This window comes from uncultured Methanobrevibacter sp. (genome assembly GCF_902764455.1).
Taxonomy (GTDB): Archaea; Methanobacteriota; Methanobacteria; order Methanobacteriales; family Methanobacteriaceae; genus Methanocatella.
Map to the genome: position 1 here is coordinate 1 of NZ_CACWVY010000028.1, position 57,307 is coordinate 57,307.

Here is a 57,307-nt window from a genome sequence, read left to right on the forward strand (position 1 = left end):
TAAGCAACTTCAAACTCTTAGCAACAACATTATACCTCATAAACTAAACCACCAATAAAACAAATAAACTACAAAATAATTCCACATACCAACAATAATTAATATACCCCATAATAAAAAATATTATTTGCCCAAGAGCATTTGATAAGAAATAACCAACAAAAAAATTAAACAAAAAAAGGTAAAAACTTTAAGAAAAACACTATAATATTGAACTATCTCGACTTCTACAAAGTTATGTAGTTCAATTAATTTTTCTTCAATTCAAAAGCATATTATATTTTGATGGGAATAATTAAATACTATAAAAATCTTATAGTTATATGTTATCTTATTTTGTTTAGCCCTGGTGGTGTAGTTTGGATAACACATGGGACTGCGGATCCCATTCCCCGGGTTCAAATCCCGGCCAGGGCATTATTATTTTCCGTGATTATTATGTTAAATGCTAATACTTATGTAACTAGCCAGAAAGGTATTGGTGGAACTATCAGATACCAATATGAAGATTTTTATGTTGAGGAAATTCCTGAAGTCATCCCTGAAGGCGAAGGACCTAATGTTTATGTCTGGATTGAAAAATTGGGAAGGACTACATTGGATGTTGTTTTGGATATTGCCCGTGATCTTCATATTTCAAGAAAAAGAATGGGCTTTGCAGGAATGAAAGATAAAAAAGCCATTACTCGCCAGTGGATTTGTATTGCAAATATGGATTCTGAAGAGCAGCTTAAACAGGTTGAAAACCTGGAGATTTATAAAACTGATTTTTTAAAGGTTGTCCGTGGACGCAAAAAACTTAGGATGGGTCAGTTAAAAGGAAACAAGTTTAAGATACTGATTCGTGATTTGGATGATATAGAAGAAAGTGCAGAAATTGCAAATGAGGTTTTAAGCCAACTTGAAAGCACAGGCGTTCCAAATTACTTCGGATGGCAGAGGTTCGGAAAACCAAGAACAATAACTCATCTGGTCGGTGAGGCATTGGTTGAAAACGATTTAAAAAAAGCAGTCAGCATTTACATTGGAAATCCTCAGGGTGATGAGGGTGAAGATAATCAAATGGCCAGAAAAGCATTTGATGAAGGAAATCTTGAAGAATCCCTTAATCTGATGGGAAAAGGAATGCGTTATGAAAAGATGATGATTAAGGAATTGATTAGGGATTCCAAAAAAGGTGAGCTTACTGACAAATCATATATGAATGCGCTTCATGCACTTCCAAAACCGCTTCAGAGGATGTTTGTTCATGCTTATCAGTCTTATCTCTTCAACGAAGCCGTAAGCAATAGGGTGGAAATGGGTATTGACAAATATATCGAAGGAGATATTGTCATTGATACAGAAGAGCACATTGTTCGAGATAAAAGTCCTGAAGAGTTTCAGGAATTAATCACAAATTTTAAAGCAAATCCGACCTGTCCGTTATTCGGTACAAAAGTTCCGTTTGCAGACGGTGAAGTTGGTGAGATGGAAAAGAACATATTGAAAAAATATAATCATACAAAAGAGGATTTTGAAGTTCCAAAAATGCCACGTTTAGGAAGTCATGGACTTAGACGTCAAATGCGTTTCCAGGTATGGGATGCAAAGGCAGTTCCAACAGATGAAGGAGTTTTATGCGAATTTTCTATAGATAAAGGTTCTTACGCTACTGCAGTTTTAAGAGAAGTTATGAAAAAGGATGTAATTTAGGTGTTTTTATGATTGATTGTAGAAGTATTGCAAAAGGAAAAGGAAAAGGAGAATTGATTGTCTCATCAGAACCTATCAGTTTTTTAGGCGGGGTAAATCCGGAAAATGGTGAAATAATTGATCCTAATCATGAATTAAAAGGAGAAATCATTAAGGATAAAGTTCTATTTATTCCTGGAGGAAAAGGCTCTACCGTTGGTTCTTATGTTATTTTTCAAATGATGAAGAACAATACTGCTCCAAAGGCAATTATTTGCATTAACGCCGAGCCTATTATAGCTACAGGTGCAATAATGTCTGATATTCCTATGGTGGACTCCCCAGCAGATACCAAAGACTTGACAACAGGTACTTTAGTAGAAGTTGACGGGGATAACGGAACAATAGAGCTGTTATGAGGGGATATTATGCAGACCCTGATTGAAAACGTTAATGTTGTTAATCCGTTTGAGGAAGTCAAAACTTCAATGAGTGTATTGATTGAAGATAATCTGATTAAGGAAATTTCTCCTTCAGTAAATACAAAAGCTAATGTTAATGTTATTGATGGTCAGGATAATTACCTGCTTTCCGGTTTTATAGACTGCCATGCTCATATTTTTGCTAAAGGATTCCACAAGGAGGAAAACATGGCAAATCCATTGGGAATTCATTTTTATAATGCGGTTCCTCATGCACTTCAAACAATTAATGCCGGAGTTACATCAATTAGGGATTGCGGATCAGCTGATTTAAGCTTTAAATTGGCACAGCAAAGAAAACTCTTCATCGCTCCTAAAGTTTATTTATCAATTACTCCTCTGGTCATGACAGGAGGACATTTTGATTTGCTTTTACCGTCCGGTTTTGATATGGAGATAATCTATCCTGGTTTTCCAAAGGGAAGATGTGACGGTGTTGAAGAAGTCCTTAAAAAGACCCGTGAGGTAAAAAGAGCGGGCGCTGATTTTATTAAGGTTATGGCAAGCGGAGGAGTTTTAACAACCAATACTTCACCTGAATTTGCACAATTCAACAAAAAAGAATTAAAAACAATTGTTAATGAAGCTAAAACCAATGATATGAAAGTATCAGCTCATTGTCATAGCTTAAAAGGCATGAATAATTGTATTGATGCAGGATTTTCATCCATTGAACATGGTACATTTATAGATAAAAAGACAGCTCAGAGAATGGCTGAAAAAAATGTCAGTCTGGTTCCGACATTGCTTGTTCACCAGTTCTTATATAAAAACGGTTTTCCTGACTGGGACAGTTATGCTGAAGAAAAAACCGCTAAATTAAAGGAAATTGTTAAAGTTCACAAGGAAAATGTTGCCTGTGCCTATGAACAGGGGGTAAATATTTTAATGGGAACAGACAGCGGTGTTATTCCTCATGGCCATAATCTGGAGGAATTGACTCATCTGGTTGATATTGGAATGAGTGAAGATGAAGCTGTAGCAAGCGGAACTGTCAAAGCGGCACAATTTTTAAATCAGGATAATTTGGGTCTTGTTCGAAAAAATTACATTGCAGATTTAATTTTAGTCAATTCAAATCCTTTGGATGATGTTTCTGTTTTAAGTGATAATGATAATATTTTAAAGGTTTTCCAAGACGGAATTGAAGTAAAAAACTGATTTTGATATAATTATACCTTGAAATCATGTAAAAAGGCCTATATTTTCTTAAGATTTCATCGGACAATCTTCTAATGTTACTTATTTTAGATAACTTTTAATATGTTTAAAAATTAAATATTCTTTCATTAATGGAAAGGGTCGTGATTTTATGGTAAAACATAAACATATGGATTTGCCGATTGAAGGAATGCATTGCGCTTCCTGTGTTTTAAGTGTAAACAAAACATTTGGAAGGGTTGAGGGAGTAGAAGAAGTTGATGCGGACCTTGCGGCAAATAAATTACATATTACTGTAGACACTAAAAAAATTTCCTATGAGGAAATGGAAAGACTGGTCAGGAATTTAGGTTTTGAACTTCACTCTGATGAAATGACTTTAAGAATTCAGGGCATGCACTGCACTTCATGCACAATGAATGTCGAGAATTTTTTAATCAGACTGGACGGTATTTTTGATGTTAAAGCTGATTTAACTTCCCAAACTGCAAAAATCAGATATGACTCTTCAAAAGTTACACTTGATGAAATTGAAGAGGTAATCAATTCTTTAGGTTTTGAACTTTTAGGCGTGGAAGGTCAAACAGAAATTGATGAGGAAGCAATCTATCAGCAGGATTTAAAAGAAAAACGAAACAGGATTATTGTCGGTTTAATATTTTCAGCTATTTTAATGATTTTAATGTTTAGCGGATGGGATCCTTTAATGGGACTCACCCACAGCATTCATGAAGCAACAGGATTGAACATATCCTCAATGGGGCTGCTGTCCCTGATTGTAAGTATCGCACCATTTTTATATGTTTCTTTACCTATTTTAAAAGCCGGAATCAACGGTTTAAGACATAAAAATTTGAATATGGATGTAATGTATTCAATGGGTATTCTGGTTGCATATATTTCAAGTATTTTCGGAACATTCGGAATTGTTTTAGACCATACTTTCATGTTTTATGACTCAGCTGTAATGCTTCCGTCATTTTTAATGATTGGAAGATATCTTGAAGCCAGAGCTAAAAAACGAACATCCGATTCCATACGTGAATTAATCGGCCTTCAGCCAACAGTTGCAACAGCAATTGAAGTTGATGAAAATGGTGAAATTATTTCTCAAAAAGAGGTATCCATTGCAGATATTGTAGTCGATGATTTGCTTCTTGTAAAACCTGGTGAAAAAATTCCTGTTGACGGTGATGTTGTTGGGGGAGAATCCTATGTTGATGAATCAATGATTAACGGGGAACCGATTCCTAAAGTTAAAAAGGACGGCGAGGAAGTATTTGCCGGAACCATAAATCAGGATGGAGTCCTTCATATTAGGGCTAAAAAGATTGGAAAGGAAACTGTTTTATCAAATATCATTCGTCTTGTTGAAAAAGCACAGTCTTCAAGACCTCCTGTTCAAAAATTCGCAAATACAATCGTGTCATATTTCATTCCGGTCATTTTAACAATAGCTATTGTTGTATTCCTGATTTGGTATTTCGTACTTGGAGCTTCACTTTTATTCTCACTTACCTGTCTGATTTCAATTTTAGTGGTTGCCTGTCCTTGTGCATTGGGACTTGCCACACCGACTGCAGTTACTGTTGGTGTTGGAAGGGCAGCGGAATTTGGTATTTTAATCAAAAACGGAGATACCTTGGAAAATGCAGGTCAGATTGATGTTGCCGCTTTTGACAAAACAGGAACAATAACTGAAGGAAAACCTGAAGTGGATGACATTATTCCTTATGGAATTTCAGATGAGGAATTAATCAAGCTTGCAGCCAGTGTTGAACAGAATTCAACCCATCCTATTGCAAAAGCTATTGTAAATAAGGCTAAGGAATTGAATTTGGATTTAAATCAGACTACTGATTTTGAAAATGTAACTGGAAAAGGTTTAAAGGCCAAATTAAATGGCAGTGATGTTTATGCAGGTAATCTCGCACTGATGCAGGCAAATGGCATTGATGTTTCAGATGAGCTGGTTGACAGGTATCATGAACTTGAAAGGCTTTCAAAAACTATTATCTTTTTAGCACAGGATAAATCTGTAAAAGGTATTTTAAGTCTGTCTGATAAGATTAAGGCTAATTCCAAAAGAACAATCGATGAACTGCACAAGATGAACATTGAAACATATATGCTGACAGGAGACAATGAATCCACCGCACTTAATGTGGCAAATGAAGTAGGTATTGACAATGTCCGTGCTGGAATCTTACCTGAAAACAAACTGGATATAGTCAAGCAAATCCAATCAAATCACACTAGAAAAGTTTTATTCGTTGGTGACGGTATTAATGATGCTCCAGCATTAACTCAGGCAGATATTGGTGTAGCTATGGGTAATGGAACAGATATTGCAATGGAAAGCGGTGACATTGTTATTATGGAAGGCGATTTGGAAAATGTGGTTGCTGCAGTTCAATTTTCTAAAAAGGTAATGAGAAGAATTAAAGAAAATATATTCTGGGCATTCGCATACAATACAATTTTAATTCCAATAGCCGCAGGGGTTTTATATCCTGCATTCGGAATAACATTTGAACCTGCTTTGGCCGGTCTGGCAATGGCATTGAGTTCTGTAACAGTTATAACATTATCATTAATGCTTAAAAGATATGTTCCTGAAATAAAAAGAGAAAAAAGGAATTAATTGGTTAAATCAATTAATTCTAATTTTAATTTTCCTAATTTTGGTGCAAGGAAGTTATAAAATATTGCAGTTAGTGCACCTGAGGCAAATGCAACAATAAATCCGATGATTATATTGATGATTAGAGCGGTGATGTTTCCGCTGCCTCCCATTGAAATAACCAATGAAAGCAGGCTTAGAATACCTCCAATAATACCAAAAACAATACTGAATCTTTTCACGTTGACTGAATCAATTGCAGTATATCCGTTTTCTTTTGATAAATTTACGATAATTCCTCTTCCGCTGTTTGCAAGTATGTTGTAGATGTAACATCCAAGCAATATGAAGACAAATGATATGATAAAAGTACCGAATATAATCATTGCAATTACTATAGGCTGGCTTAGGACTAGCATGAACTGGTAAAGTCCGTATGCAAGAATTTGCTGGCCTGATAACATTAAAGTTTGGATAACTGCATTAATTAACAGTGGAAATATAAACACTGAAGCTAAATACAATAAAATCATTTGTATTGTCAATATCATTGAAACAATGATTGCAGTTGTAGCAGGTGATATTTTAATGATTTCCTTTTCATCTTTAAAAGCTATTTGAATTATATTAAGTTTTTTTCCTAATGTATTGTAAAGAAAACCTTGACAGAATGTGTTGTAGGTGGTGTACATTAATGTTCCAACAACAAGTGTTGAAATCAGATAAATTGAAACGCCTAGTGCATTCGGACTTGTAATTCCAATAGCTATGGTCATGATTATTGAAGATATTATTGAAAACAATACTGCAATTGCTGTTGCAATTATTGTATATGAAGATAATTCTATTGACCTTAATTCTTTTACGCTAACCATTTATTTCACCTAGAACCAGTCTTTTGATTTTTCAAGCAGTTCATTGATGATTATTTCAATGGATCCGACATATGTGTGAGGGTCCATGATTTTTTCAACATCATCTTCAGTCAGGTATTTTTGAACTTCTTCGTCTTCTAAAATTAATTCACCCAATAATAGTTTTTCTTTATTGGCTTTAATTGCGTTTTTCCTTACAATTCCGTATGCAGTTTGTTTTCCCATTCCTGCACGGGTAAGTTCTGCCATTAATCTTTCAGCCATGATTAAACCATTGGTCAGGTTTAAGTTTCTTTCGATGTTTTCATCGTAGAAAACTAAGTTGTTCATTAATTTTATTGTTAAATTGAGAATGTAATCGGTTAAAATGCAGCTTTCCGGAAACATTATCCTTTCACATGATGAATTTGTCAAGTCTCTTTCATGCCAAAGAGGGTTATTGTCCAAGGCTGCGTTAACGTAGGATTTAACGATTCTTGCAACACCACAGATTCTCTCAGCAGTAATTGGGTTCATTTTGTGAGGCATAGTACTGCTTCCAACCTGTTTTTCAGGATCAAAGAATTCACCGACTTCCATAAGTTCGGTTCTTTGTAAGCTTCTGATTTCTAATCCGATTTTATCTAATGTACTTGCGATATTAGCTAAAACACTAATGAATTCTACATGGTTGTCTCTTTGAACAACCTGATTTGTAATGGTTGCAGCAGGAAGGCCTAAAATTTCTGCAACTGTCTTATGGATTTCCCATCCTTGTTCGCCTAATGCGGCAGTTGTTCCCACAGCACCGTCCATCATTCCAATACATACATTTGCTTCTGCATTTTCTAATCTTACATATTGTCTGTGGAGTTCATCTGCCCATATACCGAATTTCATGCCGTATGTGGTTGGAAGCGCATGCTGACCATGGGTACGTCCGATACATACTTTCATTTTATTTTCTTCGGTTAGTTTAAGCATTATTTTAGTTAATCTTTCTAATTTTTCTTTCAATACTTCAATTGAATCTTTTATAAGTAAGGAATTTGAACTGTCTACAATGTCATTGGAGGTAGCTCCAAAGTGGACATATTCTCCTGCACCGTTTTCACATACTTCTGTAATTGATTTTGAAAGAGCAGCAATATCGTGATTAGTTTCTGCTTCAATTTCTTTCATTCTTTCTAATTTTACAAAATCAGTATTTGCTTTTGCTGCAATTTCATCAGCAACTTCCTGTGGAATTATTCCAAGTTTTCCTTCAGCTTGAGCCAATGCGGATTCTACATCTAACATTTTCTGCAGCTTATTTTCTTCTTCCCAAATATTTTTCATTTCGGGAGTTCCATACCTAAATTCGATTGGATGAATAGCCATATTTTATCAACTCATAAAATTTAAATTACTATATTATATATTTATTCAGTCTTTATAATTAAATTTTTTAATAAATATACAAAAGTTTATATATACAATTTTTAAAGAAATTATATCAACCCCTATGACTGGATGTCATGGGAGGCTGAGTATATGGAAACAAAAATACGGCTATTACGCCAGAAAAAGGGTATTACTCAACAGGAGTTGGCTGAATCTGTTGGAGTAACTCGCCAAACAATCAATGCTTTAGAAAATGCTCGTTATAATCCTTCCTTGATGTTGGCCTATAAAATTACAAAGATTTTGGGAAAAAATTCAATTGAAGACGTTTTTGTACTTGATATGGATGATTGAATAAAGATTTTGAACGATGCTCAAGATTTGTTAATGTTAATCTATATGCTTAAATTTTTTTTAATGTATGAAATAATTTACATTTGATATCATGTCCCAGTTTAATGACAGGCTTAAACGTATAAAAATAAAAAATCTGGCTATTTTTATTATAATTGCTTATCTGGTATTGTTTATTTTAGGAAAAACCATCGGATTCATTAATGAAAAATGCTTTTATGTGTTTATCTTGTTATATTTTATTTTTGAATTGAGGGATTTTTCTCTAGATTTTAAAGATGATTTTTTTAATGTCTTTTCGGATGTTTCGATTAAAACTATTTTATTGATTGTAACTGCCAATATTTTCTTTTCTTATGGAATGCTCTATCTGTCTTATTTGCTGATTAATCATTTTCCATTTTTAAACTTTTTAGTGAATTTTTCCGTTCCTTCAATGTCTATACTTTCTTCACTGCCGGTTATTGGAGTTTTTGTAATGACAGTTGTTTTATCTCCAATAGTAGAAGAGTTGATATTTAGGGGGGTTTTGTTAAATAAGCTGAAGCTGATTGTTCCAACATTATTTGCAGTTTTAATTTCTTCACTCCTCTTCGGTGCCCTTCATAGTTTCGGAAGTATATTTTCAGCTTTTATTTTTGCAGTCTGTATGGCAATATTATATCTTAAAACGGAAAATATCTGTGTTCCTATTTTGGCTCACTTTTTAAATAATTTATTTGCCGAAATAATCAGATTGGTCGATGTTAATGAGCTTTTGTTCACTGATGCTAATGTGGTGATGATTGTTTCTGCATTGGCAATAATATCAGCAGTTATATTATTCATTTCAATTTTCACTGAATTGAATAATATTAAATAATAAAAGATTATAGATATTTTAACATGGATTTAAGAAAAATAGGAATTGTTTTAATATTTATCGGACTATTTGTCACAATATTGTTTTTGGGCGATGAGAGGATTTTCGTTCCTGCTCTGACCTTAACTGTTCTGGGATTTTTCGTAACTGTTCTCGGATTTGTTGTTGAAATCAGAAAAAGGAAAATCATTAATGATCAGCTTGACGAGGATATCGGAACAATTATCCAACCTTTAATTACAAAGTATTCCAATTTGAATAAACAGTATCGCAGTGAATTTGAAGGAGAGGAATACGCTCAAAAAAGATTGCAATTGAATAAGGATTTGGAAAAAGAGCTTACAGAAAAAATTCCTTATTTGGAAAGCAGGGAAATCAAAAAGATTGTCATTCAGTTTTCCAAGGAACAGGATAAAATGTAGGCATATTTTTTTTAAAATTTTTTTTAATGTACAAAAAATGACAACAAGGTTTTAAATAGTACATTATATAAATAATTTGTTAAGTGATAAAATGTTTTCCCCAAGTTTAGAAGATGTAAAAGAAATTTCGAAAAATAAAGAGTATAGGCGTATACCAATATCCTATGAACTGTTTTCAGATATTGCAACTCCTATTGAAGTTTTAAGAGTTTTAAAAGGATTCAGTAAGCACTGTTACATGCTTGAAAGTATAGAAGATTCACAAAACTGGGGAAGATACACATTTTTAGGTTTTGATCCGCTTTTAGAGTTTACATGTCAGGACGGAACTGTAACAATCAGAGGCAGCGAAAATTTTGATGAGCTGACTGATGATGAAAAGGTAATTGAAACCGATAATCCAAGTGAAATCATCAGGGATTTAGTAGATAAAAACAAATCTCCTAAAATTGATTACCTGCCTCCATTTACCGGCGGTTTTGTAGGATATTTTGCTTATGACTATATAAAATATGCGGAACCTTCACTTAATCTTGATGCCCAAAATCAGGATCAGTTTAAAGATATAGATTTAATGCTCTTTGATAAGGTCATTGCATTTGACAATTTCAAACAGAAAATCATTCTGATTGTCAATATGAAAACTGATAATCTGGAAGAGAGTTATAAAAAAGCATGTGATGAGTTAAAAGACATGGCAAATCTGATTAAAAATGGTAAAAAAGCTGAAATGGAACCGTTAAAGTTAAAATCAGATTTCAAACCTGCATTTTCACGTGAAAAATATTGTGACATGGTCACAAAGGCGAAAAGTTATATTAAAGAAGGAGACATTTTCCAGGTTGTTCTGTCAAACAGAATCGAAGCTGATATTTCCGGAAGCCTGTTTGACACATACAGGGTATTGAGAACCACCAACCCCTCTCCATATATGTTCTATTTTTCAAGCAATGATATTGAAATAGCCGGAGCTTCACCTGAAACATTAGTCAAACTGACAGATAAGAAGCTATTTACTTTTCCTCTTGCAGGAACCAGGCCTCGCGGAAAAACCGAAGATGAGGATTTAAGGCTTGAAAAGGAATTGCTTAGTGATGAAAAGGAACTTGCAGAGCACAACATGCTGGTTGATTTAGGCCGTAATGATATTGGAAGAATATCTGAAATAGGTTCTGTTAATGTTGAAAAATATCTCTCAGTTGAAAGGTTTTCTCATGTAATGCATATAGGATCTACTGTAAGCGGAACATTAAGAAGTGATTTGGATTCTCTTGTGGCTATAGATTCAATTCTTCCTGCCGGAACATTGTCAGGTGCTCCAAAGTTAAGGGCATGTGAGATTATCAATGAACTTGAAAACAATAAGCGCGGAATTTATGGGGGAGCTATCGGTTATGTTGATTTGAGCGGAAACATTGACACCTGCATTTCAATCAGAATAGCATTTGCAAGAAATAATAAAGTTTTCATACGTTCCGGTGCGGGAATTGTTGCAGACAGTGTACCTGAAAAGGAATTTGAAGAATGTTTAAACAAGGCGGCGGCAGTAATCAATGCATTAAAAACAGCAGATGGAGGGATAGAATGATACTTTTAATAGATAATTATGACAGTTTTTCATATAACTTATACCAGCTGATTGGTGAAGTCAATTCTGATATTAAAGTCGTAAGAAACGATAAAATAACAGTAGAAGAGATATCAGATTTAAATCCTGAATGCATTATTTTATCTCCGGGACCTGGAAAGCCTGAAAATGCGGGAATTTGTATTGAAGTGGTATCACATTTCCATGATAAAATCCCAATTTTAGGCGTTTGTTTAGGCCATCAAGCTATTTGTGAGGCTTTTGGAGGTACTGTTTCCCATGCTTCCAGACTGATGCATGGAAAATCCTCAAAAATTTCACTTGATTACGATTATATTTTCAAAGGATTGCCAACTGAGATAAGTGTTGGAAGATATCACTCTTTGAGTCTAGTTAAGGATACTCTTCCTGATTGTCTTGAAATCATTTCAAAGGCAGGCGATGACGGTGAAATCATGGCTGTAAGGCATAAGAATTTCAATGTTTACGGTCTTCAGTTTCATCCGGAATCAATTTTAACTCCGGACGGATTGACAATTATTAGTAATTTTTTAGAAAAAGTAGAAAGGGGAATATTATGATTAAAGAAGCTATTTTAAAAGTATATAAACATCAGGATTTAACTTATGAAGAGGCATATCAGACAATGGACGAAATCATGAGCGGTGAAGCAAGCGAAGTTCAGATGAGTGCATACTTAACCGCAATGTCAATGAAAGGCGAAACAATAGATGAAATTACAGCATCTGCCGAAGCGATGAGAGCTCATTGTGTACGTTTGCTTAATGACCAGGAAGTTTTGGAAATTGTTGGAACAGGCGGTGACGGTTCAAATACATTCAATATTTCCACAACCTCTGCTATTGTTATTTCTGCAGCAGGAGTTCCTGTGGCAAAACATGGAAACAGGTCCGCTTCAAGCAAATGCGGTGCTGCAGATGTTTTGGAGGAGTTGGGGGTAAATATTTATATCGAACCCGAAAAAAGTTTAAATTGTCTTAAGGAGATAAATTTGTGTTTCCTCTTTGCTCAAAATTATCACCTGTCAATGAAATATGTTGCAGGGGTACGTAAGGAACTGTCAATCAGAACAATCTTCAATATATTGGGGCCATTGACAAGCCCTGCCGGTGCTTCCATGGAAGTGCTGGGGGTTTATGAGAAAGATTTGGTTGAACCTCTTACTGATGTTTTAAAGAATCTGGGCGTTAAGTCTGCTCTGACAGTCTATGGAGTCGACGGAATGGATGAAATTTCTGTAAGTGATAAGACATCAGTTTGTGAGCTTAAGGACGGCAAAACAATGTCTTATGAAATTTCACCGGAATATTTCGGAATGGAAAAGGCATCAAAAGAAGATCTTGTCGGCGGAGATGCAAAGGAAAATGCCAGAATTACCCGTGCAATACTGGCTGGTGAAAAGGGACCAAAAAGAAATGCGGTTTTATTAAATTCGGCTGCAGGTTTATATGTTGCAGGTAAAGTAGAATCATTGCGTGACGGTGTGGAACTGGCAGAAGAAATCATTGATTCAGGAAAGGCACAAAAACAACTTGAAAGATTTATTGAATGTACAAACAGATGATTAAAATGTTGGATGAAATAGTTGAAAAAACTAAAGAAAGACTGGAAGAGTCAAAACAGACAAAATCATTGGACGAACTTAAGCAAGAAGTTAAAAAATTAGAAATTACTCAGGATTTTCCTTTTAAGAAAGCTTTAAGCGGTGATGAAATTTCAATCATTGCTGAAGTAAAAAGAGCTTCACCGTCAAAGGGCATGATTGTGGAAGATTTTGACTATGTATTCATTGCCAGGGATTATGAGGATGCAGGAGCATCTGCAATTTCCGTTCTTACAGAACCTTATTTTTTCAAAGGTTCAAATGATTATCTAAAAGAAATATCACAAAATGTCAGCATCCCTATTTTAAGAAAGGATTTCATCATTGATGAATATATGATTTGGGAGGCTAAAGCCCTTGGTGCATCTGCAATTCTTCTGATTGTTTCTATTTTATCTATCGTTGAATTAAAGAAATTTTTGGATTTGGCACATGATTTGGGTCTTTCTGCAATTGTCGAAACTCATGACGGAAATGAAATCAGAACTGCACTTAATGTAGGGGCTGAAATCATAGGTGTCAATAACAGGGATTTGACAGATTTCACAGTAAACATAGAAAACAGTATCAACCTACGTAGATGTGTCAGTGGCGATGTTATATTTATTTCTGAAAGTGGCATTAAAACACCGGAAGATGTAAGGAAATTAAAAGAAAATAATGTTGATGCAGTTTTAATAGGCGAAACTTTAATGAAAAGTGATGATAAAAAGGCACTGATTTCGGAGTTGAAAAATGGTTAAGATTAAAATCTGCGGATTAAGACGTTTGGAAGATATTGAAATAGTAAACAAATACAAACCTGATTATATAGGTTTTGTCTTTGCAGATTCCAAAAGAAAAGTGTCTCATGAACTTGCAGCAGAAATGAAAAGTAATTTAAGGGAAGATATAATTTCTGTTGGAGTTTTTGTAGATGCTGATGAAAGTGAGATTTTAGAATTGTATGAAATGGGTGTTATTGAAATTGCACAGCTTCATGGCAGTGAAAGTGAAGATTATATTAATTATTTAAAAGAAAATACTAATGATAAACTAAAAATCATTAAAGCTATTGAAATGTCTGAAGATGAGGACCTGTCAGGATATGCCGATTCATCTGCAGATTATCTGCTTTTTGACAGTGGAAAAGGAAGCGGCAAAACCTTTGACTGGCGTTTGATAAGAACGGATTTAAAAAAGGAATTTTTCCTGGCAGGGGGAATAAATTCACAGAATGTTAAAAAAGCCATTGGAGAGTTTAATCCTTATGCAGTTGATTTAAGTTCAAGTGTTGAAACTGATGATTACAAGGATGAAGATAAGATTAAGGAAATTATGGAGGTTATAAGTTGAATAACGGAAGATATGGTGAATATGGAGGACAATACATATCTGAAACATTAATGAATGAGTTATTGTACTTGGAAGAGCAGTATAATCATTACATGAATGATCCTGAATTTGTAGAAGAGCTGAATACCTTACTGAAAGAATATGCCGGAAGGCCTTCTCTATTATATTACGCTAAAAGAATGACTGAAGACCTTGGTGGGGCAAAAATATATCTGAAACGTGAAGATTTAAACCACACTGGGGCTCATAAAATAAATAATGTTCTCGGACAGGTTTTACTTGCTAAAAAAATGGGTAAAACAAGAGTGATTGCAGAAACCGGTGCAGGTCAGCACGGTGTTGCAACAGCTACTGCAGCAGCACTTTTGGATATGGAATGTGAAGTGTTCATGGGTGAAGTTGATACCAAAAGACAGGCTTTAAATGTGTATAGAATGGAATTGCTTGGAGCAAAAGTCCATTCTGTAAAATCCGGAACAAAAACACTGAAAGATGCAGTAAATGATGCATTCAGAGATTGGATTGCCCGAGTTCATGATACCAATTATGTAATAGGTTCCACAATGGGACCTCATCCATTTCCAATGATTGTTCGTGATTTTCAGGCAGTAATAAGTGCCGAAGCTCGCCAGCAGTTTTTGGATATTGAAGGCAGACTTCCGGATGCGGTCATTGCATGTGTCGGTGGTGGAAGTAATGCAATGGGTGCATTTTATAATTTCATAGATGATGAGAATGTTAAACTGATTGGATGTGAAGCCGGCGGAAAAGGTGTAGACACACCATATAATGCAGCAGCACTGACAAATGGTAAAATCGGAATATTTCATGGAATGAAATCAATTTTTAATCAGGGTGATTATGGCCAGATTGCTCCGGTTTATTCCGTCTCAGCGGGACTTGACTATCCGGGTGTAGGTCCCGAACATGCTTATTTAAGAGACACTGGAAGAGCAGAATATGTGCCGATTAATGATGAAGAAGCTGTTGAGGCATTTGAATATTTATCCAGAATGGAAGGAATTATTCCGGCTATTGAAAGTGCCCATGCGGTTGCTCATGCCATGAAAATAGCTCCGGAAATGGACAAGGACGATATTATAATGATTTGCCTATCCGGAAGAGGAGATAAGGATGTCAGATCTATTGCAGAATACAGGGGAGTTGAGTTAAATGAGTAAAATAGCTAATGCATTTAAGGATGGAAAAGCATTCATCGGATTTTTAACTGCAGGAGACCCGACAATAGAAAAGACTGTTGAATATATTTTGGCAATGGTTGATGCAGGCTGCGATTTGGTTGAAATAGGCATTCCATTTTCAGACCCTATGGCAGAAGGTGTTGTAATTCAGGACGCTAATGTAAGGGCACTTAAGCACAATACAACAACTGATGACGTATTTGATATTGTAAGGCGTGTTCGTGAAAAAACAGACGTGCCACTGGTATTTTTAACTTACATCAATCCGGTTTTCTTTTACGGTTATGAAAAATTCTTTAAAAAATGCGGTGAATTGGGAGTGGACGGAATAATCTCACCTGATTTGCCTTATGAGGAAAAGGGAGAAATTAAAGACATTGCCCTAAAAAATGATGTCGATGTAATTTCACTGATTGCTCCTACCTCAAAGGAAAGAATTCAAAAGATAGCCTCTGATGCAACAGGATTTATTTATGTAGTTTCATCATTAGGTGTTACCGGAATGCGTTCAGAGATAAAAACTGATTTAAATGCCATTTTGGCCGATATCAGAGATGTTTCTGATTTGCCGCTTGCAGTAGGTTTTGGAATAAATACTCCAGAACAGGCTTCAGAAATAGGTAAGATTGCAGATGGTGTTATTGTCGGAAGTGCTATTGTCAAAATTATTGAAGAATACGGTGAAGATGCTAAAAATCCGCTCATGGAATATGTTTCCAGCATGAAAAAGGCATGCAATGAATAATTTATACTAAAAAGATAAACTTATTAAATATAAAAAATAAATATAAACATATTACTTATTAGAGGATTATTTATGTTTAAAGCAGAATTAAGTGATTCTAGTATATTAAAAACAAGTTTTGATGCTATTTCATCAATTGTTGATGAAGTACAGATTCAAACTGATAGTGAGGGCATGAGATTAGATGCCCTAGACCGTAGTCACATAACTTTCGTTCATTTAGAACTTAAAGCAAGTTTATTCGATGAATTTATTTGTGATGTTCCTGAAAAAATCAATATTGATACAGATGAATTTATGAGAGTTTTAAAACGTGCAAAATCTCAAGACAGAGTTTTAATGTCTGTAGATGAAGGTAATTTCATTATTACTTTCGAAGGAGATGCAACAAGAACTTTCAAAATAAGATTAATTGATATGGAATATGATAACCCTGTTCCACCTCAAATTGAGCATCCAACTTCATTTAAAGTTCGTTTCTCTATCTTAAAAGATTCTATCAACGATATTGACATCTTTTCAGACAAAGTTGCTTTCCAGGTTGATGAAGATTATTTCATTGCATCTGCTGACGGTGAATTTGGTGATGCAAGCATCAAATATCTCCACGGTGAAAACATCCAAGAACATGCAAAATCTTTATTTTCATTGGATAAAATCAGAGAAATGCTTAAAGCAGATAAATTTTCAGAGGAAGCTGAAATCGGCTTAGGTACCGACATGCCGTTAAGTTTAACTCTTAACATGGTCACCGGTGACGGTAAACTAAGTTTCTTGCTTGCTCCTAGATTAGAAACAGATGAATAATTTTTTTCATTTGTTTATCCTTTTTTTATTTTCAAAAACACTACATTAGAGATGGTATTAAGTGGATTCCTTTTATCAAGATTTACGTAAAGTTCAGAAAAAAGAACGTAATAACGGTACATTAGCTCGTGTAGAAGAAACTTTTTACAATGATATTCACGAGTATTTGGACGGCTTGAGAAAACAGGCTATTGAGGATCCATTTTCCAATGCACACGGCACACTCAAACAGGCGCAAATCATAGCTACTGAGATTTGTGAAAGACGTGAGAAAAAAATATCCGAAGCTGCCGTAGTAAATATTCACAGGTCATATCATCTTTTTACCGGAAAACCAAAATTTGATTTGGTTGATACAACCCCACTGAACCTGACTCCTGAAGAGGAAAAATTCTATTATTCCCTGATTGATACATTGAAAAATCACAGGTCAAATATCTCTCTGGAAAAATTGTCTGAAGATGAAAAGAAATCGACTGAAATTAAAGCTTCAGAAATTCAAACCAATACTTTAGATACTCCAAAAGAAACTCCAAAAAGTGATGATGAAGTTTTAAACAGGTTGGATGAAATCAAAAAAGCCAAACCTATTGTGGATGAGAAAAGAGAACCTGTTGAAAAGCAGATTATAAAATCACAACAAAATAACGCCGAACCGGTAATGCCTAAAAAGGAACCTGCGGCTCCGGCAAATATTGAAGACAACCCTAATGCAGGTGATGAAGTTGAAGAATTTTATGATTTGGAGTCACAAAAAATAGCCAAAGACACCGAACTGGTCACAATGCTTGTTTTTGATGAGGTTGGTGCTATTGTAGGTGTTGATGAAAAGGTTTATGGTCCGTTCAGACCACAAGACCTGGTAACTTTACCGATGGTCAATGCAAAAATATTTTTCAAAAATCGCAAAGGTCGCCAGGTAAAAATCTAATTTTCCATTAACTTTATATAATTTGTTAGATATATTTAAATAACATATCTATTTGTGATACTAAAAAATTATATCTTATATAATTTGGATTTCTGCTGTATGTAGACTTGATGCGTTACAATGCAGTTTTAATCTCTAACATTTTTTAATTAAAATTCAGTTTAGATAAAGTTATGAATAGATTTACAATGATTTATTGATTAAGCACTTTAAAGTGTATAAAACGGTGAAAAAATGAAAATACCAAAAGAAAAAAGAACATACTGTCCTCATTGTAAAAAACACACAGTACATGAAGTTCACACTGCTAAAAAAAGAAAAGCTAGTGAATTAACCTGGGGACAAAGACAATTCAGACGTGTAACTGCTGGATACAGAGGTTATCCAAGGCCTTTACCTGCTGGTAACAAACCAGTTAAAAAATTAGACTTAAGACTTAAATGCAAAGAATGTGGAAAATCTCACATCAAACAATCTTTCAGAACAGGAAAACCTGAATTTGTAGCAAAATAGGTGATTAACATGGTTAGTAAAGGTAGAGGAAACTTTTTAAAAGTTAAATGTTTAGATTGTGACAATGAACAAGTAATATTTGATCGTGCTGCATCTGATGTAAAATGTATTATTTGTGGTAAAACCCTTGTCAAATCTCGCGGTGCTAAAGCAAAAATCACCGCACACATTGAAAAAGTTTTAAACTAGATTTCTAGTTTTTAACTTATTTTTTACTATTTTTTTAATAATTTTTATATAATGTTGGTGAGAGTATGGTAAGAAAAAGTCAAGAATGGCCTGATGAAGGGGAACTTATTGTAGGTACAGTTTACAAAGTTCTTAATTATGGGGCTTTCGCTAAATTAGAAGAATATCAGGGTAAAGAAGCTTTTATTCATATTTCTGAAGTATCTTCTGGTTGGGTTAAAAATATTAGAGATCATGTAAGAGAAAACCAAAAAATTGTTTGCCGTGTTCTCCGTGTAAATCCTAAAAAAGGACATGTTGATGCTTCCTTAAAAAGAATCCGTGAAGATCAAAGGACTAAAAAAATCCAACATTGGAAAATTGAGCAAAAAGCTGAAAAATTCTTAGAATTGGCTGCTAAATCCTTAGATAAAGATTTAGATACTGCTTATGATGAAGTAGGTTATGAACTTATGGACATCTTCGGTGATGTTTATGGTGCTTTTGAAACCGCTTCTGATGAAGGTGCTGAATCACTTACTGAAGAAGGAATTCCACAAGATTGGGCAGATGCCATCACTGAAGTAGCTAAGAAAAATATTACTCCTCCTGAAGTTCACATTAGCGGATATGTTGATATTGAAACTTTTGTGCCTAACGGAGTTGAAATCATTATTTCTGCACTTAAAGCTGCTGAAGACAATGGTGACGATGAGGAAGAAATCAAAGTCCAATGTGTAGGCGCACCTAGATATAGGATTACTGTAAAATCTACTGATTATTTATTGGCTGAAAAAGCACTTAAAGCTGCTGCTGATAGATGTATTGCAGTTGTTGAAGAATCTGAAGGAAACGGTTCATTTTTAAGAGAATTAGATAATTAGATTCTTATGAATATGAAAATGAATAAATGTCCTGAATGTGGTATTTATACTTTAAAAGATGCTTGCCCTAAATGCGGAGGCAAGCTTAAAGTAATTTATCCTCCGAAATTTTCAGTTGAGGATAAATATGGCAAATATCGAAGAATATTGAAAAAAGAATCAATGAAGGAGTAATCCATATGCAAACTACAGAAATAACTATCTTGGAAGATATTGAATTAGACAATCCTATATTTATAGAAGCATTACCTGGTCTTGGACATGTCGGTAAATTAGCTGCTGACCATATGATTGATGAATTGGGAGCAACTAAATTTGCTGAAGTTTATTCTCCAACTTTTCCTCCTCAAGTTCTTGTAAAAGAGGAAGGAATCATTGAAAACATGTTTAATGAGTTATATTACCTAAAAGATGTCGGTGAAGATAATCTGGATTTGATTTTACTTGTAGGTAATACTCAGGCATTATCTCCTGAAGGCCAGTATCTGGTATGTAAGGATCTTTTAGAATTTGTTAAAGGATATGATATTGATAGAATTTACACACTTGGTGGAATGGTTACAGGACCTACCGTAGAAAATCCTAGAGTTTTCGGTGCAGCTACTGATGAAGCTTGTGTTGAGCTTTTAAAAGAAGCAGAAATCGAAATCAGATCCAATGATGGTGGAATTGTTGGCGCTTCCGGATTATTCTTAGGTTTAGCCACACGTCAAGGAATCCAAGGGTCCTGCCTTATGGGTGAAACTCCTGGTTATTTTATTGATGCTGAAGCAGCAGAAGCCATATTGAAAAAATTGTCCCATTTACTTAATTTTGAAATCAATGTTGATAAATTAGAAGAAAGAGCTGAAGAAACTAGACAAATGATTGCTAAAGCTCAGCAAATGGAACAGGATTTAATTAATAAGGCTAACGCTGGAAATGCTGATGATTTAAGATATATTGGATAAGATTCCAATATATTAATTTTACTTTTTTTTTATGAACGTTATTGTTGTTCCTGACACTTCAATGATTGTTATTCCATTGATTGAAAAGAATGGACATAGTTATTTGTCTCCATCGAATTTTTCCAGATATGACAATATGGACATTTGTGATGGTAATCTTAGTTTTGATAATCTAATCAATACCTATTGTTCAAGTGAACTTCCTTCAGGAGTCAGAGGAAGACTCTTTCTCTTTTCCCGCATAATAGATAAGGCTGATGCGGCAATTGTCATAGGAAAAAGGCCTGAAAATTATGACAGGATGTATAATGCATTAAATGACTTGATTTTGTTTGGCGGAAATTCCTGCAATAATGCACATAGTCTTGCAGTCAAAATAGTGCAGGATTTAAATATTCCTACATTAAAACTCAAATATCCTGTAAATCAAAAGGAAATAATAGAATTAATAGATAAAACAAACTGTTTTTTAAGGGATTTGAATGATTCCAATCATGATAATTTAGGCGTAAATTTAAAGCCTAAAAAAGAAAAGATGCCTGTTTCGGATGTGGAAACTGTCCTGAAAAAGTTAATATAATAATAATTTCTAACAATTAACCATGTTAATAAATGCTGATTTTCATGTTCACAGCTGTTTTTCAATGGCATCCTCAAAGGACATGCTGATAAAAAATATGGCCCCAAAATCTAAACTGAAAGGCCTTGGGCTTTTAGGTACTGGAGATGCTTTTCATCCGGGATGGCTTGACATTATTGAGGAAAGTACCACTTATTCTGGGGATGGAATATACTCCTCACAGGACATGGATTTTGTTTTGACAACGGAAGTGGAGGCTAAAAACAAGATTCATCATCTGGTAATCATTCCTGATATGGATATAGCAAGGGAACTGTCAGACAAGTTGCCGTCTAAAAATAAAAATCAGGACGGACGGCCAAAAACCCAGTTGAGCGGTGCTGAGCTTTTGGACTTGGTTCGCCAGTATGATTGTCTTATTGGTCCTGCACATGCATTTACTCCATGGACTGGAATGTACAAATCATTTGACAGCATTTATGACTGTTATGCTAAAAAGCCTGATTTTGTAGAGCTTGGATTGTCTGCTGACACTTTTATGGCAGATACTGTTCGTGAACTTAAGGATTTTCCGTTTTTGACAAATTCCGATGCACATTCCCCATGGCCTCACAGGTTAGGTAGGGAATTTAATCAAATTGAGCTTGAAGATATATCATACTCTTCAATAAAAAAGGCAATAAAAAACAAGGATATTAAAGCAAACTACGGTTTGATTCCAAACCTTGGAAAGTATCACATGACTGCATGTACCAAATGCTATAAACTTATTGATCCGGTTATTGCAAAGGAAAATAAAATGAAATGCAGCTGCGGAGGAAGAGTTAAAAAAGGTGTTGATTTCAGGATATCTGAAATATCTGACTATAATGAGCCAAAGCATCCTGATTTCAGGCCTGAATATGTTCATTTGATGCCTCTTGCCGAATTGATTTCCACTGTTTATGATAAGGGGGTTACAACCAAGACTGTTCAGGGAAAATGGCAAAATCTCATTGATGCTTTTGGGACTGAAATAGATGTTTTGATTAATGTTTCTATTGCAGACATTGAAAAAATAGATTCCAACGTTTCATTGGCTATTGAAGCATTCAGAAACAGAACCCTTGATATTGTTCCTGGCGGTGGGGGAAAATATGGGGAAATTTCCTTTAATAAATCCTTGAAAAAACCTGAAAGTGAAAAAATAGTTACTTTGGATAATTTTTAAAAATTAATAACGGACTTGGAGGGATTTGAACCCTCGATCTTAAGATTAGGAGTCTTACGCCCTTCCAGACTAGGCTACAAGCCCATAAAATTATTGATATTTGTAAAAAAATATTTTAAAAAAAGTTAGTTTGTATTGAGAGCGGACCCGCCGGGATTTGAACCCGGGGTCTTCGGATTAGAAGTCCGACGCCCTATCCAGCTAGGCTACGGGCCCCACATATACAACAATAATAATTCTATTTTTCTTATTATATATATTTATCTATTATATTAAAAAAATAAAAGAAAAGGATTAAATTATTTATCCTCTATCTACGCTACCTGTAGCATCATTAATCATAATGCTGTCAACACTATTTCCATTTTCATCAAAGATTGTAGCGTACCAATATCCGCCGGAATAATAAACGCTTCCAGCATAACATCCTGGTTCTCCAACAGCACCATTTGCAATACTTTGAGCTGAAGAGTAGGATAAATGGGTACTACTTGAGCTTGAACTGGAGCTAGAGCTTGAGCTTGAGCTTGAGCCTTGACTTGAACTGGAACTAGAACTGTAACCAGAGTCACTGCTGCTCGGTCCATTGTAAATTGGATTACCTCCTGAACCTCCAGATGATCCGGAACCTGCGCCGCCGCTAGATCCGCTGCTTGCTCCACCATTTGTTGTTGCTACAGAGCTACTACTTGTATTTAATTTTGTGGTGTTGTTTCCAAGTCCGTCCCCAGTATTACTAGCTGACATACTTGATAAATCAGAGAATATTGGACTGTTACTGTTTGTTATACCATACGCTGCAACTGCCGCTGCAATACATAACACAATAATTACGGAAATTATAATATTTGCTTTATCCAATTTTTTCCCTCCTTTAATTATATATTATATAATATAAGTGATTTAATTTTTATGTATTATATATGTTTCGATATTTGTTTTACAACATCACTTATTAATAATAAAAATCATATATAATTAATGTTAGTTTCTAATTGCTAATAATTGAGGTGACATATTTGAAAGATAGAGTAGTTATATCCCCTACAACTCGTCAAGAAGGCCATGCCGAATTGGTCATGGAAGTTGATGATGAAGGGATTGTTACAAAAGGTATGTATTTTAGTATAACTCCTGTTAGGGGTTTAGAAAAGATGGTTCTTAACAAAGCTCCTGAAACAGCACCTGTTTTATGTCAAAGAATTTGTGGAGTATGTCCAATACCACATACTTTAGCATCCACAGAAGCTATTGACATGGCATTAGGTATTGAAATTCCTGAAGCAGCTAAACAGTTAAGAAGAGCTACTTTAGCAGCACATAACATTAACAGTGCAGCTATTCACCACTTTTTAGTCGCAACAGACTTTGTACCTGAAAACTTATTCGCTGCTGCTGTTGACAGCGTAAGTGAAGTAAGAAAAACCGTACAATATGTTGTAGACATGTGTGCTGGTGAAGGTATCCACCCATCTGATGTAAGAGTAGGTGGAATGGCTAGAAACATTACTCCATTTACTAAAGAAAGATTAATCGAAAGAATGACCGCTTTCAAACCAAAACTTGAAGAACACATTGAATTAATCAAAAACTGTGTTGCTGAAAGTGCTGAAAAATTAGGCATTCCAGAAGATTTAGGTGTAGTAAACCAACCATTACTCGCAGTTCACCCAACTTACGGTGTAAATGACTTTGATATGGACGCATTTTCCGAAGTTTTACCTGAAGCATGGTATGATGACCCTGAAATCGGTAAAAGAGGATGTTCCGTTATTCCATTAATTAACGGCGAAAATGTTGAAACAGGTCCTAGAGCAAGAATGGAAAAATATCAAGGATTCAAAGGTAAAGGTGTTATCGCACAACACGTAGCTCGTGCAGACGAAATGTTGAAAAACTATGATGCATGTATGGAAGCTTTAGATGCTATTGATCCTGCTGCTCCTGCTAATGTAAGTTACGATAAAAGAGGTACTGGTGAACTCGGATTCGGTATTATCGAAGGTCCTAGAGGAACCAATGCTCACATGGCAAAAGTTGTTGAAGGTAAAATTAAATTTTACTCTGCAATTGTACCAACTACTTGGAACATTCCAACTATGGGTCCTGCAACTGAAGGATTCCATCACGAGTTCGGTCCACATGTAATCAGAGCATACGACCCATGTTTATCATGTGCTACTCACGTAATGGTAGTTGACGATGAAGACAAATCCATTCTTAAAAATGAAATGGTGAGAATCTAGTAATATTGGAGGAATTGAATGCCTTACGATTCGGATATAATCGTTATCGGTTGTGGAAATGTATTGTTTAAAGATGATGGATTTGGTCCAATCATTATAAATCTTTTACAGAAATATACAAATGATACTAACGATTATTACGACCCGGCTGTTACTGCATATGTTGAGAATGAATTTGATAAGGATATTTTAAGTCAGATTGAAAAAAAATTTGAGGGCATAACATTACCGGATTCAGTTCAGTTCGTTGATGGAGGAACAGCGGCTCCAACAAACTTTTTCCCATTGTATACTGAATATAACTGGAAAAAACTTATTGTTGCAGACGTTGTCGAATTTGACGCAGAACCTGGAACAGTTGAAACATTTGATCCGAATATTATGCAAAAGGGAAAGTATGATAATCCTCATGGAATGACTGTAGAGGAACCTCTTCAAGAAATATCTCAAAAATGTGAAGTTGTTGTTGTGGGTTGTAAACCTGCCGAAATTCCAACTCCGGATGTAGATATGGGTTTATCAGAACCTGTAATTAAGGCAGTTCCAAATGCTATTGATCTTATTTTAAAAGAAATTGGGGTAAAATAATGTTTGATAAATTGAAAAAAGCTTTTGGCGGTTCAGAAGAACCAAAAGCACCAAAAGTAGAGGAAAAAGTTGAAGCTGCTCCTGCAGAAACCAAAGCACCTGCAGAAGAACCAAAAGCTGCTTCCGCAAAACCACGTATTGGTTACATTCACTTAAGTGGTTGTACTGGTGATGCAATGTCTTTAACTGAAAACTATGATATTTTATCTACTGTTTTAACTGACATGATTGACATTGTATACGGACAAACTTTAGTCGACAAATGGATTCACGGTACTTACGCAGAAGAAATGCCTGAAATGGATTTATGTTTAATTGAAGGATCCGTTTGTTTACAAGATGAACACAGTGTTCATGAATTATTAGAAGCAAGGAAAAAATCTGGTTTAATTGCTGCATTTGGTTCATGTGCTATGACCGGTTGTTTCACCACATTTGCTCGTGGTGGTCAACAAGCACAACCTAAACACGAATCTTTCTTACCAATTAGTTCCTTAGTTAAAGTAGATTTAGCACTTCCTGGTTGTCCTGTAGCTCCAGAAATGATTGCAAAAGCAGTTGTTGCTTTATGCAACGGAGATATGGAATACTTACAACCTGCTATTGATAAAGCTGCATGTGATGCAGGATGTGGTTGTGATGTATTAACCAACATTATCCGTAACGGATTATGTACTGGTTGTGGAACTTGTGCTCTAGCTTGTCCAACAAGAGCTATGGGCTTCGCTGAAGGTAGACCTAGTTGTGATAGGGACAGATGTATTAAGTGTGGATCTTGTTATGCAATGTGTCCAAGAGCTTGGTTGCCTATCAAAAGAATTAAAGAGGAAACAGGACTTTAGGAGGAATGGATATGGTATTAGGTACTTACAAAGAAGCACTATCTGCAAGGGCTACTGACAGCAAAATTTTAGATGTATCCCAAGACGGAGGAATTGTTTCAGCATTACTCTGTTACGCAATTGATGAAGGAATCATTGAAGGTGCAGTTGTAGCTGGAACTCCTGACGACGATTGGAGACCAATTCCTACTGTAGTAACTTCTTCTGATGAAGTAATTGCAGCTGCAGGAACTAAATACTCAATGTCCCCAACTTTATCTGCTTTAAAAGAAGCAACCCGTCAATACGGTTTAGAAAAAGTTGGTGTAGTCGCAACTCCATGTCAAACCCAAGGTTTAAGAAAAGCACAAGCTTATCCATTCGCTAGATTTGTCGCTGACAAAATTAAATTAATCGTCGGTATCTACTGTATGGAAAACTTCCCAATGGCTTCTCTTGACACCTTTGCTACCGCAAAATTAGGATTTGACAGCTTAACTGATGCTACTAAAATGGATATTGGTAAAGGTAAATTCTGGTTAACCAAAGATGGTGAAGATAACGGTTTAGCTATTAAAGAAACTCACGGATATGAACAAGCTGGATGTAACATCTGTATGGACTATGTTGCTGAATGGTCTGATGTATCCACCGGTTCTGTAGGATCTCCTGACGGATGGTCCACTGTATTAACAAGAACCGATGCTGGTGAATCCGTATTCAAAGCTGCTGTTGACGCTGGTTTAATTGAAACAAAACCAATGGATGAAGTAAAACCAGGTCTTCCTTTACTTGAAAAATTAGCTAAAGGTAAAAAAGACAAAAACGGCGCAGAACGTGAAAGAAGAGCAAAAATGGGATTACCACTTCCTGTGGAATACTAATTCCGCTTCTTTCTTTTTTTATTTTTTTTAAACTATTTTTTAAATTAAACTTTAAATATTATAAACCTCAAATATAATGTAGTATTATTTTAACATTGGAGGTATTGATATTAAATTAAATAAATTTTTTATTTTCTCATTAATGGTTATTGTTTTATTTTCAATAACTGCCAGTTTTGCTGTTGATGAAAATTCGACACAGATGGCTGCCGATATTCAAAATGAAGATATTATTGAAGCTGAAAATCAAAATGTCGTTATGAAAACTAGTGATCAGTCAGCACTTTCCGTTGATTATTCAGATGTTGTTCATGACAATTCAAGCTTTATTGTTCCGGGCAAGGTTACAAAAAGGTATAATGGAATGATAGAATATTCTGCAACTTTTTTGGACAGCGATAAAAAACCTTTGCAAAATACTGTTGTATACTGTGGTATTGATTCAGTCCTGCTTGGTGTTAATGCAACTACTGATTCCAAGGGTGTTGCTTTGTTTTTACTGCCTACTCAAAAGGGTAACCACACATTATATCTCATGAATACTGTGGCCAGCGATATCACTTCAGATACTGTTTATGTTTTTGATGTGTTAACTGGAAATAAGAATTTCAATCTTTACTTTAACAGCGGCAAATCATATACTGTAAGGGTTTATGGAGATGACGGAAAACCTGTTAAAGCAAACCAAAAAGTCACTTTTACAGTAAACTTTAAAAAACACACTGTAAAAACAGATAAAAACGGTTATGCAAAATTAAAAATTAATTTTCAGCCTGGATCATATCTGGTAACAGCCCAATATAAGGATTACATGGTTGCCAATAAAATCATAGTTAAGCCGACTGTAATCCCATTAACACAATTCGGTTCCAAACAGCTTGGAAAAACATTCAAATATAAGGTTAAATTGCTTAACAACAAGGGAAAACTTTTTAAAAATAAGAATGTTAAAGTCAAATTCAATAAAAAGACTTATGTTTCAAAAACAAATAAAAAAGGAATTGCAACATTTACTTTAAAAACTCCTTTAAATCCTGGTCTGTATAATATTGTCTCTTCATACGGCAAGGCTAAGGCAACTGCCCAGTTATATAGATATGTAATAAGGTAAAGGAGTTTTAACTCCTTTTTTTAGATTGTTGTAACTGTACAACCCTCTTTTTCAATAATTAATGTATGCTCTTTTTGACTTACAAAGCAGTCCTGTTTTTCACGCAGCGGAGCATATGGATAAATCGCCATTGCCTGGGATAACTGTTTAAGAGCAATTGATCCTTTTCTTTCTCCGAATTCGTCTGTAATCCATCTTCCTGAAAACGGAACATATCTGTGATTGCTTTGGATATACTTCAATACTTTTTGAGTACTTTTCATCCTGAAGGGTTTATTTGCCATATATGAAAAGATATAGTGGCCCGGAGCATCATTGACATATCCTTCACCATTTGTTGCAAAGGGTTCAATTGCTACGGCCTGGCCTTCTTCTAAAATATAACTGTCATTGTTGTTGTAATTTGGAATTGATATTCCTGCATGGAGGTTATATTGTTCCAGACTGTGTCCCATCAGATTAAATATTGGATTCAGGTGATATTCTGATATAGCTTCGTGAACTGCTTCACCGATTTTTGAAATTTCAATGCCTGCTCTTGCAGTTGCAATTGCGGCTTCAAGGCCTGCAGCTGATGCTTCGATTATTTCTTCATGCAAGTTTATTTCATCCTGGGTATAGTTTTCGTCCATGTTTCCACTGGCAAGAACAGTTACTGCAGTATCTGCTATATATCCATCAATCATTGCTCCAAGGTCTAATTTTACCATATCCCCTGCTTTGAATTTTGTTTTATCTCCTGCAGGGGAAGTGTAATGGGCGGCATATTCATTGATTGATACATTGCATGGAAATGCAATTTCAGCGCCTGCCTTTAAAATTTCACTTTCTACATAATTTACTAAGTCTAAAACTAAAGCTCCGTCTTTAATCATTTTTGAAGCTTCGCTTCGAATTTTTGAAGTTAATTTTCCAGCTTCTATATAGGATTCTATCATAAATTTTAACCATCCTTGTTAAATAATTAATTTTATATCTGATAAAGTTAATATAATATTTTATTTAATATAAACTAGTTTATAAAAATTGGAGGTTATTATATGGATTTTCCTACAATACCTGACCAAATGTTTTATTTGATCATTTTGGTTATTGTTGCTATTGTATTGATTATCATTGTTTTCCAATGGAGAAAAGTCTCACAATCCAAAAATTCAATTTTAATACTTGAAAAAGAAATTGAACTTAAAAAAATGTCCATGGTGGAAAAAGACATTGAATCTAAAAGATTAATGGATAATCCAATTCCATTACCACAAGAGCAACAAGACAGTCTTTCAGCTATTAGGCAATCAACCACTGAAGTCAGAAGCAATGTTGGTTACTTGCATTCTGAAATCAACGAAAGATTAGCCAGACTCGAAGCTGAAACCGAACAAAGAAAATTAGAAAAAATGCTTAAAGAGATTGAAGCTAAAGAAGCTAAACTCAAAAAAATGAATAAATAGGTGGTAAAATGGATGCTATGGAAGCTGTTGCAATTATAATTTTAATTCTAGCTATTGTAGTTTTAGTATACTATTATTTATTGAATAGTCCTGCAACTATGAATAAGTTACGAGGTTATGTACCAACCACTGCAGATGCGCACATGAATGAGATTTTAGGCGGATCTAATGGCGATTCTGGTTATGATTTATCTAAAGAAGGTGAAGTTCAAGAAGAAAATAAGAATTCAATGAGTAAAAGAATCAAAGTTAAATTAAGTGACATTGACTTGAACACTGATTCCTTTTCCAATAAGATTGATACTTTTTTAGATGAAAAAAGTGACGAATTAATCAAAAATTGGTCTTTAGCGACTACAAATGATTTGGAAGAGCTTGAATCTAAATTCAGTGAAACTACTGCTAATGTAGACAGTTTGGATAAAAGTTTCAATGAATTTAAAAAATCTTCTGAAGAATTCCAAAAAGCTACTGAAGAAAAATTAAATGACTTGGATAAAAGAATTGAATCATTAGAAAATAATTAAATTTATTTTCTTTGATTTTCTTCATTTTATAGAAAAGTTTATATATTATCTAAATTATACCTATTATATAGTTGTATTACTACTTTTATCTTATAGCAGGGTGGGGTAGTCTGGTGATCCCGCGGGGCTCATAACCCCGAGATCCCTAGTTCAAATCTAGGCCCTGCTACTTTTAATTAATATTTTTATGGCAAGTTAAAGACAGCTGCTGGTTTTTTAAACTAAGGAAACTCCGCCCATCACACAGAACTACGGCGTTGAAAAACGTATACTGAGAAGTATGACTCTGGAGCAGAAACGACACGGCTTTTAATGGTAGACGATGATATTTAATTGAGGACATTAAAAAGAGCAAAGGTGCCGATGACAAACTGTATGAGGCAAGGTAGCACGCTAAGATGAATGCTGTTAAACAGAAGGTGGGTTACTCTTAACATGCCATAAATATTAATTAGTCTATTTTTTTTCACTGTTGTGTACTTTCAAAAGATTAATATTACTTATTTTTATATAATATATTACTTGGTGATTCATTATGATTTATTCTAGAACAAATTAAACAAATTGCTATCCCTATTGTTAGTGAATATGGTATCGCTAGATTAGGTATTTTCGGGTCATATGCTCGAGGAGAAGCAAATGAGGATAGTGATTTAGATTTTATAATGGATACAGATGGTTTAATTGGAATGATTCAATATAATGCTATAATTCGTAAATTAGAAGAGAAATTTGGATGTCATGTTGATATAATTACTACTGGATGTTCTGATAGGGAGTTTTTAACTAGAATCCAAAAAGAGGAGGTTTTAATTTATGAACGGTGATGATAAAGAGAATTGAAATGATTCTGCATTATACTGTGATAAAATAGATAGTCATATTGAATATTTCGGTGATGATAAAGAATTGTTTTTGGAGAATATTCATTATCAGGATGCATGTGCTTTAGTAATTATTCAAATTGGAGAACATGTTGATAGATTATCTGATGAATTCAAAAATAGTCATTCTGAGATTCCTTGGAGAGAAATTAAAGATATGAGAAATTTACATGCTCATAACTATGAATCTGTAATGTATGATATTTTGTGGGTAACTATTAAAGGGATGTTCCTGAACTTCGGGAATATCTTGAAAAATTAATCTGATTTTGTTGAAAGTTAAGGTAGTTTTTAACATTAACTCATATGTAACCCACACGATTTTAAGTGACTTTTTCTTAACATACCATGATTGATTATTTTTTCATTTTACTATTTTTTAAAACTTTTTTCTTGATAAAAATAAATATTCATTGTTTAATTTAATCATAAAGAATTTAATATCATAAATAATAAACATTTACATAATTATTGTGGATGTGTTAAACATGAATTTTAAGAGAATAATTTTAATTTCATTAATTCTATGTTTCTTGTCGTTTGCTTGTGTATCGGCAAGTGAAAATCAGACATCAATAGAAAATTCTAATCTTAATGCTGTTGGTGTGGTTGATGAGGATATTAATGAATATGATAACGTTATGTTTGCTGGAAAAAATGCTTCTGATGGTCGTGGTGTTGTCTCTGGGGAATTGCTTTCCAGTAGTAATGTTGATGATAAAAATACTACACTTTGTGAGGCCGTTGGAGAAAATGCTTCTGATGGTTGTGGTGTTGTCTCTGGGGAATTGCTTTCCAGTAGCAATGTAAATGATAAGTTGTCTGCTTCAAAGATGGGGACCCGTGATGAATTGAATAATTTGGTTCTTGCTGCTAAAGAGGGTTCAACAATAACATTGGATAAGGATTATGATTTTTTAGGGGCTGTAAAACCTATTGAAATAACTAAAAGCATTGTAATTGATGGTAATGGACATACAATTACTCTTGGATATAATAATGCTTTTAATTTAGGAGATGGAGGAGCCATAATTGCTGATGGGCAGTGTCCTTTTATAATTTCCAATTGTAAATTTATAAACTGCTCTAGAGGAGGTGTTGCAGGTGCAATTTCAGCACAGGCGAAATATAACTCCCAAATTATTGATTGTACTTTTAAGAGATGTTATGCTTTTGGAGAGATGAAAACTGTTAGATGGGAAACCTCAGCCACTATGGTATCTACTGCATCCAGTTCTGGCGGTGCAATTTCAATTTCTGATTTGGTCACTGTTAAATCTTGTAGATTTGAAGATTGTTCGGCTGGAAATGGTGGTGCAATAAATGCATATGGTAAATGTCAAATACTTGATTGTGTTTTTGTTAAAAATCACGCAGGAAGAGCCGAATGTCTGCAGTCTTATGAGCATGGTGGTGCCATTTATCTTAAGGGTGGATCAGGTGCTTTAGTTAAGGGATGCACATTCAATGAAAATTCTGCTGGACGTTTTGGAGGCGCAATATCAATAGCTGCTAATGATGTTAGAATTGAGGATTGTGTTTTTAATTCTAACTATGTGGATGATAGCGTAAAACAAAAAGGTGGTGCAATATTTGTAGAATCAGATTCCAAGATTGGCGACACTGGTTTTCAAATAACTCGGTGTACATTCAACAATAATGGATATGACGGCAATAAACATTACTGTAAATATGGTGGTGCAATATATTTTGATGAGAGAATTATTGTTGGGCATATTTCATATTGTAATTTTACAGGCAATGGTGCTTCAAAGGAGGGTGGTGCAGTCTATGCTTCATCTGATAGCAAATTCCTTAATTTTAAAGGATGTCTATTCACCAAAAATAGAGTTGAAAAATATGGTGGAGGAATATATCTTGATTCTAAATCTTCAACCATAGTGGATTGTGCATTTGTCGAACAGCCTAATGCAATATATTGCGACAATAAAGAATGCACTATTAAATTCTCCGCATTTTTAAAAAACAGCAATTATGACGTCTGGTCCACTAAAGAGATAAATATTGCGAACAATTGGTTTGGAAATACTATGGATAACAGGTATTACGATTTGGCTAAACTCAAAGGCAAAGCAGTTAACCTTAATAATAGGGAAAATTTGTATCTGGTTGCCACATCTATGGATAAAAACTATCATGATGGACAGGAATCCACTGTTGATTTGAACTTCAGATATATGCGTGATTCTCCTACATCTGACAGTAAATTAGCTCCCTTTACTAATCCGGCGATTCGTTATGTTGTTAGTGGAGTAAATGCAAGGGCGGTTTCCGATAATCTTTATTTGGCAAACGGTAAATCCTCTTTTAAATTCTTGGCAGATCCTTTTACAAGTACACCTTCTATTACTGTGGATTGTTATGGTGCAAAACTGACTTTAAAGTTCAAGACAAATCCATATTCATTCACCGCTCTTCAGGTTGTTGTTAACAATTGTCAAAATAGAGTTTTAAATCTGGTTCATAATTATACTCGTGACAAATCTATCGATGGTGACATGGTCGTAACTATTTCAAAAGACCTAGTGATTAATGGTAACGGTTTTACTTTGGATTCAAAAAATAGTGGTGGAGTCTTTTTTATGAGTAACCGTCCTAATGTGGACATAAATAATTTGAACATTGTTAATAGTAAATCAAAGTGGGGTTCGGCCATTTGGGGTTATATAGATAATATGTCAGTCAATAACTGCAGGTTCATTAATTGTTCAGCAAAATTTGAGGGGGGTGCGATTAATCTGGTTGGAAAAGTGCTTACAATAACCAATTCCACTTTCATTAACAATACGGCTGATGAAAATGGGGGCTCTTTGATAGTAATGGGTATTAATACTGTAATTAGGGATTGCATTTTCATTAATTCCAATTCTGGTATGGAGGGATGTTTCATTTATCTTCACGCTAGCAGCAGATTAAATCTCACAGATTCCATATTGTTAACCAATTCAACATCAAATTATATTTCTAAGCCGGAGGGTGAATCACTACGATGGAATGTTTCAGCTAACATTGAGAACAATTGGTTTGGCGGTACAAATGAGGATATATTAAAGAATTATGACATGCTTCGTGTGTTCCCTGTTAAGAGTTTGCTTTATCTGAATATCACACCTTCTCTCTATGATATTCCTGTAGGAGACAGTTCAAATATCACTCTTAAGTTTTACTCATATGATTTGAACTCAAGACAGGGGGTTCCGTTATCACGCGTCAGAAACATGAAATTTGGCGTTAGTCTGTTGGAAGAAGGAGGGACACTCAGCTCCGATTCAATCATGCTGACCAATAATGAGGGGAGTGTGGTGTATACTTCAAGTTCTGATGGTGAAATGCCTGTTGAAATCGATTATGAACTATTCAACCATGTACTCTCTCTTAATCAGTACCATGAAGGTTCTTTCACAGACCTTAAGCATCTGATTAGCAATTCTGGGGATGTTATAAATCTCACTAGGGATTATACTTTTTCTGTGATGTTCGATTATATGTTGATGGATGGTATTTACATTAATAAAGATTTGACAATCAACGGTAATAACCATGTTATCGATGGTGACGGATGGGCTAGAATATTTAATATAGACGGACATAAAGTTGTTTTAAATAATATCACCTTTATTAACGGTTATACTCCGGATAATGGTGGTGCGATTCAAACATCATCTCAAACTTCTTTGTCTATTAATTCCTGCAGATTCGAAAACAATTCTGCAAAAAATGGTGGTGCAATTTATCTTAAATCCTATGAGAAGGTAAACATAGAATTTTCTGTCTTTAAAAACAATACTGCCAGTGCAAAAGGGGGTGCAATCTATTATTATGGAGATTATCGAAGCAATACATTTTGCAACATAACAGGTACTTTTACAAATAACAAAGCATCAGATGACGGAGGTGCAATATATTTAATTGATGTGGCAAAATATCATCTTAAAGGTAATTTCACAAACAATGTCGCAGGAAAGAATGGTGGTGCAGTTTGTGCAGATGTCGCTCTTGCTATTTCAACATTTACCATAGACGGTATTTTTGATTCAAATGCTGCAGCATACGGTGGTGCTGTTTATAGTTTTAATCCATTCGGTAACTTTACAGGAATCTATCAAAATAACAGGGCATCCAAAGATGGTGGAGCAATTTATACAAACAGGTCCATATCATATTCCGGAAGATATAATCGTATCAGCGGAGAATTTTACGCCAATACTGCAAATGAGCAGGGAAGTGCAGTTTGTACAATGAATCTCAAACATAACGACATAGATTTATACAATTCCATTTTTATGAAAAATCATGGAAAATCCACAGTATATTCATCAGGTTATAGTTATCTTAATGTTCATGACTCCATTTTTGTTGAAAATATTGATAACAGAGTATTTGATACATCCCAGGTAGAGGTCGTTGACGGTCGTCTTAAAGCTTATAATAACTGGTTCGGCAATACTGTTGATAATTTTGATAGAAAGCCTTCTGTCGGTCCAAGAGTTTTATTGAATGATTGGATGTATGTAGATGTAGATTGCGGTAAAAGCGAAACCGATCTTAAATCTAAAAATAACATTATTTTTACATTGAAATCATATAACGCAAAAAAAGGAACAGTTTCAGATTATGCTGGCAACTTTAAACTTAATTTAAGCTTAAAATCAGGCACCGGCAACTTCAGTAGTGATTCCTTTATTTTAGGCAATGCCTCTGTTAAAGTTACATATGTTGCGAATGATTATGGTGAAAATACAGTTGTTGTTTTGGCAAATCTGTCAAAATATTCCCATAAGACATACGAAATTAAATATAATGTAGTTGAGCATCCTAGCGATTCATTTTATGCATTACAATATGAAATAGATCATATGAATGGAAATATCCTTAACTTAACTAATAATTATGCGTTCTATCCGGAAAGTGATGCTCCAAATGGAGTAAAAATTAACAAATCCATAACCATCAACGGAAATGGGTTTATCATTGACGGTAAAGACAGCTCCCGCATCTTTGATATTTCAGCAGACAATGTTGTTCTGGAAAATGTCTCCCTAATCAACGGTAATGACATCAACGGCAGTGCAATATATGCTGAAGGCAACAATATCATAATAAGGAATTCCATTTTATTGAATAACACTGGTGCGGTTATCTACGCTGTAAACTCGTTAAATGCAAATTACAACTGGTGGGGAAATACTGTAGACACTTTCAATAGGAAGGCCAATGTTAGTGATAATGTTGTTGTGGGCAATGCCCTATTTGCGAGTTTCAATGCAGATTCAAATATTATTGGTGCAGGCAATAGAACAACACTTACTTTAGATTTAACTAATTTATATGATTTCAATTCAAAATCAAATTCAACTTATGATGGACTTAACCTATTTTCATTTGATTTTGAATCAGTTGACGGAAATATTAATGTCACTTCAGATAAGATAAAAAAAGGAAAAATCTCTGTTTTATTTGAAGCTATTGGACCTTTTTATGGTGAAATTTATGCAAAATACAGAAATGTGGAGTTAAAACATGAATTTGAAATAATTTATGATGACGATTCATTCACCGCTCTCTATACTTTGATAAATAAAACCGTTGTTAATGGTGTTGTTAATCTGACACATGACTATAACTTTTATTATTATGATGTTGATTATGTCAGAAGCATCCCGATAAATAAGGCAGTGACAATCAATGGAAACGGATTTGCTATTAATGGAATGAATCAATCCAGCATATTTAATATATCTGCAGACAATGTCTCATTAAGTAATATTAATTTCTTGGATGCAATAAATGCCGTTGAGTGGGTTGGAAACAATGGGTCAATAAGCAATATTTCAGTGAATAATGTGGACTCCGCATTAATCTATTGCGGTTCTAACCTGGTTGTAAGGGATTCAAATTTCACCCAGGCCAGAATGTATTCACTATATCTGGAAGGTTCAAATCATGTTGTTGACGGTTGTGAATTTGTAGATAATTCAGGATCTTCAATAATTGGATATGACGTATGCGATTTAAATATTGATGATTCAGTATTTAACAATAATGGGCCTGATTCAAGCATTGTTGATTTTTCCTGGTGTAAAGATGTAAATATCACAGATTGCATATTCAATAATCATAATAATCGATCCATTAATATTTTGCAGGGGTCAACTGTTTATTTGGCTAACAATACTCTTTCCGCATCAGATTATATTTTCAACGACGGAACTATTCTTTCAAAGACCTTTGCTCATTTGGATAATGTCAATTTAAATCATATGGTTGGTGACGTGATTTTATTAAATGCCACAATATATGATGATAATAATAATATCATTTTAGTTGATGAGTTTAATTTCAAAATTAACGATGAACTTTTTGCAGCCGAGTTTTATATGGATGCATACGAGTACTTATGGAGATTATCAAATGGGTCTTGGATTGTTGTTGCGGATATAGATGAAGAATCCTTTGTAAATTGTACTGTCGACTCACTGGTAGTTAATGCATTAAAATATAATTCATCCGTTATAATTACAAGTATTAGTGATGTTGTTTATGGTGAAAATGTAAAAATCGGTTTTGAGTTTGAAAACAGTACTGCAGTTCTGGTTACAGTTACCTTTAACTCAGAAGTGATATTCAATGAAACTGTAAAGGTCAATAACGTTTCCATTCCTAATTTGGGATCCGGATTTTATAATGTAGTAATCAGTACTTTAGAAAATGAATTTTATCGTTCAAGCAGTGTTGCTTCAGATTTCAGAGTTAATAGAGCAGGTTCTTCATTAATTCTCGAGGAGATACTCGACACTTATTACGGCAAAGATATAATTGTTAATTTCACTGTTGAAAACAGAACCAGTGTTGTCGCTTCAATTTATAATATTGATACCAAGGAGTTTATTATCAACGACGTCGTTGAAGGTAATTTATTTATCCTAAATAATTTGCCTGTAGGTTCATATGCAGTAACATTAACCAATATCATGGACATAAATTATAATCCTAGCGGAGATTATGCTGCATTCAATGTTTTAAAAGTTAATTCATCCATAATTCTTGATAATAAAACAGAATATATTTATGGCAATGTTGCAATCAGTTATGATGTTGATAATTTAACCAATGTTACTGTAACTGTTGTTGATTTGGAAAGTGGTGATGTATATAATTTCACAACTACAAACTCAACCATTAATCTTGATTGGGATGTTGGTTCCTATCAAATTACTGTGGTCAATATGGGAACTGAGAATGTTTTCGCCAGTCAGGATTCAAAAACATTCCTTGTCCTACCTGCAAATTCATCTGTTGAAATAGATGACATTGGTGATGTGTATTATGGAGATGACATTGAAATTTACTTTGATGTAATCAATGCTACAAATGTTACTGTTATTGTAAAGGATGAAAACAATAGGGCTATTTATAATAATAATACTAATGAAAGCTATTTTGATCTTTCAGATTTGGCTGTAGGTAAATACACTGTAGAAGTTTATAATTCAGGTTCCAATAATTTCAACCCTAGCAACGACACTAAAACATTTTACGTATTGAAAGTCGGTTCATTAATAGAATTCAATTATTTAAATGTAACCTATTATGGAATGCCTTTCAGATTGGATTATGATGTAGAAAACGAAACATTATTAAACCTCTGCATTTATGATTCCAAAGGATTTGTCATTTTTAATAAAAATTTCAATGAAATTAGTGAACTTCCAGAAGATATGTCTAATTTGACTGAAGAAGCTTATTTAGGTTATTATTTCTTTATTTATAGAAATTTAACAGTTGGAAACTATACTTTTGAGTTTACAAATCTGGGCAATTCCAATGTCAGTGGAAATAAGGTTAACGGTAGTTTTGAAATTATAAAGGTCCCTTCCTATGTTGAAATTCTTGTTGATTCAATTGTATATGGCGATGATTTGGAAGTCTACATTGATGTTGTTAATGCTACAACCGTAAATATTATGATTAAAAATGATGTTGGAGCTATTGTTTATGATGAGAACATAACTAGTTCTCCAGTCATTGTCAGTGATTTGATTCCGGGCAATTATACAGTTATTGTTACTAATTACGGCACTGAAAATGTAATTGGAAATTCATCATCTGAAGAGTTCTGCGTGTATAAGCTCAATTCCACTGTTAAATTGAATAATATCTCCGATATTTATTATGAAGATGCAGTTTTAATTGAGTTTGATGTTGAAAATAAAACTGTTGTAAATGTCAGAATCCAAAATCAAGATGGTGAAGTTGTCTATGATAATAATGTAACTTCTGATGTGCTTCTGATTCCTAATTTGAATGTTGGAAATTATACTCTAACCGTTACAAATATGGAAGCATTTAATATTAGTGAAAGCGCTGATTCAAAATCATTCAGAGTTTTAAAAAGAAGCATTAACATCACGGTAGCTGTTGAAGATAATGTGTATGGTGAGTTAAGTGTTATTAATGTAATTTCTGATATTGATGGTATGTTGTCTGTTAATTTAGGCAATCAACAATTGCTTGTTGGTGTAATGGATGGTCATGGAAAGGTCATGATTAATCTTGATGCGGGAAATTACACTGCTCATGTCAATTATACTGATGATAACTATGACATTAACATGACTGGCTGTTCATTTACCGTATATAAAGCTGATGTTGATTTAAGCGTTGAGGTTTTAGATAAGGTTTATTCTGCTGATGTTGATGGTAATGTGTTTGCCAGTCTTGACGGGGAGTATACTGTTGTTATTGGAGATTATAGTGTTCCTGTGACTGTTTTGAATGGTGTTGGTGCATTTGATGTTGGTGTTTTAAATGTTGGAAACTATACTGTTCGTGTGATATTTGCCGGAAATGATAATTATAACTCCAATGTTAATAAAAGCGCTTTTGAGGTTACTCAGTCTGAAACCAATTTCAATATTGTTGCTAATGAAAGCAATATCACTTATGGAAATTCAATAAATGTTACTCAAAGTCTTCCTGGTGATGCAACAGGTACTATAACTTATTCCTTTGCTAATGGAACTGTAATTAATGTTTTAAATGTTGATGAATCATTTGTTTTATCTGGTCTGGATGTTGGATCTTATGTGGTTTATGCTAATTATTCTGGTGATTCTAATTATGCTCCTGCAAGGGACAGTTTAACAATTGATGTCAATAAGGCCGTTAATAATATTCTTGTATTTGGTCAGGATGCGACATATCTTGGGAATTCAACTATTACTGTTGTGGCTGATGTTGATGGGGAATATTATGTTGGTGTTGGCGATAAAATAGTTGTTGTTATTGTTTCAAATGGTATTGGAGTGAATACAATAGCTTTAGATGTTGGAACTTACTCTGCTGATGTCGAATACATTAACGCAAATTATGTGAATAATGTCACAAGCATTCCGTTTACTGTTGCTAAATCGGATGTTAATTTAAGCGTTGAGGTTTTGGATGTCGTTTATTCTGTCGATGTTGATGGTAATGTATTTGCAAGTCTTGACGGTAAATATGATGTAATCATTGGTGATACTTTAAAAGTTGTGAGTGTTAAAAATGGTATAGGTACTTTTAATTTTGGTGTTTTGGATGTTGGAAACTATACTGTTCGTGTGATATTTGCCGGAAATGAAAACTATAGTGCAAATTCAAACGTTTCAACTTTCAAAGTTACTTCTACTGGCACTAAATTTAATGTTATTGCTAATAGTACAGAAATAACTTATGGAGAAGCCATTAACATTACTCAAAGTCTTCCAGTCAATGTAACAGGCAATGTAACTTATGGATTTGCAAACGGAACAATAATCAAGGTCCTTGATGTTGGAGAATCATTTGTTTTATCAGGATTGGATGCAAAATCTTATGTAATTTATGCTAATTACTCTGATTCCAATTACCCTTCCGCACTTGATAGTATAACAGTTGTGGTTAATAAAGCGATTAATAATGTTGTAGTGAGTGCAAACAGTGTTACATGTCCTGATAATGTTACAGTCAATGTTAAAGCAGACATTGATGGAATTTATATTGTTTCTGTTGGTGGAAATTCCTTTGAGGTTAATGTTGTAAACGGTAATGGAAGTATTAGTGTCTCTTTAGGAGTTGGAGATTACAGTACTCTCACTTATTCTGATAATCCTAATTATGAAACTAATATTCAAGAGGCTAAATTCAATGTATTGTCTGTTGAAGATTATGACTTTGGTTTCAATATGATTGATAAGACTGTCATTTTCCATGCTCCGAGTGATGCTACTGGAAATTTAACTCTTGTTGCAGGTAACACAACATATGTTGCCCGTTTAGAAAATGGTACTGCGGAGATTACAGCCAATGAATTGATAGAAGGATCAAATGTTGTTGGAATCGCTTATTCAGGTGATAGTAAATATGCGCCAAGAAGTTATTCAAGCATTTTTGTTGTCAATACAATGATTGTAACTTCTGATATGACTCGCGGATATAATAGTGGTGTTGATTATCAGGTTAAAATCGTTGATAATAATGGAAATCCATTGAAAAATAAGTATGTGACATTCACCATAAATAATAGAAAATACATTTCTAGCACCAATGAGAATGGTATTGCTAAACTCAATGTTAAACTTCGTGTTGGAACATATAATGTAATAGTCAATTTAGATGGTGGTAAAAATGTTACAAAGAAACTTAAGATAGTTAAAAGAATTACAGGCAATAAGAATGTTGTAAAATATTACAATAGCAACTTTAAATATAAATTTAAAGTTATTGGTAATGATGGTAAGGCTGTTGGTAAGGGAGTAAAGGTAACTGTAAAAATTGGTAAAAAAACCTACAGGCTCAAAACAGATAAAAAAGGTTACATTACTATCCGGTTAACTAAAAAATTCACTCCTAAAAAATATACTATAAAAGCAGCTTACAAAGGATATTCTGTTAAAAATAAGATTAAGGTTAAGGGCGTAATATTCAGTAAAAAAACAGTCAAAATCAAGAAATCTTCAAGAAAACTTGTCTTGAAGGCAAAACTTAAACAAGGTAAAAAACTCCTCAAAAATAAAAAAGTGATATTTAAGTTTAAAGGTAAAAAATACAAAGTTAAAACCAACAAAAAGGCAATAGCTAAAGTAACCATTAAACGAAATGTCATTAAAAAGCTGAAGGTAGGTAAAAAATATAGATTCAAAGTAACTTACCTGAAAAGTAGTATAAATAGAACAGTTAAAGTAAAAAGATAGGGATGTCTCACCCTATTTTTTTAATTTTTTTTAATAAAGTGCAGTATTTTGTTTGCTTCTTTTTTTAAAATAGTTTTTTTGTTAATTCTTATCATTTAATTTGGCGTAATTTTAAGGATTATGGGATGTTTGAAAGACCTTCCTGGAGCTATGTATATAAGGGCACAATCTGATTCTGTCTCTTTTTATTTTAATTTTTGGGTATTAGCTTTTTCGATGTTGTATTCGCATAATAATCCTATATATATATCTAATTTTAATTTTTTAGTGCTTTCAGTATTTCCATTGTCGTTTATATGTCTTTATATTTTCTGTAACTTTTAATCTTCTAAATCAAGTATGTCATTAATTTTCATTATTTATAAATGGTTTTTGTTTTTTCCCAATTCTGACTATATCTGAAGGAATAACTCCAAATTCTTTATATATTTCATCAAATACAGTATCGTATTGATTATATCTATTTTTTCACTGTTGTGCACTTTCAAAAGATTTAATATAACTTATTTTTATTCAATTTAATTTCTTGGATATCTACCATATTTTATTGCTTTCATTATGTAAAATTGATTTTAATTGGTTATTAGATAATTTTAAATACATTAAATTATACATTAACTATTAACTTAATCTATTTTGATATTTTATAGGTGTTTTGCATGGATATTTCAGAAAAAGAATCTTTATTTCAACCTGGTCAACCTGTAAGTCCAGATAGGTTTGAAGGTAGGGAAGATATTATTAAAGAGATTTTAAAATATTTTCCAGCTGTTAGGTCTGGCAATCCTCAGCATTTTTTCATCACTGGAAAAAGAGGCATGGGTAAAACCTCTTTAGCTAATTATATTTCTGATTTTGCTCATAATAATTATTCAATGGTTACAGCACATATTATGAATGATGGGGTTCATGATATTGATGAATTGGTTGTTCAAATAATTGAAAGAGTTTTAAATGCCATTAGGCCTGAGAAGTGGTCTAGTAAGATTTTTAATCTCATTGGCAATTACATAGATTCTGTTGGTTTTGGTGGATTAAACATCAAATTTAACCCTCCAAAAGATGAATTAAAGAATATTAAAGATAATTTAGCATTTTATTTGTCTGATCTGGTAAATAATTTTAAGGATAAGGATGGGTTATTTATTGTAATCGATGATATCAATGGATTGTCTGAAACATCTGAATTTGCTAATTGGTATAAAAGTTTTGCAGATACTCTTGCAACTTCAGTTAAAAATGTGCCCATTTGCATAATGTTGACTGGTTATCCTGAAAAATTCAGGAGATTATATGACCATAATCCTTCTGTAAATAGAATATTCCACACTCATGAACTGAAGGCTTTATCAGATGAGGATGTTGAAACTTTCTATACTGCAATTTTTTCTTTATATAATATGGATATATCATCTTCTGCTTTAGATAATATGACTAAATATTCTTCTGGAATGCCAACAATGATGCAAGAAATTGGTGATGCGACTTTTTGGAAAGATACGGATGGGTATATTGATAATGATGATGCTTTTGGTGGGATAATAGAAGCTGGAAATAGAATTGGTTTGAAATATTTGCAGCCATTACTTGAAAATAAAATTAGAAGTGAAAACTATTTATCTTTATTTAAGAAAATTGGTAAAAAATTAGCTGCATCTCCAAACAGCACTTTTACTAAAAATGAATTTGAGGATGTTCTAAACGAATCAGAATCAAATGTATTTAAAGATTTCATCAGTCGATCAAGAAAATTGGGAATAATTGAACTGGCTAGTTCTAAAAGACAGGGAGAATATCAATTTACAAATCAACTGTATCCAATTTATTTTTTAATTCAGTCGGTTTTAGAAGAACAAGAATAAATATATGCTCATATACAGTATTTTTGATATTGTTGGAAATTTAGAGGTAATTCTTGAAATTTTACTAACTTGGATAATTAAGTGCAGTTACTCTTAACATACCATAAATATTAATTATTTTCTTATTTTAAGTAATTTCAACAGTTTTAGAATTATTTTTATATGGTGGAGGGATATAAATTTAAATGAGATTATGTTGGATAGAATTAAATATTTTGCAGATAATTCTGAAACATTAAAGCAAGCACGCATTAACGTTGAAGAAATCTCACCTATAAAAGAAATAGGAATTTTTATCGCTTTATTTTTAGTGTTATGTGTCTTTTTGCTTATATTTCAGTATATATTCTGGATTTTCAGTCCAATTAATGAGGCTACGTTTTTTTCTTTGGGAGGATTTATAGCTGTTCCTTTTGTTATATATTTCTTTGTTACTAAAATAGAAAAACGCAGTTGGAGAAGCATTGGATTTTCTAAAGGAAATGCATTTTTTTCAACATTAAAAGGTTTAATAATTGGTTTTTTAATGTTTTCGGCAATTGTTGCAGTAGGGATGCTTCTTGGACAATTCACTTTTGACGGATATGATTTATCTTCACTGGTTTATATAATTCCATGTTTTGTAATATTTGTAATCCAATGTTTTGGTGAAGAAATATATACTCGCGGATGGACAATGACTTATTTTTATAAAAGGCATAGCATATTTCTTTCAATACTGATAAACAGCATAATTTTTCTAATTCCTCATTTATCTAATCTGGGTATTGATTTGGTATCTATTGTCAATATTTTCATCATCGGTATTGTATTTGCGGTGATGTTTTTGAGATTTGACAATATTTGGATTTGCTGCGGTGCTCATACAGCATGGAATTTTTCACAGGGAATCATATACGGATTTAATGTAAGCGGCATATCAACTCCGACATTATTGAAATGTAGTCACACGGGTCAAAATTTAATTAATGGTGGTGTTTTTGGACCTGAATCAGGTTTAATTGCAACTTTTGTAATCATTATTGCATTAATTTTAGTTGTTTATTGGCCTAAACATTAAAAATTTTAAAATATTTGAATCCTGTCTTTGTTTATATGGCCCTATGATTTTAGATGCTTTTGACAAATTGATTATTTTCTATTTTTTTACATTTGTGCACTTCCAAACACAAAATTCAATTAAAGATTTTGTGCCCTATCTTCAAAGATTAAAAAAATACTTTTTTACTGGCATTCGATGGCCTGCCAAGTCATTTCAAAGTTTCTCTCAAAAATTAAATCAATATCATCATTTGGGAAATTTAACCAGAAATATTGAGTTCCCATATACATGATATACAAAGATTCTACAATGTCTTTAGTTGTGAAGTCATTAGAGATTTCATTTTGCCTTTTGCCATCTTCGACAAGGCCGGTTAAAAATTTTCTAACATCATTTCCTGTTTGTGAAACTATGCTATTAACATCATCATTTGCATAGCCAATTCCAGTTAAAAGAAGTACTACACTGGCATAATTGATTTTTTCATCTATGCTTTCAATTTCCACACCATTTATGTAGTGATGTAACACATGACACAATGTGTCATGGATTCTGTCCTTTGATGAACCTTCGAGGATGATTTTATCAAAATCGACTTTAATATAATCCACCATATACTTTTGAAGAATTGCTTCAAATAATTTGCTTTTATCTGAAAAATGATAATATATGCCGCCTGTTGTAAGTCCGGTATAATTTCGAATTTCACTGATTGAAATATCAACTGATTCTTTCTCCAATATTAATTTCAGCGTTTTTTCAACAATCAAATCTTTGGTGTTCATCTAACCACATCATGTTTCTCAGTTTAATTAATTATTCCCTGAATCTTATCTTTTCCCATTCCAAATTAAAATTATCTTCAAAGTCCTGAATCATATCATCAATTAAATATACTTCCCATTTATATTGAATTCCCATGTACATGATAATCAATGACTCTACAATGTCCTCGGTTGAGAGGTCCTGTCTGATTTCCCTGTTTTTTTGACCTTCCTCAATAATTTCTGTGAAAAAATCCTTAAATTCTTTTAAAATACAATGGCTCAACTCCGCATAATTTTCATAAGCAAATACCTCTCCGGTTAAAACCAGCAATAATGATCTGTAGTCTATATCACCATCAATCGATTCAATCTTGATTCCGGTTTCTTTTTGCCTGAAAATTTCAGCCATGACATCATGGATTTTTTCTTTTGCATTACCATTTATCTGTCTGAGTTTGTCTATATTAAATCTGTAATAATTCATATAATATTTTTCAATAAGTTCATCGTATATTTCTTCCTTATTTGAAAAATAGTGATATATTCCACCAATTGCAATTCCGGAGGATGCACTTATTTCTCTAATAGAAATCAGAGAGTCTTGTTTTTCTATCATTAATTTTAAAGTATTTTCTAAAATTAACTGTTTTGTATTCATACATTAAATAATTTATATTTTATAGTTATTAAATGATATAGAGAACGAACGTTCGGTTGAAGTGTAAAATTAATTTTAAGAACAAACGTTCTGTTATATTGGAAAATAAAAACTAAATTTATAGTTTTAATTCCTCAAACAACAATAAGTTTATAAAACAATAAACTGAGAAATATTATTGAGTAAATTTTTTGAATGAATATTCTATAATTACTTACAAATTTGAGGTATTTTAAAATGAAGAAAAAAACGATAGGGATATTGCTGATAATCCTTGTATTGTTTATAAGTATCGGTGCAATTTCAGCGACTGATGCTAATGAAACATTAATGGAAGAAGTCAGTGATACAGACGTGGCAGCAACTTCAGTTGCTGTTGATGAAGACAACGCTATTTCGCCGGAGAGTGAAAGTGGCGGAGATGTTGAAATTAATGTAACTGATAGTCGAGATGAAAATCATAAGGTGGGAGTTGCATCCTCTGCTTCAGATGATGTGCTTTCCGCTGCAAATGATGATTTGCTTAAACACAGTAGTAAAAATTTTTACTATGATGGTACTGGTGAATGGTATTATGATTTGGAAGATGCCTGGTCTGACGCTGAAAATCATAAGGGAGGAACAATAAAGGTTTTGGCAGGTTATTATAAATACTCTGATGATGATGATGATTTTGAGTATAAAGTTAATACAGCAGTAGCTATAACACTCCAGCCATACGGCAACGGCCCAGTAACTTTTGATGGAAGTGGAAGTGGTTGGTTCCTTCGTGTAACTAATAATAATGTAAAGGTCACAATCAATGACATTACCTTTAGAAATATGAAGGCACGTGATGGTGGTGCTATTGAAGTTGAAGATGGAGCACAATTGACCTTGAACAGGTGTATATTTGAAGAAAATCATGCTAATAGCGATGGAGTTAGTTATGGATTAGGTGGTGCCATAAATGTGGATGAAGGTTCACTTAAAGCCACAGACTGTAGGTTCATAAACAATAAGGCTGATAGATACGGTGGAGCCATCTGTATTGAAGATGGCGGTTCAGTTGAACTTATAAACTGTTATTTTGAAGGAAATAAAAAGGGCTCTGATGAACCAAACGATTTTGATGATTATAGTATAGATAGTGGTAAAAGTGCAGATTGGAGTTTTGAAAATTGTCTATTTATAGGACATGGTTCCCTTGAAATTGAAGTAGACGCTCCTACTCAATCAGTCACAATAACACCTGACGTTGATGATGATGTAAATTTAGTGGTTTTATATAAAGATGGTTCTTATTATACTGATAAACCTTGGGCTAATCTCCATTCTGTAGAATTCACTGATCTTGAAACAGGAACATATACTGTTTACATGATGAAAGATAGTGACAAAAGATACAGTTATTCTGGAAATATTTTTACTATTTCAGACTCTTATTTTATTTTAGACGATAAGGACGCATTTGGAAGTTTAAGTGCAGCTGTTAATGCTATTCCTAATGGTGGAAGTGGAGTAATTACTGTTGAAGCCGGAACTTACACAGGTTCTTCTAATTTTAACGTGCAGATTAGAAATAAAGTAGTAACAATTAGGCCTAAAATTATTTCCGAATATGAGGATACTGTCACTTTTTCAAGTAATTCTCAAAATTATCTGTTGGACGTAGGTGCTAATGCCCAACTTATCCTAGAAGATATAACTATAACCGGTAAATTTTCAAATGCAGCATTAATATTCACTAGCAATTTGGAGTCTTCAATTACAGATTGTGAATTTAATAATATTAAAAATTCTCAAAACCAACCTGGAACTCCAATTGATGCCCAAAATTCAAAACTGGCACTAAATGATACAACTTTTGATTTAAACGGCCACATTATCTTAAAAAATACTGTTGCAACTATAGATGAATGTACTTTCACCAACAATACTGGTGAACAGGGAGGAGCAATTAATGCAAATCCTTCTTCAGATTTAACTATTACAAGCTCCGAATTTACCCGTAATGATGCAACAACTGAAGGTGGTGCAATATATGCAACTAATCTTAAAATTGAAGACACTACATTCATGCTAAACACAGCTGAAACTGGAGGAGCTATCTATATAACCGACAGCAGCGACAGACTCGTTAATATTACTACCTGTGTTTTTGATTCCAATATTGCAACTAATCAGAGGAACATATTCTCCAAATCACCTACAAGGAAATTTAATTTAGAGTTCAATGAATATGATTTGAATTTAACAATGACTCAAAAAGATGCTTCATATGGTAGTGAGTATATTCTTAATGGTAAATTTGACTGGGGTTCAAATTTAAATAATACTTTTACTCTTTTATCAGGAACCATAGATGATGAGAATGTTTTCGGAGATTTGCTTACTGTTGAAGATAACAAATTTAATATAAATCTTGGAGTGCTGAGTGGTGGAACACATGAATTAGCCATGGAAGGAATGTATACTCAGGGAGACAGTAATGACCATTTCTATACTCACGTATATTATTCTGATTTAAATGGAAACGAATTCTATCTAACAAACCCTGCATATCTAAAAGTAGTGATTGCAAAAGCTAAAATATTATTGAATCTTGAAGTAAAAAATGTATTAATACCTGAAATACCTGTTTTAAATCTTTATGCTAATTGGGATAATAATTACACAATTTTCATCGGAAATAAATATTATAAGCTTGAAGTTGTAAACGGTAAAGGCAGTATGCAGCTGACAGGTCTTGATTTAGGTAATTATTCAGTTGTTGCTATGCGCGATGCTGATGAAAACTTTGATCTTGCTATGAATTTTACTACTTTTTCAGTGAGTAAAACATACAGCAACTTCCTCGTCGTAAGTACAAATGTGGAATATGATACTTTAGCACAGGCTGTAGCCAATTCCGGCAATGAAGATACAATATATGTTAAAAACGGCACATATAAAGACACAAAAGTAGTAATATCCAATAAGACTTTAGATATTATTGCACTGGAAACTGTGGTCTTTGATGCTCAGGGCGGCGATGCGAATTTCATAATTGTAAACGAAAATGCTGAAGTCTATATTTATGGTATAGCATTCAGAGGAATTCACAACAGAAATACAAATTATGGAGCTATAGTCAATCACGGAGATCTTTCACTAGATTCATGTAATTTTACAGACAATAAGATTACAAAAACATCATTTGCTGGAAATGGTGGAGCAGCTATATTTAGTGACGGAGAATCACTGGAAATTGACAACTGTAATTTCATAAACAATGTCGCTCCTTTAAAAGTAAGTACTGCAGCAGTCACATCATTGGGTTATGAGGATATTTCAATCACAGATTCCAAATTCATAAACAACACTGCACGTGAAGGAGGAGCAGTTCACTTTAAAAACATAGCTCAATTTGAATCAGCAATCTATTCATGTGATTTTGAACAGAATACTGCTGTTAAAGGATCTGCAATATATGTCGGAAACAATTCAAGATATACATCTGTAAGTCTATCTAATTTCGTTAAAAACAACATCAAAAATAGTTTAGGAGAAAAAGCCCAACTTGAAGGTGGAGTAATATATGTCAATGGAAACACTACCGAGGTAACAATTGACATAGGATTATCCAACTTTGAAAACAACGCCAACAAAGATGTGGACGGAGGAGTCTTATGTCTTGACGGAAGTTCAAATGCATTCATTGAAGGCTGTACCTTCAATAACAATAGCGGTAAGTTGGGATCTGCAATTTTAATCAAAAACCCTAATAATGAAAAACTCACATTGATTATAGATAGCAGTACCTTTACAAATAACCATGCAACAACTGGAGCCGTTGCAACCTCTCCTAAAGTTACAGCACTCATTGAAGAGTGTATTTTTATGAATAACACTGGAGAAAACAGACATGTTTACAGCAACGGATTTACCGTGGCTCATGATACTGTTTTTGAAGTTAGCGATACTAACTTAAAAGCGTCAACTGTTTCATATGGTAATGACTCAATAATCAAAGGTACAGCAGATCCTGGTGTCAATATCTACACATTAGCAAACTTAACCGTTGATGGTGAAAATGTCACTGCAGAAATTAAAAACAATGCATTTACCTATAATGCAGGTGTATTGAATCATGGAAAACATACCGCTGTTTTAAACAATATTGTAGATATGAACAATAATACCTACTTGATGGACAGCATAAGCATAACTTTCAAAGTTAACCGTATAGGCATTGAATTAAATGTTTCTGTTGACAATATTACCTATGGTGAAACCCTGAAAGTCGTTGAAACATTGCCTTCCACTGCTTCAGGTAGAATAAGTTATCAATTGAATGGAAAAGAATACACAAAAGATGAACTCGAATCATTGAAATTAGATGCAGGAAAATATACCTTAGTAGCTACCTACAATAATGAAGATTACGCACCTTCATCTTCCACCATCAATTTTGAAGTATATAAAGCCAATCCGACCATTTCTGTAGAGGATGTGGAAGTAGAAGATAATGGTACCGTTATTGTAAACATAAAAACAAATGTTCCATCAATCTATACAATAGAAATTGGAGATTACAAAACTGATAAATATGTTAACGGTAGCAGAGCTGTCGAAATAGATGAAATATTTGAACCTGGAACCTACACAATCAAAGTCACTTCACAGGAACGTGTAAACTACAAATCAAATTCCACTGAGGCTACTTTGAAAGTCACTAAAAATATTCCGGTAGTCACATTAAATGCCTCCAATAAAGTCACATCTCCAAATGAGGCTATTGTCGGTGTTTCAGCTCCGGAAAATGCAGTAGGAAATATCACCTACACAATAACAGATTCAAATAAAAACATTGTTAAAACCCTAACCCAATCCTGCAGAGACGATTTAATCGTTTCCGATTTGGATGACGGAGACTATGAAATCAGTGCAGTATTTGAAGGTGATGATTTATACTATTCAACCAGCAATATCAAAATGGCTCCATTATCCATTATGAGGTCCGCAAGTAATGTAAATATTCTCAGCGAGGATGAAGATGACTATGATGATGAATATAACTATCCATTTATATACCAGGAAGATGAAGATTCAGATTATGAATATTATGAAACCCTGGAAGAAGCAATAGATGCGGCTTCATTAATGGGAGGAATCATTACAGTTAGAGGAGGAACCTATTCTTACGAAGATGGAAACGCCGGTATTGATATTGAAGGAGAATTAGAAATAACAATCAGAGCATTTGAAGGCGAAGAGGTTATTTTTGACTGTCAACATGAAAGTGACTTCCTGTATTTATCATATGATACTGAAGTTGAGATAATTGAGACAGTTCCACCTATTCCTATCGTATATACTACAGAAGGCCCTACAATTACTCTTGAAAACATTACCGTAATCAACGGATATGCCAACAGTGATGGTGGAGTTATCGAAATGGATGCGGGTACTTTAACATTGCTGAACTGTAATTTCTACAATAACGAAGCTGAATATGGTGGAGTAATATATATCGGTTCAGTTACTTCAGACCAGGATGCAGATGTCATTGCATATAACACTACATTTATAAACAATATTGCAAGATCTGAAGGTGGAGTAATCTATATTTCAGAAGGTCTTGAACAGTTCGTATCAGCTTCATTTTACGCATGTACATTTTTAGACAACTACCAAGGTGAAGATGATGAGAGAACTATGAATTACTTTGCTGGTGATGCTGTTGATGAAATAGTTAAGAAAGCTTGTATATTTAACGCTAAGGATACAGTAAATTGGTCAATGGATAAAATCAACCAGACAGTAACTGTTATCGGTACATCTACTGATATCTTCGATTCAATCGTTTTACTGTACTTCGATCATATACCATTATACTCAATTTACAATAACGGTTCCCAAACATTTAATGTCACTTTCGAGGATGTAATGGGCGGAAACTACACCATAGGTGTAATGAATGACCATGACTTAAATACATATATCTTTAAAGATGCATCATTTGAAATGATAGTGCCAAACTTCATCATATCCGCAGATGAGGTATATGAAAACTTAACTGACGCTATTGGCAATGTTACAGATAATGGTATTATTTATGCAAATGCAAATTATCATATTGATGAGAATATGGAAATTGACATTAGCAAATCTTTCACACTTACCAACTTCAGAGACCGTATGGTTGTTTTCGATGGAAACAGCACAAATTGGTTCTTTACAGTGGCTGAAGGATGTAATGTTGTAATTGAAAACATTGAGTTTGTTGATGGAGGCATAAAAGATCATGCATCAATTGAAAATTACGGCAGTTTAACACTTAAAAACTGTTCTTTCACAGGTTTTGAAACCGAGACAATCATATACAATTCCGGTTCCTTAAATATAACAGACGGTGTATTTTCACTTAATTCCATTAATAATGCTATTGTTTTAAATAATGGAAAATTATTCATCGACGGAGCTGAATTCTCAAGCAATGTCATAAATACAAATTCCGTAGTGTACAACAATGGAGAAGCAGAAATTGTCTCTTCCAACTTCACAGAAAACATCAATAACGGAAATGGTGGTGCAATATATAATAAAAATAAATTATCTATTAATGGCACTGTTTTCAATGAAAATGAAGGTAAAAATGGTGGAGCTGTTTATAATGAAGGAACATTAGAAGTCTTAAACTCTACTTTTGAAGATAACACTGCAAATGGATATGGTGGTGCAATTTTCAATGACGGTAAAGCAAACATATATAATTCATCATTTAGTGGAGGATTCAGTGAAAAGGACGGAGGTGCCATTTACAATAATAATATATTGATTGTAAATAATTCCACATTAGTTGCAAATACCGCAACAGGCAATGGTGGGGCAATCTACAACAACAAAACCTTGAAACTTGCAGAATCATTCTTTGGAATTAACTTCGCTTACGAGTATGCAAACATTTACAATGCAGGCGATGTTCAAGAATTTAGTAATAACACATTCGATTTCTATGATGTGATATTATACGTACCGGATGGAGAATACGGCATCCCTACAACAATTACAGGTACACTTGATCCTCAATTCAACATGGACCTTCAATTAATATTACCTGGATTTGTTAACTATAAAGATGCTGAAGTCGCAATTACAGATGGTATATTTGAATATAATACTGGTATTTTACCAAAAGGCGCTTATGACGTTATATTAAATGAAGTCATTTATGATAAAAACGGCAACGTTTATTATGGTGAAGCAATAAGAGACAGGCTTATCGTAAATAAGGCGAATGTCTACATAAATCTGACTGTAGAGGACATTATCCTTAAGAATGCAGATAAAGGTACACCTGTTTTAAAAATCAACGCAAGTAAAAACGGAACATTCCAGCTTCTGTTCAATAATAGGCTTTCAACTTTCACTATTGCTGACACTACAGCTGAAATAACATTGGACAGTGTTGGAGAAGGAAACTACAGCGTAATGGTTGTCCGTGAAGGTGATGAAAACTATAATATATGGGCAATTTCATTGTCAACAGTACTGGTGGAAAATTCGATACATTGGTTGAAGCTATCCGTAATTCTACAGATGAAGACATTATTTATGTAATGGAAGGAAGTTACAGTAATCTAGGTAATCTCGGAGTGAGTATTTTAGGTAAAAAATTAAGCATAATTTCACTTGGAGAGGTTATTTTTGATGCAAATTCAACAATATTAATGTTTATAGCAGTTAATGAAGGCTCTGATGTTACCATATGTGATGCAATATTCACTGGATTTGATAATAGGTATAAAGAGACAGTCTTTTTGAATAGAGGTAATTTGACTTTTGACGGATGTACCTTTGTCAAAAATAATTTAGTTAACGACACTCATGCAGGGACTAATTCAGAACCATTTAAAGGATTAATATACAGTGAAGGAAATTTAAGTATTGTTAACTCTGAATTTTATGACAATAAAATATACCACACTTACCTCGTCAATAGTAAATCTGACATTATCATTAATGAATCAACATTTGAAAACAATACAATCGACAGTTGGGGCCGCCTCATTAATATAACTAATGCGAATTCAGCAAAAGTCATATCAACTGAATTTGTTGAAAACACATTAGGATCAGGTGAAGTCATTTCTGTTGAGAGATGTAATGATGTTCTCATCAATGCTGAATTTTACGATAATACTAAAGGATGGGGTATCTTTGCAAGGAATAATTCTAACCTGAATATTGAAAATTCAATATTTACAGGAAATTCATTTAGTCGTATAATCGAAACAAGGAACAATGTTCAAAATAGTATTTCAGGATGTACATTCAGTAACAATACTGTTAATTATATTGTTTTAAGTGAAGACAAAAATCTGTCCGTTTCAGAATCCTCATTTTTAGCCAACACACTTTCAGACAACCCACGTTCAGGCGAAAGTGCATTATTCATTGGATCAGATGTGAATGCTAGTGTCAACGGATGTGTGTTTGCAGAAAATAAGGGAGGCGATTGCAGAAACATCTATAGTGAGAACCCTAATGTGAACATTACCCATACAACCTTTGATACTGAAAACGTCGATTATGCTGTTAGTGATATTGACTACGGACAAACTGAAATAATTAATGGTACTATTGATATTGGTACAAACTTCGACTTCAATGTCAATTTAAACATTAACAACAAAGTCTATCCAGTCAAAGTAACTAACAATAAATTCACCCTCACTTTAAGCAATCTAACAGGTGGAGACTACGATGTGGTATTAAATGCACAAAACGATGATTCAAACACATTTGTATTTAATCAAAAAACTAAAACATTCACTGTAAATCGTATAGATCCTGGATTAAAAGTTACAATATCAAATATTACTCAGGGTGAAAAATTAGAAGTTAATGCAACACTCATCAATAATGCTACCGATAAGATTCTCTATCAATTGGATGGAAAATGGTATAACAAGACTCAGCTTGAAAATCTCACATTGACCCATGGTAACTATTTAGTTGCAGCATCATATGGTGGAAATAAAAACTACTATCCAGTCGGTATACCAGTTTATGTGGAAGTTTACAAAACCACTCCAAACATAACTGTAAGTGATGCTGAAGCTAACTATGGTGAAGATATTGAAATTAATGTAAAAGTCGACGTTGCTGATTATTATACCGTATTTATAAACGACAGCTACGATGATGCAGTTTCATTGTATATTGACGGCAGCGGAACATTTACAGTTCCAAGTAAAAACTTCAAACCCGGTAAATATGAAATCAAAGTTTATAAAATTGAAACTGACGACTATAATGAAGCATACGGCTATGCTAATTTAACAGTTAATGAAAATATCGGAATTTTCAACCTATCTAACGATACTATTTATTATGGTGAAAATGCAACTGTTCATGTGAAAGTTCCAGAAAATGCATATGGAAACATTACCTACACTGTATATGATTCCAATATGAATCCTGTTTACACTATCACACAATCCTGTCTCGAAGAACTTGTTGTTCCTAATTTGTATGTCGTAGACAATGTTGGAAAATATCTGGTCACAGGTACTTATGAAGGTGATTCCTACTACACCAATAAATCCGTAGTCTATCCTGGCGTAGTATTAGTCATTCCAAAAACTGTAGAATTAAACATTACTGTATCCAATATAACCTACGGCGAAAAAGCAGTAGTTACTGTTGGTGCAGATGCTGACGGTGAATATCTCGTTTATGTCGGTAATGAAACTTATAAAGTTAATGTTGTAAACGGTACCGGAAATGTTTCAGTTCCTGGCTTGACTGTTGGAAGTTATACTGTTAATGCAACTGCAATTGACGGGAATTATTCCGCATTTGAAGAAGCAGTATTTGAAGTAACAAGTAAACAGATTTCCGTTGTTGTTTCTGTTGAGGATATTACTTATGGTGATAATGCTACTGTTGTTGTTCAGGCAGATGTTGACGGTGAATACATTGTAAGTATTAGAGGTGAAAACTATACTGTATCTGTTAATGATGGAGAAGGAGTTAAATATATTCCTGATTTAACTGTTGGTAAGGATATTTTTGTTTCTGTAACTGTTGTTGACGGTAACTACAGCGCATATAATACCACAACATTCAATGTAAATAAACAGGACACTCCAATTGAATTGGATGTCGCAACTGGAGAAAACAATGTGACAATGACTGTTACTGTTGATGAAGCAGCAACCGGTCTTGTCAAATTCCAAGTAACTGGTCCAGAAGAATACACTCTCTATGTCGATGTAATTGATGGTAAAGCGGTTCTTCAAGATATTCTTGAAACTGGTGATTATACAGTAATCGCAACCTATATGGGTGATTCCAGATTTAATACTAACATTACCTCTGAAGAGTTCACTCTCAAAGGTCACATTAAGAAAGATACGCCTATTACTGCTAGTGCTGAAGTGGTTGGATACAGAGTTACAGTGACTGTGAATGTTGATGAAAATGCTACCGGATTTGTACGGTTAGCTGTTGGCGGTACTGTTGCTAATATTGAAGTAGTTGATGGTGTCGCAAAATTAACTACTAATTTACTTCCAAATAGTTACTTTGTTGAGGTAACTTATCTTGGTGATGATAACTTCAATATGAACAGTACTAGTGTGACATTTACTGTGGAAAATACCACTATCGATCTTAACATTGATGTTTATGAAGATGCTGCATTGGTTATGGTTGATATAAACGAATCTGCAACAGGACTGGTTAAATTCTATATGGTAGGTAAAGAAAGCGGTGAAGAATATACTATGTACATGGACGTTATTAACGGTCATGTGGAAACATTCACCAACAGCATCGAACCTGGAAACTACACCGTAGTTGCAACATACATGGGCGATTCAGTATTCAACACCAACACTACATCCAAAGACGTT

43 protein-coding genes, 4 tRNA genes and 1 other RNA gene are annotated in these 57,307 nt (G+C 33.7%); 40 read left to right on the plus strand and 8 right to left on the minus strand.

Features of this window, described 5'->3' with window-relative positions:
• The first annotated feature begins 343 nt into the window (after positions 1-343).
• The 5 genes from QZU75_RS09230 to QZU75_RS09250 all read left to right on the plus strand — a co-directional run bounded on the left by QZU75_RS09230 (position 344) and on the right by QZU75_RS09250 (position 5,961).
• Positions 344-417 (plus strand) — tRNA-Arg (locus tag QZU75_RS09230).
• 21 nt (positions 418-438) lie between these two features.
• The gene (gene truD, locus QZU75_RS09235; protein ID WP_296883230.1) at positions 439-1,695 is read left to right on the plus strand and encodes a tRNA pseudouridine(13) synthase TruD; all 1,257 of its coding nucleotides are present in this window, start codon (positions 439-441) and stop codon (positions 1,693-1,695) included.
• 8 nt (positions 1,696-1,703) lie between these two features.
• Positions 1,704-2,093 (plus strand): DUF126 domain-containing protein, encoded by a 390-nt coding sequence (locus QZU75_RS09240; RefSeq protein ID WP_296883232.1) that lies wholly within the window; start codon positions 1,704-1,706, stop codon positions 2,091-2,093.
• Positions 2,094-2,102: 9 nt separating this feature from the next.
• On the plus strand, positions 2,103-3,317 hold the full coding sequence (locus QZU75_RS09245; RefSeq protein WP_296883233.1) for an amidohydrolase family protein: 1,215 nt from the start codon (positions 2,103-2,105) through the stop codon (positions 3,315-3,317).
• A gap of 151 nt (positions 3,318-3,468) precedes the next feature.
• Positions 3,469-5,961 carry a copper-translocating P-type ATPase gene (locus QZU75_RS09250; protein WP_296883234.1) on the plus strand — a complete coding sequence of 831 codons (2,493 nt, stop codon included), beginning with the start codon at positions 3,469-3,471 and terminating at the stop codon, positions 5,959-5,961.
• Here QZU75_RS09250 and QZU75_RS09255 read toward each other — a convergent pair.
• Both QZU75_RS09255 and purB read right to left on the minus strand, forming a co-directional pair.
• Positions 5,958-6,815, minus strand: a complete 858-nt coding sequence (locus QZU75_RS09255; protein ID WP_296883235.1) for a hypothetical protein — start codon at positions 6,813-6,815, stop codon at positions 5,958-5,960. The genes QZU75_RS09250 and QZU75_RS09255 overlap by 4 nt on opposite strands.
• A 9-nt stretch (positions 6,816-6,824) precedes the next feature.
• Positions 6,825-8,174, minus strand: a complete 1,350-nt coding sequence (gene purB / locus QZU75_RS09260; RefSeq protein ID WP_296883236.1) for an adenylosuccinate lyase — start codon at positions 8,172-8,174, stop codon at positions 6,825-6,827.
• Between the two features lie 153 nt (positions 8,175-8,327).
• Between purB and QZU75_RS09265 the strand changes: the two genes are divergently transcribed.
• The 19 genes from QZU75_RS09265 (at position 8,328) to QZU75_RS09355 (ending at position 22,352) form a co-directional block, all read left to right on the plus strand.
• Positions 8,328-8,531 (plus strand): helix-turn-helix transcriptional regulator, encoded by a 204-nt coding sequence (locus tag QZU75_RS09265; RefSeq protein ID WP_296883276.1) that lies wholly within the window; start codon positions 8,328-8,330, stop codon positions 8,529-8,531.
• Positions 8,532-8,622: 91 nt separating this feature from the next.
• Positions 8,623-9,393 carry a CPBP family intramembrane glutamic endopeptidase gene (locus QZU75_RS09270; RefSeq protein WP_296883237.1) on the plus strand — a complete coding sequence of 257 codons (771 nt, stop codon included), beginning with the start codon at positions 8,623-8,625 and terminating at the stop codon, positions 9,391-9,393.
• A gap of 23 nt (positions 9,394-9,416) precedes the next feature.
• Positions 9,417-9,815, plus strand: a complete 399-nt coding sequence (locus QZU75_RS09275; RefSeq protein WP_296883238.1) for a hypothetical protein — start codon at positions 9,417-9,419, stop codon at positions 9,813-9,815.
• Between the two features lie 91 nt (positions 9,816-9,906).
• Positions 9,907-11,403 (plus strand): anthranilate synthase component I, encoded by a 1,497-nt coding sequence (trpE, locus tag QZU75_RS09280; protein ID WP_296883239.1) that lies wholly within the window; start codon positions 9,907-9,909, stop codon positions 11,401-11,403.
• A complete protein-coding gene (locus tag QZU75_RS09285; protein WP_296883240.1) occupies positions 11,400-11,984 on the plus strand; it encodes an aminodeoxychorismate/anthranilate synthase component II in 585 nt (194 codons plus the stop codon). Before trpE ends, QZU75_RS09285 begins: the two co-directional genes overlap by 4 nt.
• Positions 11,981-12,988 (plus strand): anthranilate phosphoribosyltransferase, encoded by a 1,008-nt coding sequence (gene trpD / locus QZU75_RS09290; RefSeq protein ID WP_296883241.1) that lies wholly within the window; start codon positions 11,981-11,983, stop codon positions 12,986-12,988. Before QZU75_RS09285 ends, trpD begins: the two co-directional genes overlap by 4 nt.
• 5 nt (positions 12,989-12,993) lie before the next feature.
• On the plus strand, positions 12,994-13,770 hold the full coding sequence (gene trpC / locus QZU75_RS09295; protein WP_296883242.1) for an indole-3-glycerol phosphate synthase TrpC: 777 nt from the start codon (positions 12,994-12,996) through the stop codon (positions 13,768-13,770).
• On the plus strand, positions 13,763-14,362 hold the full coding sequence (locus tag QZU75_RS09300; RefSeq protein WP_296883243.1) for a phosphoribosylanthranilate isomerase: 600 nt from the start codon (positions 13,763-13,765) through the stop codon (positions 14,360-14,362). The genes trpC and QZU75_RS09300 overlap by 8 nt, the downstream gene beginning before the upstream one ends.
• Positions 14,359-15,543 (plus strand): tryptophan synthase subunit beta, encoded by a 1,185-nt coding sequence (gene trpB, locus QZU75_RS09305; RefSeq protein WP_296883244.1) that lies wholly within the window; start codon positions 14,359-14,361, stop codon positions 15,541-15,543. Before QZU75_RS09300 ends, trpB begins: the two co-directional genes overlap by 4 nt.
• The gene (gene trpA, locus QZU75_RS09310) at positions 15,536-16,309 is read left to right on the plus strand and encodes a tryptophan synthase subunit alpha (RefSeq protein WP_296883245.1); all 774 of its coding nucleotides are present in this window, start codon (positions 15,536-15,538) and stop codon (positions 16,307-16,309) included. The genes trpB and trpA overlap by 8 nt, the downstream gene beginning before the upstream one ends.
• A 72-nt stretch (positions 16,310-16,381) precedes the next feature.
• On the plus strand, positions 16,382-17,116 hold the full coding sequence (gene pcn, locus QZU75_RS09315) for a proliferating cell nuclear antigen (pcna) (protein WP_296883246.1): 735 nt from the start codon (positions 16,382-16,384) through the stop codon (positions 17,114-17,116).
• Between the two features lie 61 nt (positions 17,117-17,177).
• Entirely contained in the window at positions 17,178-18,047 is an 870-nt protein-coding gene (locus QZU75_RS09320; RefSeq protein WP_296883247.1) for a hypothetical protein, read from the plus strand.
• 234 nt (positions 18,048-18,281) lie between these two features.
• On the plus strand, positions 18,282-18,560 hold the full coding sequence (locus QZU75_RS09325; protein ID WP_178786115.1) for a 50S ribosomal protein L44e: 279 nt from the start codon (positions 18,282-18,284) through the stop codon (positions 18,558-18,560).
• A 9-nt stretch (positions 18,561-18,569) separates the two neighbouring features.
• Entirely contained in the window at positions 18,570-18,749 is a 180-nt protein-coding gene (locus tag QZU75_RS09330) for a 30S ribosomal protein S27e (protein ID WP_067044971.1), read from the plus strand.
• Positions 18,750-18,814: 65 nt separating this feature from the next.
• Positions 18,815-19,612: a translation initiation factor IF-2 subunit alpha gene (locus QZU75_RS09335; protein WP_296883248.1), complete on the plus strand. Its 798-nt coding sequence runs from the start codon at positions 18,815-18,817 to the stop codon at positions 19,610-19,612.
• Between the two features lie 6 nt (positions 19,613-19,618).
• Positions 19,619-19,786: an RNA-protein complex protein Nop10 gene (locus QZU75_RS09340; protein WP_292751336.1), complete on the plus strand. Its 168-nt coding sequence runs from the start codon at positions 19,619-19,621 to the stop codon at positions 19,784-19,786.
• 5 nt (positions 19,787-19,791) lie between these two features.
• Positions 19,792-20,562 carry a proteasome assembly chaperone family protein gene (locus QZU75_RS09345; protein WP_296883249.1) on the plus strand — a complete coding sequence of 257 codons (771 nt, stop codon included), beginning with the start codon at positions 19,792-19,794 and terminating at the stop codon, positions 20,560-20,562.
• Between the two features lie 31 nt (positions 20,563-20,593).
• Positions 20,594-21,142: a DUF2112 family protein gene (locus QZU75_RS09350; RefSeq protein ID WP_296883250.1), complete on the plus strand. Its 549-nt coding sequence runs from the start codon at positions 20,594-20,596 to the stop codon at positions 21,140-21,142.
• Between the two features lie 22 nt (positions 21,143-21,164).
• Positions 21,165-22,352: a TIGR00375 family protein gene (locus QZU75_RS09355; protein WP_296883251.1), complete on the plus strand. Its 1,188-nt coding sequence runs from the start codon at positions 21,165-21,167 to the stop codon at positions 22,350-22,352.
• Positions 22,353-22,362: 10 nt separating this feature from the next.
• On the opposite strand, the gene QZU75_RS09360 is transcribed toward QZU75_RS09355, so the two are convergent.
• The 3 genes from QZU75_RS09360 to QZU75_RS09370 all read right to left on the minus strand — a co-directional run bounded on the left by QZU75_RS09360 (position 22,363) and on the right by QZU75_RS09370 (position 23,213).
• Positions 22,363-22,436: transfer RNA gene (locus QZU75_RS09360), tRNA-Arg, on the minus strand.
• A gap of 58 nt (positions 22,437-22,494) precedes the next feature.
• Positions 22,495-22,568, minus strand: a tRNA-Arg gene (locus QZU75_RS09365).
• Positions 22,569-22,655: 87 nt separating this feature from the next.
• Entirely contained in the window at positions 22,656-23,213 is a 558-nt protein-coding gene (locus QZU75_RS09370; protein ID WP_296883252.1) for an endoglucanase, read from the minus strand.
• 158 nt (positions 23,214-23,371) lie between these two features.
• On the opposite strand from QZU75_RS09370, the gene frhA reads away from it, so the two are divergent.
• The 5 genes from frhA (at position 23,372) to QZU75_RS09395 (ending at position 28,002) form a co-directional block, all read left to right on the plus strand.
• Positions 23,372-24,598 carry a coenzyme F420 hydrogenase subunit alpha gene (frhA, locus tag QZU75_RS09375; RefSeq protein WP_296883253.1) on the plus strand — a complete coding sequence of 409 codons (1,227 nt, stop codon included), beginning with the start codon at positions 23,372-23,374 and terminating at the stop codon, positions 24,596-24,598.
• 18 nt (positions 24,599-24,616) lie between these two features.
• Positions 24,617-25,186: a coenzyme F420-reducing hydrogenase, FrhD protein gene (frhD, locus tag QZU75_RS09380; protein ID WP_296883254.1), complete on the plus strand. Its 570-nt coding sequence runs from the start codon at positions 24,617-24,619 to the stop codon at positions 25,184-25,186.
• A complete protein-coding gene (gene frhG, locus QZU75_RS09385; protein WP_296883256.1) occupies positions 25,186-26,028 on the plus strand; it encodes a coenzyme F420 hydrogenase subunit gamma in 843 nt (280 codons plus the stop codon). Before frhD ends, frhG begins: the two co-directional genes overlap by 1 nt.
• A gap of 11 nt (positions 26,029-26,039) precedes the next feature.
• On the plus strand, positions 26,040-26,891 hold the full coding sequence (gene frhB / locus QZU75_RS09390; protein ID WP_296883258.1) for a coenzyme F420 hydrogenase subunit beta: 852 nt from the start codon (positions 26,040-26,042) through the stop codon (positions 26,889-26,891).
• Between the two features lie 142 nt (positions 26,892-27,033).
• On the plus strand, positions 27,034-28,002 hold the full coding sequence (locus tag QZU75_RS09395; protein ID WP_296883260.1) for a hypothetical protein: 969 nt from the start codon (positions 27,034-27,036) through the stop codon (positions 28,000-28,002).
• A gap of 20 nt (positions 28,003-28,022) precedes the next feature.
• Here QZU75_RS09395 and map read toward each other — a convergent pair whose 3' ends face one another.
• Positions 28,023-28,940 (minus strand): type II methionyl aminopeptidase, encoded by a 918-nt coding sequence (gene map, locus QZU75_RS09400; protein WP_296883262.1) that lies wholly within the window; start codon positions 28,938-28,940, stop codon positions 28,023-28,025.
• Between the two features lie 102 nt (positions 28,941-29,042).
• Here map and QZU75_RS09405 point away from each other — a divergent pair, with 102 nt between their 5' ends.
• The 9 genes from QZU75_RS09405 (at position 29,043) to QZU75_RS09445 (ending at position 45,014) form a co-directional block, all read left to right on the plus strand.
• A complete protein-coding gene (locus QZU75_RS09405; RefSeq protein ID WP_296883264.1) occupies positions 29,043-29,450 on the plus strand; it encodes a hypothetical protein in 408 nt (135 codons plus the stop codon).
• A gap of 8 nt (positions 29,451-29,458) precedes the next feature.
• Positions 29,459-29,977 carry a hypothetical protein gene (locus QZU75_RS09410; RefSeq protein ID WP_296883266.1) on the plus strand — a complete coding sequence of 173 codons (519 nt, stop codon included), beginning with the start codon at positions 29,459-29,461 and terminating at the stop codon, positions 29,975-29,977.
• 94 nt (positions 29,978-30,071) lie between these two features.
• A tRNA-Met gene (locus tag QZU75_RS09415) sits at positions 30,072-30,146 on the plus strand.
• A gap of 21 nt (positions 30,147-30,167) precedes the next feature.
• An RNA gene (gene rnpB / locus QZU75_RS09420) (RNase P RNA component) lies at positions 30,168-30,416 on the plus strand.
• A gap of 136 nt (positions 30,417-30,552) precedes the next feature.
• A complete protein-coding gene (locus QZU75_RS09425; protein WP_296883278.1) occupies positions 30,553-30,804 on the plus strand; it encodes a nucleotidyltransferase family protein in 252 nt (83 codons plus the stop codon).
• 55 nt (positions 30,805-30,859) lie between these two features.
• Positions 30,860-31,123 (plus strand): DUF86 domain-containing protein, encoded by a 264-nt coding sequence (locus QZU75_RS09430; RefSeq protein WP_296883279.1) that lies wholly within the window; start codon positions 30,860-30,862, stop codon positions 31,121-31,123.
• Between the two features lie 226 nt (positions 31,124-31,349).
• Positions 31,350-42,092, plus strand: a complete 10,743-nt coding sequence (locus QZU75_RS09435) for an Ig-like domain repeat protein (protein ID WP_296883267.1) — start codon at positions 31,350-31,352, stop codon at positions 42,090-42,092.
• A 659-nt stretch (positions 42,093-42,751) separates the two neighbouring features.
• Positions 42,752-43,954 carry an AAA family ATPase gene (locus tag QZU75_RS09440; protein WP_296883269.1) on the plus strand — a complete coding sequence of 401 codons (1,203 nt, stop codon included), beginning with the start codon at positions 42,752-42,754 and terminating at the stop codon, positions 43,952-43,954.
• Between the two features lie 193 nt (positions 43,955-44,147).
• Complete coding sequence (locus tag QZU75_RS09445; protein WP_296883270.1) at positions 44,148-45,014, plus strand: CPBP family intramembrane glutamic endopeptidase; 867 nt, start codon at positions 44,148-44,150, stop codon at positions 45,012-45,014.
• Between the two features lie 164 nt (positions 45,015-45,178).
• Here the strand turns inward: QZU75_RS09445 and QZU75_RS09450 are convergent, their stop codons facing one another.
• Together QZU75_RS09450 and QZU75_RS09455 are read right to left on the minus strand one after the other, a co-directional pair.
• Positions 45,179-45,781: a TetR/AcrR family transcriptional regulator gene (locus QZU75_RS09450; RefSeq protein ID WP_296883271.1), complete on the minus strand. Its 603-nt coding sequence runs from the start codon at positions 45,779-45,781 to the stop codon at positions 45,179-45,181.
• A 31-nt stretch (positions 45,782-45,812) separates the two neighbouring features.
• A complete protein-coding gene (locus QZU75_RS09455) occupies positions 45,813-46,421 on the minus strand; it encodes a TetR/AcrR family transcriptional regulator (protein WP_296883273.1) in 609 nt (202 codons plus the stop codon).
• A 237-nt stretch (positions 46,422-46,658) separates the two neighbouring features.
• Between QZU75_RS09455 and QZU75_RS09460 the strand changes: the two genes are divergently transcribed.
• A complete protein-coding gene (locus tag QZU75_RS09460) occupies positions 46,659-54,005 on the plus strand; it encodes a right-handed parallel beta-helix repeat-containing protein (RefSeq protein ID WP_296883274.1) in 7,347 nt (2,448 codons plus the stop codon).
• The coding region (locus tag QZU75_RS09465; RefSeq protein WP_296883275.1) for a right-handed parallel beta-helix repeat-containing protein at positions 53,912-57,307 on the plus strand (3,396 nt) is incomplete at its 3' end. The genes QZU75_RS09460 and QZU75_RS09465, both read left to right, overlap by 94 nt.

Bases quoted from the DNA above. Each gene is read 5' to 3' on its own strand.
- QZU75_RS09300 (WP_296883243.1), top strand. From the start codon at position 13,763: ATGGTTAAGATTAAAATCTGCGGATTAAGACGTTTGGAAGATATTGAA.
- QZU75_RS09450 (WP_296883271.1), bottom strand. From the start codon at position 45,781: ATGAACACCAAAGATTTGATTGTTGAAAAAACGCTGAAATTAATATTG.
- QZU75_RS09435 (WP_296883267.1), top strand. From the start codon at position 31,350: ATGAATTTTAAGAGAATAATTTTAATTTCATTAATTCTATGTTTCTTG.
- trpA (WP_296883245.1), top strand. From the start codon at position 15,536: ATGAGTAAAATAGCTAATGCATTTAAGGATGGAAAAGCATTCATCGGA.
- purB (WP_296883236.1), bottom strand. From the start codon at position 8,174: ATGGCTATTCATCCAATCGAATTTAGGTATGGAACTCCCGAAATGAAA.
- truD (WP_296883230.1), top strand. From the start codon at position 439: ATGTTAAATGCTAATACTTATGTAACTAGCCAGAAAGGTATTGGTGGA.
- QZU75_RS09350 (WP_296883250.1), top strand. From the start codon at position 20,594: ATGAACGTTATTGTTGTTCCTGACACTTCAATGATTGTTATTCCATTG.
- QZU75_RS09455 (WP_296883273.1), bottom strand. From the start codon at position 46,421: ATGAATACAAAACAGTTAATTTTAGAAAATACTTTAAAATTAATGATA.
- QZU75_RS09395 (WP_296883260.1), top strand. From the start codon at position 27,034: ATGGTTATTGTTTTATTTTCAATAACTGCCAGTTTTGCTGTTGATGAA.
- QZU75_RS09445 (WP_296883270.1), top strand. From the start codon at position 44,148: ATGTTGGATAGAATTAAATATTTTGCAGATAATTCTGAAACATTAAAG.
- QZU75_RS09250 (WP_296883234.1), top strand. From the start codon at position 3,469: ATGGTAAAACATAAACATATGGATTTGCCGATTGAAGGAATGCATTGC.
- QZU75_RS09440 (WP_296883269.1), top strand. From the start codon at position 42,752: ATGGATATTTCAGAAAAAGAATCTTTATTTCAACCTGGTCAACCTGTA.
- QZU75_RS09265 (WP_296883276.1), top strand. From the start codon at position 8,328: ATGGAAACAAAAATACGGCTATTACGCCAGAAAAAGGGTATTACTCAA.
- QZU75_RS09345 (WP_296883249.1), top strand. From the start codon at position 19,792: ATGCAAACTACAGAAATAACTATCTTGGAAGATATTGAATTAGACAAT.
- trpD (WP_296883241.1), top strand. From the start codon at position 11,981: ATGATTAAAGAAGCTATTTTAAAAGTATATAAACATCAGGATTTAACT.
- QZU75_RS09275 (WP_296883238.1), top strand. From the start codon at position 9,417: ATGGATTTAAGAAAAATAGGAATTGTTTTAATATTTATCGGACTATTT.
- QZU75_RS09240 (WP_296883232.1), top strand. From the start codon at position 1,704: ATGATTGATTGTAGAAGTATTGCAAAAGGAAAAGGAAAAGGAGAATTG.
- trpE (WP_296883239.1), top strand. From the start codon at position 9,907: ATGTTTTCCCCAAGTTTAGAAGATGTAAAAGAAATTTCGAAAAATAAA.
- QZU75_RS09460 (WP_296883274.1), top strand. From the start codon at position 46,659: ATGAAGAAAAAAACGATAGGGATATTGCTGATAATCCTTGTATTGTTT.
- QZU75_RS09405 (WP_296883264.1), top strand. From the start codon at position 29,043: ATGGATTTTCCTACAATACCTGACCAAATGTTTTATTTGATCATTTTG.
- QZU75_RS09270 (WP_296883237.1), top strand. From the start codon at position 8,623: ATGTCCCAGTTTAATGACAGGCTTAAACGTATAAAAATAAAAAATCTG.
- QZU75_RS09340 (WP_292751336.1), top strand. From the start codon at position 19,619: ATGAATATGAAAATGAATAAATGTCCTGAATGTGGTATTTATACTTTA.
- QZU75_RS09410 (WP_296883266.1), top strand. From the start codon at position 29,459: ATGGATGCTATGGAAGCTGTTGCAATTATAATTTTAATTCTAGCTATT.
- trpC (WP_296883242.1), top strand. From the start codon at position 12,994: ATGTTGGATGAAATAGTTGAAAAAACTAAAGAAAGACTGGAAGAGTCA.
- frhD (WP_296883254.1), top strand. From the start codon at position 24,617: ATGCCTTACGATTCGGATATAATCGTTATCGGTTGTGGAAATGTATTG.
- QZU75_RS09285 (WP_296883240.1), top strand. From the start codon at position 11,400: ATGATACTTTTAATAGATAATTATGACAGTTTTTCATATAACTTATAC.
- map (WP_296883262.1), bottom strand. From the start codon at position 28,940: ATGATAGAATCCTATATAGAAGCTGGAAAATTAACTTCAAAAATTCGA.
- QZU75_RS09330 (WP_067044971.1), top strand. From the start codon at position 18,570: ATGGTTAGTAAAGGTAGAGGAAACTTTTTAAAAGTTAAATGTTTAGAT.
- frhG (WP_296883256.1), top strand. From the start codon at position 25,186: ATGTTTGATAAATTGAAAAAAGCTTTTGGCGGTTCAGAAGAACCAAAA.
- QZU75_RS09335 (WP_296883248.1), top strand. From the start codon at position 18,815: ATGGTAAGAAAAAGTCAAGAATGGCCTGATGAAGGGGAACTTATTGTA.
- frhB (WP_296883258.1), top strand. From the start codon at position 26,040: ATGGTATTAGGTACTTACAAAGAAGCACTATCTGCAAGGGCTACTGAC.
- QZU75_RS09255 (WP_296883235.1), bottom strand. From the start codon at position 6,815: ATGGTTAGCGTAAAAGAATTAAGGTCAATAGAATTATCTTCATATACA.
- QZU75_RS09355 (WP_296883251.1), top strand. From the start codon at position 21,165: ATGTTAATAAATGCTGATTTTCATGTTCACAGCTGTTTTTCAATGGCA.
- QZU75_RS09325 (WP_178786115.1), top strand. From the start codon at position 18,282: ATGAAAATACCAAAAGAAAAAAGAACATACTGTCCTCATTGTAAAAAA.
- pcn (WP_296883246.1), top strand. From the start codon at position 16,382: ATGTTTAAAGCAGAATTAAGTGATTCTAGTATATTAAAAACAAGTTTT.
- QZU75_RS09245 (WP_296883233.1), top strand. From the start codon at position 2,103: ATGCAGACCCTGATTGAAAACGTTAATGTTGTTAATCCGTTTGAGGAA.